Consider the following 57,671-nt stretch of genomic DNA (forward strand, 5'->3'; position numbering starts at 1 on the left):
GGGGCCCTGATCGGAACGCCGATCGGCTCGATTCAGCTGAAGCGTTTCTCAGGAGACGTCGTCAAGCGGATGCTTGCTGTCCTCTACATTGTGGTGGCCGTCAGCGTTGTCCTTAAGATGTTCTCCATCACAACCGCTTCCCTCGGGTTGATCCTCGTATCGGTGCTCGTTTTCTTCGGAATGCTCGGGCGCGGGGACAGGACACGTGCCACGTCCTGATGGATAGAATTTGGAGCTTACCTTTAACGGGGTAAGCTCTTTTTTTGTATATGAGCACTTCGCTCCAATTTCCAATGCAAGCAGGAATCAAAGCACCGGGTCTAGAAACTAGTGAAACGGTGTAATGGGATGATTCAGGAGCAGGGAGGGAGGAAAGTATTTTTTTATGTTTATATTTCTGAATATTCCATCACTTTTGCCATCCTGTATGATAATCTTGCTCTTTCTTAGACACAGTGTCTAATGAAACCCGTGCTTTTTCAAATTAAACTTACTATAAGTCTATAAAAATTACATGACAAAGGGTGATTACATGTCAATCAATCGTGATCGATTAAAGCGTCATCTGGAGGAATTAGCGGAAATCGGAAAGATCGGGGAGACCGGAGTTTGCCGCCTGGCCCATTCAAAGGAAGACCGTCAGGGGGTCGAACTGGTGAAGGGATGGATGGAAGATGCCGGTTTGACTTCAAGGATCGATGGTTTTGGCAACTTAATCGGAAAAATAGAGGGGACAGACAAAGACAAACCGATACTGGTGCTTGGCTCACATATTGACTCTCAACCCTACGGCGGAAGGTTTGACGGGACAGCAGGGGCGTTGGGTGCCATCGAAGTCATCCACAGTATGAAGGATAACGGGATCAGCCCTGAACGGACAATCGAAGTGATCTGCTTTTCCGATGAAGAGGGGAGCCGTTTCAACAAAGGAATCTTTGGTGTCAGGGCACTGGCAGGGATGCTCGAGGAAGGGGAACTTGAACGGAAAGATAAATCGGGTGTCACGAGGCGGGAAGCACTGAAGGAATTCGGGGTCGAAACAGACCTGACGGCAAGTCCTGTCTACAAAAAAGGGGACATCGAGGCGTTCCTGGAGCTTCATATCGAACAGGGGCCGGTCCTTGAAGAGAAAGGGAAGCCTGTCGGGATTGTATCCGGGATTTCGGGACCGATTTGGTTGACCGTGACACTCGAGGGATTTGCCGGTCACTCAGGATCGGTGCCGATGACGATGAGGCAGGATGCCCTGCTCGGAGCGTCAGACATCATCAGGAAATTCGATGGATTGGTAAAGGCAGAAGGAACAGACACAACCGTCGGGACGGTTGGGAGCATGCAGGTTTTCCCGAATTCCAGAAATATCATCGCAGAAAAAGTGGAGTTCACCGTCGATCTCCGGGATATCGATCTTGAGGCACGGAACCACTTGGAACAAATGCTGTACAAAATCATTGAAGAATCGGCGGCAGCGTATGACCTTACATACGACATCAAAGAGGATACCCGGAGTGAGCCGAGGTATTGTGCCGACTGGATCAAAATGATCATGAAGGAGGAAGATGAAAAACTGGGATTCCAATCCCCGACATTGATGAGCGGGCCGTTTCATGACGCATTGATCATGTCTTATATCAGTGATTACGGTATGATTTTCGTCCGCTGTGAAAAAGGGATCAGCCATAATCCCCTGGAGTTTGCGGAAATGGATGACATTGAAAAAGGCGTGGAGCTTTTGTATGCGACGGCTTTGCGGATCAGTCAGGGAGAAGGGAGGAGTGTGCGGAGGAAGAACGATTCAGCAGTAGTGAATGAAAAATAAGCTGGCTTGACGGGACAGAAGGACAAACTTCTGTCCCGTCACCATAAGGAGGGTGTCCGATGAGTAAAAGTAAGTTCATAAAGATCTATTGTTTGTCTTTGATTGTGCCGTTTCTTTTATTGGTTTTTCCATTGTTTTCAATTGGAAACCGGGCAACACCGATTGTGATGGGGATGCCTTTTTCAGTGTTCTGGGTCATTTTCTGGATCATCATTACATTCCTGATCGTATTGTTTCTTTACCGGATTGATCCTGATAAAGATGAAGAGGAGGTACATTAATGGCGGATTGGCAGATTGCGATGATCATGATGATCGGCTACCTTGTGATTGCGCTGGTAGTTGGTGTGATGGCCGGAAGAGGCCATGATAAACATTCACTCGATGAGTTTACGGTTGCAGGCGGAGGTCTTGGGCTTATCGTCATGTGGTTCTTGATGGGAGGGGCTGTCTTCAGTGCATTCTCATTTCTCGGTGCGCCGGGTTGGGCATACTCCAAAGGTGCACCTGCACTTTATATTTTAACTTATACTGCTTTTGCGATTCTTCCATGGTATATCATCGGCCCTAAAATCGGAAAAATCGGCCGTAAATATAATATTTATACAGTTGCAGGATTTATGAAGAAAAGATACGGGGGGAAAACCCTTCCGATCCTGGTCGGGTTCATTGCGTTATTCGCCTCGATTCAATATCTGGCCACACAGATGAAAGGCATGGCCTATATCTTCAATATCATGACAGAAGGACGTATCCCGCTGTGGCTTGGTGCCCTTCTCGCATATGGGATCGTTGTTGTATATGTGGCAACCGGAGGCTTGAGGGCAGCGGCATGGTCTGATGTGTTTCAAGGGATATTGATGATCGTCATCTCCTGGGTTGTCGGTTTGGCGATTGTAAATAAACTCCACGACAACGTCGGTGGGATGTTTACAAATTTGGTACAGGACAATCCGACATTTTTTGAAATTGGAAGTCAAGGGTCTACCATGTCAGGAACAGCCTATACCACTACGATACTCGTATCCCTGATCGGTTTTCTTATGTGGCCGCATCTATTCTCAAAATCGTATGCGTCAAATGCCCGTACCATTAAGAAAACGGTATTGGTGTATCCTGTTTTCGCCCTGTTTCTGATTCCGTTATTATTTGTAGGGTTTGCCGCGGTGAATATCGTCAATCCGGCTGACATCGGTGCACCGGATGAAATCCTTCCATATTTGATCACGACGGTCCTTAGCCTGCCCGGCTGGGTGTATGGTCTGGTAGGCGCCGGTGCTCTCGCGGCAGCCATGTCTACGGCAGACGCCATCACACATAGTGCGTCACTTGAATTCACGGATGGGGTCATTAAGAATGCAAAGCCAGGCCTGTCCGATAAAACGACATTGCTGCTCATGAGAATCGGGGTGTTCGTTGTCGGTGGACTCGCCTATTTTATCACTGTGTTTGGCGGGCAGGGCCTCATCGCACTGTTGCTCGGTGCATATGGATCGATTGTGCAATTCGCACCTGGCGTATACGGTGCCCTTTATTCGAAAAAGGTCACGGGTCCCGCTGTCATCACCGGCCTGATTGTCGGTACAATTGTAAACTATTATTATCAGTTGATTGCAGAGACGACTCCGATGGACATTCATGCAGGGATTCTGGGTTTGATCTGTAATGTGGTGATTGTGGTGGCGATCAGTGCCTTCACCCAACAGAAAACCGTTCAGATCGCAGAAGAATATCGAAAAATCGGCTCATAGGGAGTGGAGAGAATGAGAGTGAAAACAGATACGGTACAGCTGGTGAAGGACCTCGTCCGGATTAACACAGAAAATCCGCTGACAGTAGAAAAGGAGTGCGGGGATTACGTATACAATTGGCTTAATAAGCTTGGAAATGTTGAAGTGAGCTATGAAGAAGTTTCTGAAGGCAGGCCGAATATCATCGCGAAGTATAAAGGGGTTTCCAGAGAGAAACCCATCGTATTGATCGCCCACATGGATACGGTGCCTGCAGGTGAAGGATGGGATATGGACCCGTTCGGAGGGGACATCATCGACGGAAAGATGTATGGACGGGGCTCCTGTGATATGAAAAGTGGCCTGGCGGTCGCGATGAAGGTAATGGAGAAAGTATCAGAGGAAAAGCTTACATTGAACCGTGATTTCTATGTATGTGTCACAGTGGATGAAGAAGGGCCTGAAATGGCCGGTGCAGTGGATCTTGTGAAGAAGGCACGCCTGCCGGACGACGCCATGATCATTGCGACAGAGCCGACAAGCAACCATATCGCCCCGGCTCATAAAGGCACCGTCTGGTTCGATGTCGAGGCGGCGGGCAAGAGTGCCCATGCCGGTTATGCTCATCTTGGGCTGGATGCGATCCATGCCGTGAGTGCTGTCATCATGTCTATCAAATCTCAAATCGATGCGCTCCCATACAATCATGAAACCCTTGGGAAAACGGCGGTTACCGTCGGGAAAATAGCGGGAGGGGAAAAGACCAATATGGTTCCCCGTTCTTGCCGGGCAGAACTGGATTTCCGGCTTGTCCCTCCAATGACGGTCGGGAACATTCAGGAGTTCCTGGAAGAAGCGGTGAAAGAGGGGGAGAAGCTAGTTCCGGGGGTAAGTGTGACGTTCAAACAAAAAGGACTTGCAAGGCCGCCTTTGGAAACACCTCTTGACAGCTACTTCTGCAGGGAACTCGCTCAAGCATACCTCACTGTAACAGGAGAAGATGTCCAGTACGAAGGATTCCCCGCTTATACCGATGCAGGGATTATTTCACTGCTATCTCCTTCTACAGAAGCAATGGTCTTCGGCCCTGGCAGCCTGACGAACGCCCACATAGTCAATGAATATGTCGAACTCTCTGAAATCGACATCTGTGAGAAAGTACTGTTCCAGCTCGTGAAGACGATATGAAAAGAGGGACGGACCTTCCCGAGGTCCGTCCCTCTCTCCTTATCCGCTTATCAGTTTATCGAGAAATGCCCGGATTCCCTCATATGCCTTTATTTCGTTCTGTTTCTTTAAGAAGCCGTGTCCCTCGTCTTCAAAGAGGAGGTATTCCACGTCGATTCCTTTCTTATTCAAATGGTGCATGATCTGTTCTGATTCCTCGGTTTTTACCCTCGGATCATTCTGGCCGTGAATGATGAACATGGGTGCATTCATCTGCTCGATATACGTGATCGGAGAATCTCTTACAAGCTTATCGTGATCCCTCTCCGGATTTCCGACCATTTGATCCATGAGTGTCCCCCAGCTTGGCGGTACATTGTTCAGGAAGGTGAATAAATTCGAAATGCCGAAGATATCCACAATCCCGCAGAAGTACTCAGGGTGCCTGCCAGCGAGGAGAAGGCTCATATATCCGCCGTAGCTTCCGCCGATTGAAATGATCCGTCCCTTTTCTGATATTCCTTCTTCAATGAGCCAATCCATTCCGGCGACGCAATCGAGACGAGGTCCGTCCCCCCAGTCACGTTCGACCATTTTTTCGAAGGATTTACCGTAGCATTGGCTTCCCCGGAAGTTGGGGGCGAAAAGGGTGTATCCCTGTTGGACGAGGCATTGGAAAAGAGGGCGGTATCTCATCCGTTCTGCCTTTTGTGGGCCGCCGTGGGGCCACAATATCGTATAGCCGTTTTCCTGTTTAGGACGGAAAAGCAATGCTTCAATTGAAAGGCCGTCAAAACTGTCGTATTGTACGATTTCCGGTTTGACCATGCGATCAACGCTTATGCCCGGCACTTTCGTATTGGTGAGCTGAATCCATTTCCCATCTGCTCCCCTCTTGTAAATCGTATCGGTTTTGTCTGAAGAAATCCCTAAAACATAGAGCGTCCCCGACTTTGTAACAACAATCTTCTTCATGAGCCCACATGGGGACTCCAGGGAAACCAGCTCCCCTGATAAAATGTCATATTCATAGAGTCGGTCGCATACCCCTTTTTCCGAGGAGATGACCAACTTGTTTGTGGCTTCACTCCACTTAATGTGTGTGAGTTCTTCATTTTTAAGCTTCAGAACAGGCCTGAATTCATGGGTTGATGGATTGAAAGTCGCGAGATAAGAAAATTCATCTTCATAATTGGTTGTAAAGAACACTGTCCCGTTGACGAACAGCACGTCCCGGATTGTATGGGGTGAGTCAGGATCTGGAACCATAGGAATCTTTCCTTTGTCACTCTGATAGAACGCGGCTGCGTGAGTGTTTGAGTATGTTTCAGTAAACACATAAGCTCCATCGGGAGATACGGCAGCCACCACAATAGGGACCGTCTCCCCCTTTTGGACAACGGTGGCCTTCTCATCGTTTAAATTTCTTTTATAGATATTCAGTAAAGGATTTTCATGATTGGATGAATAGTAGATTTCATGATTGTCCGAGAAGCACGCATGAAAACAAGTTGAGCCTGCTTCCCCCTCATCAAATGGAACCGGCTTGCCGCCTTCTATTGGAAGGTAATGAAGCTGCTGGTTTTCATCTCCGTCTTGTTCAAATGTGGCGATGAGGCATTCCGGGTGGAAATGGACGAGGCTGCTGATCTGATTGATGGTCGTCAATGGATAAGGGAACAGGTGGGGTAAATCCATTGCCCATACATTGTATTTGCCATTCAGGTTTGTACTGAACACAAGTTTATCTTCTGTTTCATTGACGCTGAACGTATTGATTTCTATCGTGTGATAATATTGTTCGATTTGCGGTGATGGCAGACGGATAGGACATTCCTCCTTAATGTTTATACAGGTATATTATTCCATTTTAGAGAGTGGTATTCAATATAAAATGAATATTGTCTACTGTTGCGTTCTGTCCCTCCTATCACTGTTAATCTTTTTTCTTTTCTTTATAGAAGAGTAATAGTACATTACTAATATAAGTGTAAAAATGATCAGTCTTTTTGGACTTTAACGTAAGATCACTTTATGGGAGTAGGTCGATTATGCAGGTAGCGGAAAAATTTTATGAATTTATGAGTGAGCGCACATGGCAATTGACGGAAAACTGGTACGATTCACTTGATAAAAGTGATCCTTCAGGGGTATATGCCTCCACTGATTCCAAAGTAATAGAAACGCTGAAGCGTCAAAACCACGAATTTCACGAACGGTTTTGTGTCCTCTTCAAGGAAGAAGGAAAGGACGCACTTTGTAATTTTGAACAATGGATAGAGGAAATCGCCCAAGATGAAGAACATTTAAAAACACCTACCCATTTTATCCTCAGGGAATTTTTTCGCACCCAGGATCAGTACCTGGACATTTTAAAGGAATTCATCGATCAATATGGAAGTGTCAACTCATCCGAGCAGATTGAGGATTTAAGAGATTTGATCATCAAAACGTTCAGTATCGTCATTTCAAAGTTCGCTGAAGAGAATTACGCGTATTCACAAAGACGTTTAAATTCTCAGCAGGAAATGATCCAGGAACTCAGCTCGCCGGTTATATTATTGAATAAAAAGAGCGGTGTCCTTCCTTTGATCGGGGATATTGATACGGCAAGAGCGCGGTATATTCTTGAAAATACGCTTGCTGCATGTGTCGACAAAGACCTGGAACATTTATTCATCGATTTATCCGGGGTCGTCATGGTTGATACGATGGTCGCACAACAATTATTTCAAATCATCGACAGCCTGAACCTGATCGGCGTGAAAAGCACCCTTTCAGGGATCCGTCCGGAAATTGCCCAGACCGCCGTCCAGTTAGGTGTTTCTTTTGAGAATATCTCAGTGACGTCGACACTTGAAAGAGCGTTAAATGAAAAAACGGTGAAATAAACTGGAAAAAGGGAGTTAGCGCAAACTCCCTTTTTCTTTTTTATAATAAAAGATAAGAAATTGTTTAATATCATACTATAGAGGGAAAACCCACCATTATAGTGTGTGCTTGGAAATGATGGCCCTAGAATATACATGCTGGAAGGAGGGGTGCTATGAACCTGGTAAAAGTAATCCGGTTCGACCCATTCGGCTTTACCTGCCACTCACCGGCATGGGATTGCAAGGAGGGAAGAAATTCGGTTTTCCTCAATCGCACTATCCATAATATCTTCCAAACGGACCAGTTGGTAGATACATCAGAAATGTTCTTTCCCGGCGAAAGAGGGGAGGACTGGAAGGGATGCTATTGTCATCTTGAGGAAGCGTCAGCTGAAGCTGCCGGACTGGCATTTCGCCATATTGGTTTTCTTCCGAGGAATCAAATGATTTGGGTGAAGAACCGGAGCCATCTTGAAGATGGAAGGCCATACTTCAGCCAATCGACCCATCTCCATGAAGAGGGCGATGCCGGGGAGATATGGGTGAAAATGTCTGTGGAGGATGCTTTGGAACGAAAGCGGAGATGGAAGGAAAATCATGCCGATATTCCTCAATGGATCACCGAATGTTACCTGATGGGTGAGCATGTCACGAAACTGGTCTTCCCTGAAAGTAAGGAGAAAGTCATGGAATTTTGGTTAAGCAAAACTTAACATTTTAGAACGTGTTGAATGCCCCGTCTTTTTGATATAATGGAATATAATAATCTTTCCGTATATCTATTCGTTCACTATCTATAGTAGAGGGGAATTCACTTGAAATTTGAAGATATCAATCCTGAACTCGTGATGTTATGCCAAGGGGCCGATCCTTATCATATGGCAGAGACGGTCATTGGCAGCCAACTAAGGGGGCTCGACATCCTTTCCTTGAAAGGGATCGAGCGCAAGACGGTTCTTCCAAAGGAAGTCGTCAACCTCCTGATCATCTATTTCTTCACAGAAGTGAAAGGAACGGTCTACCACCGGAATGCCTTGCCGAAGCTCTACAATCATTGGGTATCGAATGAAGTGCTGACTTTTTCAAAGGCTCAGAAGATGATTGAATTGGATATGAAATCACAGTTAGGTGAACTCGATTGATCGTAAAGAGTCCGGCTCCCATAAGGGAACCGGACTCTTTTTGAATCGTCAGTGACTCGGGCTGATGTGATAACCGAGACTTTTCAATGCGTGCATCAAGGAAGAATGAATGGTTAAATCCCCAAGGGGAATGCCTAATTGGACTGCTGTCTGCGCGATGGCAGGGCGGATACCTGTTATCAAGGCATGTACCCCGATGAGGGTCAGTGTGTTCATCAGTTCAAAGATCTTCTGCGCCACCATCGTGTCAATGACCGGTACAGCTGAAAGATCGACCACCAGGTGCTGAATTTCTTTTTCCATACATTTTTCCAGTGCGTGCTCGATGATATACTTGGCCCTTCGTTCATCAATGTCACCAACGAGGGGCAGAATCCCGATCGTGTCGGACAACAGGATGATAGGTGAACTTAATTCATTGATCAGTCCCATTTGCTCCTTCAATCGTTTTTCATAATGATTTTTGTACGACGTCACAAAGGTGTTGATGACTTCATCAAAGAGGTAATGATAATGTTCAATAAAATTGAAATGTGCTGTCTCCTTCAGGTCGAACTCATCCAGCAGCCATTCTTTCAGGTATTGAAAATAGATAAGCCTGAAGCGCTGAAACTGCTCCAACACTTTATCGATGCTCGTCCCATCGTGCACACGCTCCTTGGCAATCGTATGCGACCAGTCAAGCAATTCAGGAGTAATCTCCTCTGCATGGGATGCCAACGCCTCAGTTGTGAACCGGACGAACAATCCGGACTCTTCCATCAATTTCGCTTCAATATCTTTAGGTGCATTTAAGTCAAAAATCGAAAATGGATCGCCCTCCCTCGAATTGAGCCAATCGTCCACAATTTCATCCGTATGCAAGCGGAAATAATTGCTTAACGCATCTGTAGTCTTCATGTACACGCCTCTTTCATATCGACTTGTTGGTAAAAAAAGTATAGATGAGGGAGAAGAGATTCGTCAATTGAATTTTAAGAGTATGGTCAAATTATTCAGAAAATGATTGTGCGATAGTAAGAATTTTGAAATAATTGATAGGAGGAAAGTTGGAGATTTTGCAAAAGGAGGGATGACGATGGCACAGGTCGGAATCGATCCCATGATGGTCAGTGTGGATGCAGGCGGTGAGCTCGAATCTATCATCAACCGCATCGAAGGGGAGCGTCAGAAACTATATGCCCTTGCCCGTGTGTATATCGGGCGTGACGAGGACATAGAGGATGTGTTTTATCAATCCATCATTGAGTTGCACCGGCAGTCCGGTAAACGAAAGAGGAGAAAATCGATCGCTTCTGTTTTCCTGGAAAACTGCCGGCGGATAGCGGGACGCTCAGGGACCTCAGAAGGAGAGGATGCATTCTGGGTTCTCCGTCAATTGGATGAAGCGGATAAAGACGCGGTGGCATTGGTGTATCTGAAAGGTTGTACACAGGAAGAAACTGCAGATCTGTTGGATATCACGATCGATGAGGTGAAAGCAAGGCTCTACAGGGGGATCCGCAAACTGCGTGAAGACATGGGGTTTGGTACAGCATTCAAAGGCTGTGAACATTATCAAAAGCATTATGTCGATTACTTAGGAAGAACGATGGATCGACCTGAAAAGGTAGATTTCGAAATACATATTTATCATTGTTCCGACTGTCAGGATGATCTGGCATCTTACCAGGAAGTGACGTTCGCCTTAGATGATTTAATCCGAAACGCAGCGCTTCCTGCAGGATTCATGGAGCGTATCAGAAGCAGGCTGAACGAAAGGGAAGCGCGGAGGGAGAAAAGGAAGAAAAAGAGAAAATCCATCTGGCTTTCCGTTGCAGGTGTCTTCGCCCTGCTGATCTGTACAGGGTTCGTGACAGGAGGATTCGCCAAGCTTTACTACTCCTACACAGAAGAATTTGAACCGCTTCGTCCTTATCTTCAGCACAACCTGGCAGAGCGGCTTGATTTGGTGTCTGAAAGCGAAGGGGTGAAAATGACGATCAAAAGTGTGGTCGCCGATGACATGCAGACGCTCATCTTCTATGAAATCGAGGACACGAAGGAAGACAATCGCTATATCATGCAGGCCTATGAAGGTGTATATATCGAGAATGAATTGGATGTCATGAATATGGAGAGAAATCCCCAGGACTTTTCAATGCCCGTCGATCAGGACGAGATACATAATGAACAAAAAAATATATACAGGGGCACTATGAAATTGAGGCCGGTCGGTGTGGACAAAGGGACCATCAAGATGAATGTGGCAAGACTGATGAAATTGAATCAGGATCCCAGCCTAGGTGAAATGTATGCGAGGGGAGCGGTCTTTGCCGAAGGGGACTGGAGCTTCGAGATTCCTTTCGAAAAACAGTCATCACAAGAGCACAAAATCGATAAAGAAATCGACCTTGATGGCATCAAGGTCCGAATCGATAAACTCACCATTGCGCCTACCTCCACCGTCGTCCAATACAGCTTTCAAAATCAGCAGGGAAATACGAGGGTGGAATTCCTTCTCCTCGAATCCCTGTCGGACGGAGAGAATAAAGTGGTTGCAGATATGTACGGCAGCAATATTATGGATGTATTCAACACCCAGGAGAACTGGACGACACTTTCTACCAGCTTTGACTCTTTTTATTTCGACAAACCTGAAGAGCTGGACATAAAGTTCAATTCCCTTCACCTGTCAGTCGAGGATCAGCAGGATATCAAACTGCCGGACCCAAAAGAATTGCCGACCTCCTTTGAGTACGCAGGCAGCACCATTACCATCAATGAAATCACCGAAGGAAACCCTGCAAAGCTATCCCTGACCCTTGAGGTGACGGAAGACCGTATATTTGAACAATTAAATTACGGATTCCACCGTGACTATGAACAAAACGAAAGTATCTCATTTGGTATGAACGGAGAAGGTGTTTTGATGGACAAAGACGGAAACATCCATGAAATGGGCAGCTACGAATACAACCCATTGGATCGCCCCCGTTATTTTGAAAAAACACAGGAACTTACACTCCATAACGAATCATCAGATGCCGACGTCTCCATCAAAACGATCAATATCGACGGATACACTACGACGAAATATGTTGATGACCATGTGAAGGTGACATTGGATTAAGTACACAGACAACCTGCCGGGTATCGTCCCGGCAGGTTTCTTTGTGTAGGTGAATGGACGATGGATTGGAATATTACTGGTATTTTAGTTGAATTGGGTTTAGAATGGGAGGGTGTTGGATGGAAATGAGAGAAATTGATTTTTTGAAAAAGAGCGTTCGCCGTTAAAATCGTGATTTCGCCGATAAAAATGGAATTTCGCCGTTATATTTGAGATTTCGCCGATAAAATGAAAATATCGCCGTTATATCGGGAATATCGCAGATAAACGTTAGCCTGGCCAGTCGAAGGTACCTGCGTATTGGAGAAATGGTCTCCTGAAAAGGTGAAATCGCTCATTAAATAAGGAATATTCTTTAATAATAAGGCTCTTTTCGCATTGATTGTTGTTATTATCAGACGTTAATGTGAGCATCTTAGGTAATTTGAGACTGCGGAATGAAAAATTTACTATAGCAATGAATCAAAGTCAGCGTACTTGATAGACGGTGATCACTACTATTCTGAAGATGAGTCAGCAGTTAATACAGTGAATTTTTGGTTTTTATCTTCGATGGTTGATTGGAGCGGAAGATGCTCGACTCCTGCGGGAACTGATGGACAGGTGAGACCCCGCAGGGCAAAGCCCGAGGAGGCTCACCGCCAGCCCCGCGGAAAGCGAGCATCTGGAGCGGAAATCAACCGCATCTCGCTTGTCTAAAAGCCAAAATGTTTACGTAAACAGCCTATAATAAACAAAACCCCCCTTCAAAGCACGCATCCGAAAAACTACTCAACTCCCCTGCCACGAAATCCCCGCCAATCCCCCCTGAAACGACCGCCACCCCAAAGAATAACTTCCCAAAACAGAGAAACAATAGGTTTGTCGTCACAGGTGTGACAAAGTTAGCTTTCATCATCCTTGAATCAGCCACGTATGAGGGCCTATCATGAGAATGAAGTAATGATTCTTTATTTTTGAAAGGATGAGAGAAGTGGCTCAATCAAATATGAAAGTCGCTGTACAAAAGTTTGGTAACTTCCTCAGCTCGATGGTTTTACCGAATATAGGTGCATTTATCGCTTGGGGTTTAATCACAGCGTTGTTTATACCAACTGGGTTTTTCCCAAATGAAAGCCTTGCCAATCTGGTAGGGCCGATGGTTACGTACCTGTTGCCGTTATTGATCGGTTATACAGGTGGTAAGCTCGTACACGACCAGCGCGGTGGGGTCGTGGGTGCGATCGCGACGATGGGTGTCATTGTCGGAGCACCGGATACACCGATGTTCCTGGGTGCCATGGTAATGGGTCCTCTGGGTGCATATGTCATCAAGAAATTTGATGGAATGATAGAAGGGAAGATCAGAGCAGGCTTTGAAATGCTTGTGAACAACTTCTCAGCGGGTATCCTTGGAGGGATTCTTGCCATCCTGGCATTCCTTGGCGTGGGTCCTGCGGTACACTCGTTCACAGAGGTACTTGTGTCGGGTGTAGATTGGCTGATCGCAGCAGGATTGCTTCCGTTAACGAGTATCCTGATTGAACCTGCGAAAATTTTATTCTTAAATAATGCGATCAACCACGGTGTACTGTCACCGATCGGGTTGGAGCAAGTTCAACAGGGTGGAAAGTCGATTCTATTCCTATTAGAAGCGAATCCTGGACCAGGTCTTGGTGTGCTGCTAGCGTTCATGTTGTTCGGAAGAGGGACTGCGAAACAGTCTGCTCCAGGGGCAGCGATCATTCACTTCTTAGGTGGGATTCATGAGATTTACTTCCCATATGTATTGATGAAACCGATGCTGTTCATTTCCGTCATCCTTGGTGGAATGAGTGGCGTATTCACTCTCGTATTATTAGGTGGAGGACTGGTATCACCAGCGTCTCCAGGCAGTATCCTTGCGATTACGGCCGTTACTCCTCCAGATGGTATGGGGTATGTGGCGAACTTTGCAGCAGTATTTGTGGCAACAGCCGTATCATTCATTGTCTCTGCAATCGTGTTGAAATCCAGCAAGACATCAGATGAAGATATTGAAAATGCTACGAAGAAAATGCAAGAAATGAAAGGTAAGAAAAGTTCTGTTGCAGGTCATGTCGGCGGACAGGGAACAATGCCTGCAGAAGTGAACAAAGTTGTTTTTGCCTGTGATGCAGGTATGGGTTCAAGTGCGATGGGTGCGTCATTGCTCCGTAAAAAAATGAAGGAAGCGGATCTTGACGTTTATGTAACGAACACATCGATCAGCAACCTTCCAGCAGATGCCCAGGTTGTCATCACACAGGAAGAATTGACGCCTCGTGCGAAAAACAAGCTTCCGAATGTGTACCATATTTCTGTTGATAACTTCTTATCAAGTCCGGAATATGACAAGCTGATCTCAAGCCTAAAGGACGGGAACAGCGGTGTACAGGCAGAAGGTGTGGAAGAAGCGGAAACTGTGGAACCGAATACAGATCCAGAGGATTTACTTCTTGAGGAAAATATCTTCATGAATCAGTCTTTTGCAACAAAAGAGGACGCGATCCGATTCGCTGGAGAAGCGCTTGTCAAAGCAGGATGCGTGGAAGAAAGCTACGTAGATGCTATGATTGAAAGAGAAGGAATCACATCTACTTATATGGGTAACAACGTTGCGATTCCACACGGTACGGAAGATGCGAAGAAAGCGGTCATCAAGTCCGGCTTCACAGTCATCCAGGTTCCGGACGGAGTGGACTTCAACGGTGAAAAGGCGAAGATGATCTTCGGCATCGCCGGCAAAGACGGTACCCACCTTGAGATCCTTTCCGGCATCGCCGTAGTCTGCTCAGAGCAGGAGAACGTCGACAAGATGGTTCAGGCGAAGTCAGCGAAAGAATTGAAAGACATTATCAACAGCAACTAGACATCATCCAGAAAGGCGGGAATTCCTGCCTTTCTGTTCTCATTTGTATCGATAAAAGCTAATCTGAGGGAAAGAGTGGAGAGAATGTTTATTACATCAAGGGAAAAAGCGATTATTGAATTGATTGTAAAAACATCGGGTAAACATACCGTTTACTCTCTTTCTGCGTTCTTGAATGTTAGCGGAAGAACCATTCAACGGAACCTAAAATCCATTGAGAGCATGTTAAAGGAATACCATCTGGAATTGAAGCGCACCGCCAATGAAGGGCTCTTCATTGACGGGAAAAATGAACATATCTATCGTTTGATCCAGCATCTGGCGGAGGCGAATCCCACCGATGAAACCCCTGAAGAGCGAAAGCTGAATCTGCTCATCACCCTTCTTCATGAAGGTCCTTCTTTTAAAAAGCAGGTGCTTGCGAATCAGCTCGGTACAAGCGTCACCACCCTGTCTGCATATCTTGACGAGCTTGCCGACTGGCTCGGTAAATTCGGCATCACCCTTACAAGGAAAAGAGGGGTAGGGGTCGAACTTTTCGCCGATGAAGGGGAAAAACGACACGCCCTTGCAAGCTTCTTCCTCGTATATTTTTACGAAGAAATCATCGAGACCCTGTATGGGATGCAAAAGGGCAATCGGCAGTCAGAGCCGGTGCTTGGATATTTCAATCCTGACTATCTAGTGAAGGCAGATCAGGTGGTAAGTGACCGGCTGGCAGAAGAACAGATCACGTTGACAGACAGTGACTACATCGGACTTATCGTCCATATCTGCCTGACGATTCAGCGGACCGAAACAGGTTATGGGTTGCAAGGGTATGAATCGGATGAGGATTCGAATGAGCACCGCCTGATGGACAGGGTGTGCAGCGAGCTTGAACAGAGCTTGAATGTCCACATCCCCGACCCGGACCGGCAATTCCTGACGGTCATATTAAAGGGATCAAAGGTGCAGGAACCGGACGTTGTGTATTATGACAGCATTCTCCTAGGTCACCTGATCAAGAATTTGATCAGGGATGTATCGGAAGACCTCCATGTGGACCTGTCCGATGACTTTTCCCTGTTCCAGGGACTGCTTGCACATATGGGACCGTCCATCTTCAGGCTGCAGCAGGAACTCGAGCTCTTCAATCCACTGACAGACGAAATCAGGAAGAAATATCCCGTCTTGTTTTTGGCAGTGAAAAAGAGTCTGGAAAAAGAGTTCAAGGACATCACGTTTCCCGATGATGAAGTGGCCTTCATAGTCCTTCATTTCGGATCGGCCATGCTCATGAATGAAGAAAAAGTCAATATCCATGCGGTTGTCGTCTGCCCGACCGGGATCGGTACGTCAAAGATGCTCGCAAGCCGCATCCAGCGTGAACTCACGATGATCAATCGAGTGGAAATCCTGTCGATCAAGGATTTCCAAACCGCGGATCTCCTAGACTATGACATCGTGATTTCCACGGTCAGGCTCCCTTTCACGGAAGTGGAGTATATTCTGGTCAGTCCGCTGCTGAGCGAAAAGGACATCGGCTTCATCCAAAGCTATCTACAGAATAACGTAGAGAAGCTGACGAGGAAAAAGTATTTACGGCCGGCCCAGCGATCGAACGGGAGCACGGGAACCGGAGTCAGGACGCTCTTGCAGGAAATCAAAGACGTCCATTCAAGTATGGAAGCCATCCTCTCAAATTTCCGGGTGTACAGGAAAGGATGCGGTGACGGACACGTCTCCATCCTGGGAGAAATGGTGGAACAGGCAGAGAAAGACGGTCTCCTTGAGCATCCGGAAGGCGTCGTCAAGCATCTCCTTGAACGGGAGAAAAAGGGCGGACTCGGCATTCCGAACACCCCTATGGGGCTTTTCCACTGCCGGGACGTGAATGTGAAGAAGCTGATCTTTCAGGTTGCCCATCTCGATGAACCTTGCCGGATCAAGGGGATGGACGGCGGGGAGATGGAAATGAAAAGCCTTCTCCTCATGCTTGCCCCTGAAGAACTGAGCAGGCGGGAGCAGGAAATCCTCAGCTTGATCTCTACAAGTTTAATCGAAGATCAAATATCCATGATGATTTATTCATCCACGAACGAAGCCATCATCGTGAAGAAACTGGAAGAGCTATTCATGGACTACTTACAAACTAACTTGATAAAGGAATGATGATGATGAAACAAACCGTACATTTTGGAGCAGGTAATATTGGAAGAGGATTTATCGGAGCTTTGTTTGCCAAATCAGGCTATCATGTAACATTCGTAGACATCGCCGAACAGGTAATCAATAAGCTCAATGAAGAAGGACGCTACCAGGTGAAACTGGCGACTGAAACGATGGAAACCGAAACAATCGAGAACGTTTCAGGACTGAACAACCTTCATCAGGAAGGGGAAGTCATCGATACGATTGCAGCGTCAACGTATTTGACGACTGCCATCGGACCGAATATCCTTCCAAGGATCGCGCCACTGATTGCAAAAGGGATCGAAAAGCATGCAGCCACTTCCGATGCGCCACTTTATGTGATTGCATGTGAAAACCAAATCGGCGCAACCGACATTTTAAAGAAGCATATCCTTGAGAACCTTGATGAGGAAACGATCGGGAAACTTGATGGAAAAGTATACTTCTTCAATTCTGCCGTTGACCGCATCGTGCCGATGCAGGATCAAAGCTCACTGGATGTACTCGTTGAACCTTACTTCGAATGGGTCGTCGAAACGACAGAAGAGATCCCTCATGTGGAAGGAATGACCATCGTCGAAGACCTTGCGCCATTCATCGAGCGTAAGTTGTTCACCGTCAACACAGGACACGCAGTCATCGCATATCTTGGCTACCTGCAAGGTAAATCAACGATCGACCAGACGCTCGCAGATGACGCGATCGCTTCTCAGGTAAAAGAAACATTGAAAGAAACAGGCGCATACCTGGTGAAACAATACGGCCTTGATGATAAAGAACATCTTGCCTACATCGACAAAAACATCGAGCGTTTCAAAAACGCCTACCTGAACGACGACGTCACACGCGTCGGCCGCGCGCCGATCCGTAAGCTCGGTCCAGACGACCGCCTGATCCGTCCGACAACAGAAGCCCAAAAAGCAGGCCTGTCCTACTCATACCTCGCCAAAGCCATCGCCGCGGCGCTGCTGTTTGATAACGCCGAGGATGAGCAAGCAATGGACATCCAAAGCATGATCAAAGAACACGGTCCAGCACATGTGTTAAAAGAAGTGAGCGGACTGGATGCAGAAAGCGACATCGTGAAAGAAGTACTTGTACAATATGAAGCGTTAAAGAAATAAAAGTGATTGATGAGCTGCCGGAGGGATTCGGCAGCTTGTTTTTTTGGGAGGGTGTGGGTTGTGGGATGAGGTATAATCGCTTAGGGTCTGACGCATAAACCAGGAAGTGACGCATAAGCTTGGGGTCTGACGCATAAATCAGGAAAGTGACGCATAAGCTTGGGATCTGACGCATAAATCAGGAAAGTGACGCATAAGTTTGGGATCTGACGCATAAATCAGGAAAGTGACGCATAACCTCGGGATCCCACGCAAAAATCCGAATCGAGCACCACCCCTCATCACCAAAAATACTCCACAACGCCAACCCATGTCCATTCTGTGAACCCCCGTAGCCACGCTATTCCTGCATTCCTATACTATCTGAACAAATCCCTTATTTTTCATGAAAAAAAAGATAGAATTCCCGTCATCCCAGGTGTAAAATATATGAAAATACGTTCACGCAGGAGGACACGGCCAAAAAATAGAATACAGTTATATGCCTATTGTTGCTATCGTTTTTCAGGTTGGGAGAATACAAGGATGCTTCCACCACTATAAAAATTCAGAATGTTAAAAATACGATAAGAGGTTGATGAAAGTTGGCAATGGATACTACTGAAATAGCTGTAAAGGAACAAACGATTTTTCACCATACGGGGAATAGAATCAAGACGGATGACAGGGAGATACAGATTATCGCGAAAGTGGAAGAGCCGCTTATTGTGGTGCTAGGCAATGTGTTGAGCCATGAAGAGTGTGACGAACTTGTCCAGCTGTCCAAAGACCGGGTGGAACGCTCGAAAATCGGGAATACCCGCACAGTGGATGAATTGAGAACGAGCAGTTCGGTATTTTTGGAAGAGTCCCATGATGTGGTGACACGTGTCGAGAAACGGATCTCGCAAATTATGAATATACCGGTCGAGCACGGGGAGGGCCTGCAGATCCTGAACTATAAACCGGGTCAGGAATACAAGGCGCACTTCGATTTCTTCTCTGCATCGGCAAGACCGGTAAAGAACCCGAGGATCAGCACGCTCGTCATGTACTTGAACGATGTGGAAGAAGGCGGGGAAACCTATTTCCCGAAATTGAATCTGTCCATTTCTCCCCAAAAAGGAATGGCCGTGTACTTTGAATATTTTTATGACAACCAAGAATTGAATGACCTGACGCTGCATGGCGGGGCACCGGTCGTCATCGGCGACAAATGGGCAGCCACACAGTGGATGAGAAGAAGAGTCTTTAAATAATAGAATGAAAGAGGGGCATCGATCGGGGATGCGCCTCTTTTTTATAGAAAGGTGCAGAGAAATGAGGAGATGCGCTCTATCAGGCTGGGAATGTGCTGTTCCCATCGACAGCTGCCGCCAATTTGAGTTGGGATTGCGTCATTTTCATCTCTGATTGCGTCATTTTTTCTGTAATTGCGTCTTAAATAGCGCTAATTGCGTCCATCCCGCCCTTTATTGCGTCTTTTTGAATAAAATGGAAACTACGCGTTCGACCACAATGAAGCTCCCAGTCTTAATAATTACATTGATTTATATCTTTACACTTCCTCGTAAATTCTTAATAGCATTCTATTCATTTTCTACATAACATTTCAAATTTCAAACTGATCCGAAAAGCATTTGACAATTCTTTCACCAGAATGGTATAGTTATGCCAATAAAATAATCAGTCACTCTCTGATAATAGAGGCGCGAGTATGAAGAGTACCTTCTTTGAGAATATTGGATTCCGGGATAAGTTGGGAAAGGCAGATCGCCGAAGCAGAAAATAGCCAATTCTATTTTTTGTTGGGCCAGCATTGAAGAAATGTTGGACTGTCACAATGCACAAGTTGTGGAGCACTATTGAAGAGATGTTAATACATAGTCTTCATCATGTTTCCGTAAACTTTGATGAATAACCGTATGAGCATCTGCTTCATACGGTTTTTTTGTGTTTTTTTAGAGAGTCTAAAGGAGTTTAGGAAATGAGTACAGTTGATGTGAATGTTCAAGGGGATTTAACAATCGGTGGGATGAGTACAGGTGAGTTGGTCGAAACGTACGGCACGCCTTTGATGGTATATGATGAAGGGATGATCCGTCGGAATGCGAGGTTGTTCCGGGAGGCGTTCGAAGAAAGTGGCCTGAACTATCAGGTGGCGTATGCGAGTAAGGCTTTTCTTTGTAAAGAGATGGTCCGTTTGGCTGATCAGGAGAATCTGTCCCTTGATGTTGTGTCTGGCGGGGAGTTGTTTACGGCTCTTGAAGCAGGGTTCCCTGCAGAGCGGATTCACTTCCACGGGAATAACAAATCTGAAGAGGAGCTTCTGATGGCCCTTGAAGCGGGCATCGGCTGCTTTGTGGTTGACAGTTTCCTTGAGCTTGAACTGCTTCATGATCTTGCGAAGGAACGTGAGCAGCAGGTGAAGATCCTGCTGAGAGTCACGCCGGGAGTGGAAGCACATACCCATGAATACATTACGACGGGGCAAGAGGACTCGAAGTTCGGATTCAGCATTTCGAATGGTCAGGCGGGGACGGCGATTCAGCTTGCGGTCAGAAAGCCATATTTCACTTTGCTCGGTCTTCATTCACATATCGGGTCGCAGATTTTTGAACAGGAAGGATTCGATCAGGCAATCGGGGTGCTGGCAGATTTCATGCAGCGCATCCGGGTCGAGCTTGATGTAACGATGCCGGTGCTGAATATCGGTGGAGGCTTTGGTGTCCGCTATACGGAAGAGGACAGTCCGCTGCCGATTCCTGTATATGTGAAAGGAATCACCGACAGTGTGAAGAATTATTTTGCGAAGAATGAATATCCGCTGCCGGAAGTCTGGGTGGAGCCTGGCCGGAGCATGGTGGCAGAAGCGGGGACGACACTTTATAAAGTCGGATCGAAGAAAATTATCCCGGACGTGCGTACGTATGTGGCGATTGATGGCGGGATGACGGACAATATCCGCCCGGCCCTGTATCAGGCCAAATACCACGCAGTGCTGGCGAACCGTCCGAATGAGGAATGTACGGAGCTTGTGAGCATTGCCGGCAAGTGCTGCGAATCTGGAGATATGCTGATCTGGGATCTGATGCTGCCTCCGACGAATTACGGTGATATTTTGGCCGTATTCAGCACAGGTGCCTACGGCTATTCGATGGCAAGCAACTATAACCGGATTCCGAGACCGGAAGTGGTGTTTGTGAAAGACGGGGAAGCCCGGGTAGTGATTGAGCGTGAAACTTACAGTGATCTTGTAAGAAAAGACAGATAAGCGACGAAAATGGAATCCATTTGGGTTCCATTTTTTTATAGTTGGAAACAGGTATTTTATGGTAATGTTAAAGAAATAACACATCTATTGGGGGAAATGTATGTTTCTGAAAATGATAGGATCCATGCTGATGAAGTTTGCGTTGGTTGTGTTCGGAATCATCCTGATTACAGGGTGCATCGGTCTTTTTACAGAAGGGATCGACCTGAGCCTGGTACAGTACATAAACAATATCGGAGAAGTGGCAGCTTCCCTGCTTCATGTGGATCAGATGACCATCACGAATTCCCACAACAACTCATACCCGATGTTTCCTGCCTTCTGGGAGCCGTATTTTTATTCTGTGTCGATTTTTCTGTCGGCATTTCTTCTTTCCATTTCATTGGGCATCCTCCTTGCTTACCTCACGCATCTCTTACCCAATCGCTGGTCTAGTCGCATCATCAAGAGCACTTCGTTACTTGAGTCCACACCTGATATTTTTATTTTGATTGTCATTCAATACATTGTGATTTTTACGATGAAAAAAACAGGCGTTCTGCTGTTCCCGATCATTGGGGCACAGGAAAAGGTGTATCTTGTCCCGATTCTGACCCTTTCCATATTGCCTTCGATCATGCTGTTTCGGATCGTTTCTTTACTGGTGAACGATGAATACAGTAAAACCTATGTGGAGCTGATCAAAAGCAGGGGGATATCAAAGCACTCGATTTTCTTTATCCACGTGCTGCGGAATATCTCGTTCAGCCTGTTGAATCATGCGAAAGCGATCATCCTGTTCATTTTATCGACCCTCATTGTTTTTGAGCGGCTATTCAACATATACGGAATCACCCACTTCATCTTGTCATTCACTGAGATGGATGTGGTGGCTTTCAGCCTAATCATGTTTTATGTGCCGGTATTTTTATTGCTACTTGTGATCAGGGGCTTCATTCACCGCAAAACAGGACAGAAGGTGATGATCTGATGGTGAAAAAATTACTGAAGAATCCTGCTTTCGTCATCGGTTTTATGTTTCTGTTTGGCATGTTTGCCGGAAGTATCATTTATTATGCGGGATGGGGCGATGTGGTACCGGAAATCGAGATGATGAAGGATGAAGAGGGGAAGTTGTTCAGGGGGCCATATTCCCCGCTTCAGTTTCCGCCGCTCGGGACCGACAATTTCGATCGGAATGTTCTCCTCGTCATCCTCGTCGGCGCGAAATATACGATCGGGGCGGGATTGATCATTACTTTTTTCAGAGTGGTGCCGTCTGTGGCGATGGGACTGATCCTTCATTTTTATATGAAGCCGTTTAAACGCATCATTGATCATATTGTGGATGCGACGAATTATTTTCCGCCTACCCTCCTGGCGTTCTTGCTGCTGAATTGGATGATGCTTGAGGGACCATTGATGAATCCGGACAGTTATCACTATGTTTTCTCCGATAAACTATTGTTCTATGTCATCATTCTCGTATTGATTTCGATTCCGTCCCTGACGCTATTATTCTCTCATGAGTACTACAAGATTATGAAGCATGAATTTATCGACACCGCCAAAGTCCTCGGTGCGACGAAGCGTCATTTTATATGGAATCATATCCGCCCGTTCATTGTGCCGCAGATTCTCCTTGTCTGTATCCGTGAATTCATGATTGTGATGCTGCTGATTGCCCATCTGGGGGTGCTGAATATTTATATCGGGGGCTCTTCCCTTGAGACGGATGTGTTTAATAATCGGGTGTTTGTTTCCCTTTCGAATGAATGGTCAGGTCTCCTTGGAGGCTGGTGGGAATTTCTGTGGACGACCTTCCCGTGGATTTCGTTCATTCCTGTCATGTTCTTTACGATGACAATCATTTCAGCCAAGCTGATGCTGATCGGGGCAACGAGGGTGCTCACGGATTTGGAAAAGGAGGCACCTTACAGAGTGGATCTTGAAGAGAGTCTATATGAAGACAAAGAGCTGTTTGAAATGGTGCGTAAATAGGATTGGTTTGTGCAGCAGTGCCCCCGTTTGATTCGGGGCTTCTTTTTATTTCGTGTTACAGTGTATGGGGAGCAATCAAAGTGATGGGAGGAAAACTGTGATTGGAAATCAGATGTTAAACGAATTCTTCTTCCTTCCGATAAGAATCGGTGCATGTATACGGAAGGAAGCGGGGACAGGAGTAAAAGGAAAGGTCAGCTACATCTTTTTGTATTTGGCGGTGACATTCCTATTGTTCGCAGCGTTGGATGGGGTGCAAGTCTGGTATGTGGGAGACGCCTTATATTATGTCAATACGTATCTGTTTCTTGGGATGATGTATGTGTTCTTTACGTGGCGGAAAGCGTAAATAGAAATGACCAACTATTTTGAGTATGAAAGGAGATGAAGACAACATGAAACCTGCCATCAGTGTTGTGGATAAGAAAATCCTCATTGGGAAATCAAAACATATGACACTTCAAGAAGATGCCACACGGGAACTATGGCAAAGCTTCATGCCGTATCGACAAGCCATTCCCGGCCGTGTAGATGAGAAGCTTTATAATATGAAAGTATTTGACTCGTCTCTTGATGTGAGGCAGCTCACCCCTGCCACGCCATTCCGGAAGTTTGCTGCTGTAGAAGTAGAGAGTGCAGACAGTTGCTGCGACGGAATGGAGGCATATGCGCTCAATGGGGGGCTGTACGCCATGTTCCTTCACCACGGACCTGCTCACACTTTCCATCAAACCCTTCAATACATATACGAAGAATGGATGCCGGCATCAGGTTACCAGCTCGACAACCGGGAACACTTCGAACGCTTCGACCCTACCTACCACCCGGCAGATCCCAACGCCGTAGAAGAAGTGTGGATCCCGATCAAGCGGGGGACGGACCTCGCTTTTTGATAAGAAACCCAAGAGGGACGGGCCTTCATTTGTGAAAATGAAGGTCCGTCCCTATTTATAGTTTGTTCAGCAGGTTGCCGATGGTTGTGAAGTAGTTGAGCATGAAGGGGTGGAATTGTTTGGCTGTTTTGGTGAAGTGTCTGCGTTTGGACCAGGCAAGTCCGATGGTGCGTTGACAGGTTGGATTGTGGATCTTGATTTTATGGGGGAAGGGGTGACGCCTGTTCATCCATGATATGGCCGGGATGAATGCGATACCGAGCCCCTGCCTTACGAGGTCCCCGATGACGCCCGGTTCGTCCCCTTCAAAGGAGATGAGGGGAGAGAATCCTGCCTTCAGGCAAAACTCATCGGTCAGGTTCCGAAGTCCATATCCTGTATTCATACTGATGAAGGGCTCATCCTTCACTTCAATCAGGTTGATTTCCTCACGCTTTTCCAATCGATGCCCCGGAGGAACGATTAGGAAGATTTCTTCTGTCATCAATGGCTCCCATACAATGTCCTCATCATCTTCCAGAGGGATGGATGAGATGCAGAAATCGATTTCTCCATTTTTTAACTGGGTCCTCATTTCAGATATAGAGAGGACGAATTGCTGGAATCTGACATGGGGATTTTCTTTCAAGAATGACCCAACCAAATCTGGGAGTACTCTCGGTATCGTGACAGCCATCCGGATGGTATGTTCCTCTTGCTTCATTTCCTCAAGGATTTCCCTTTTGCCTTCATTGATTTCCAAGAAAGCACGATCGACCCGATTCAAGAATCGTTTTCCATAGTGATTCAATTTAATCTGACGGTTCTGTCTCTCAAATAAAGGTACGCCAAGATCTTCTTCCAGCCGGGAAATCGTTTTGCTGAGGGAAGGCTGGGCGATTCTCAATTCTTCAGCGGCCTTTGTCATGTGCTCCAACCTTGCCACGGTTTGAAAGTATTGCAATTGCAGTAATTCCATATCCTCAATCCTTTCGATAGACTCTAATCTATGTATTTATAATTAATTATGTATTATACATTATCATTGTACCCTCTTATGATAAATAGATGTAAATATATATAAAGGAGTTTCATATGAAAGCATTCACATTCATTCTGCAAGATTTAAAAGCAATGACCGGCCATAAGCATAGAATAATCGCATTGGCCTTTTTATTACTCGTTCCATTGATATATTCAGGATTATTCTTATCAGGTTATTGGAATCCTTATGGGAAACTGGAGCAATTACCAGTCGCAGTCGTCAATGAGGATCAGGGTGCCGTGATGGAAGGAGAGCCTATTCAGGCTGGAAATGCCTTTGTGCAAGAGTTGAAAACGTCTGGGGATCTGGATTTCAAGTTTGTGTCGTCGTCCAAGGCGGAAGAAGGCTTGGAAAAAGGTACATACTACATGATTGTGACCATACCCGAGGACTTTTCAGCAAAGGTGAGTACGTTGATGGAAGAGGATCCGCAGCCAGCCCGGTTATTGTATAAAGACAACCCTGGGAAAAACTTTGTAGCATCCCAAATTAGTGCTAGTGCTACGGAGAAAATGAAAAATAAACTTTCAGACACCATTACGAAATCTTATGCCGATGGGGTATTCGATAAGTTTGTAGAACTTGGGAAAGGATTAAAAACAGCGAGTGATGGGGCAAGCCGATTGCATGAAGGATTAGCCGAAGAGAAGGAGGGAATGACCACACTTGAAGATGGGATAAGCAGTCTTGAAGCCGGATCAAAAAATCTTTTGTCGGGGAGCGATAAGCTATCAACAGGTGCCGGCACCATTGAAGCTGGACTTCAGACCCTTAAATCAAGCACATCTCAATTAGCCAGTGGAGTTAACAGTTTGTCAGAAGCTGGTAGGGAAATAGGTGTTGGTGCCGCCCGCCTTTCGGGTCAGGCAGATCAATTGGCTGTAGCAGAGAATGGGGTACAGGAGCTGCAATCAAAAATGAAATCGAAGGCAGAAGAGCTGCAGGGCCAATTGAAGGAATACGTTGAGGCACATCCTGAAGCTAAGGACGATCCTGCATTCGCCCGTATCCAAGCGTTATCAGATAATATTTCAGCTTCGACAGCTGAAATCGGAAGCAGACAATCGAACATTCACAAGCGAACAAAAGGAATTGCTGCTGGGCAAATGGAGCAGAGCCAGGGGATCACGGGATTAGCTGACAAGCTCGATGGTGCTTCTGAGGGGGCAGCTGATTTGGCCTCTGGAACTTCGGCTCTCTCAAAAGGGTTTGCCGATTGGCAAAATGGTTTTTCAACATTGGCAACAGGTATCGTTCGGCTATCAAATGGAAGTGATGAACTTTCTGCAGGTGCAAGTGAATTGAGTAATGGACTTAATAGCCTTGAATCAGGCTCAGATGAATTAGCGGTGAAACTTTCGGATGCATCAGATAAAACGTCTGGTATTCATCCATCTGATCAGCTTTCTACCATGTTTTCTAATCCTGTCCAGCTTGTGAAGTCAAATCTCTCGGAGGTGCCGAACTATGGGACAGGGATAGCCCCTTACTTTTTGTCTTTGGCATTGTACGTCGGGGGGATTATGGCTGCGAATATTTTACCTCTCGGCAGGAGGGATGATTTGAAGGTAAGCGGAACGACCCATTTTGTGAATAAATTTGGGTTGGTCTTTGTCATTGGTTTCATTCAGGCACTGATTGTTAATCTTGTCCTTCTATATGGATTCCATTTAGAAGTGGTCAATATCCCGCTCTTTTTCCTATCGAGTGTGATTGTTTCTTTCACATTTATGGCGTTTATCTTTATGTTGATCACTGTTTTCGGATTCGTCGGCAAGTTCTTGGCTGTTACCTTCCTAGTCCTTCAATTGGCCACATGTGGAGGAACCTTCCCCCGGGATTTGAATTCACCGATTTTGAGGGTGATCGGGGAGAATTTACCGATGGCCCACTCTTTGAGCAGTTTCCAGGAAGTCATTACACTTGGGGATTTTACGCAGCTATCGCATCAGTTATGGATACTATTCGCTTACTTGTCTGTGGCAGGTGGAATCGCGTTGTTTACAAGTAATGTACAAGTGAATAAGCTTGAAAGAGCAAATTAAAAAAATGCCTGTCTCCCTTTAAAATGGAGCAGGCATTTTTTTCTGTGCAAGATATCATTTCCTTTGGATAGGACGTAGGTGATTGGAAAAGAGGTGCTGGTTTATTCGCTGTTCGCTCGCTCATTTTAGTAGAGTGGCAGATGTGAGATGGAATCAACAGAGTATATGAAACCTCCGTTAAGATAAAGCTAATGCTCCACTCATGTATTTTTTGGTCTCTGCCTGATAAAAGCCTGACTGAACCGTCATTACCAATAAGACCATTACATTCAGGACAATGGAAAGTTCCTCTTCCTTTAAGTTGCGGAAGGAGGAGAGCAGGGACTTGCACTTTTCGTTTACGAATATTTTTATCGTGTCATTGAATGAATCTTGTGCTGTTTCGAGTATGGGCCCACGATGGTGATGGATCTGATCAAATACGGTCGCATAAGCAAAGTATAAATCGGTCGGATTCACGATATCATCGGTCCTGTCGTCGATATTATTAAAGACGAGCGTAAGGACTTTCCGGATCGAATCGAAATCCAATGTGGCTTTCAGGTCTTCGACGATGAACAGCATGGCAGCCTGTTCGGTCGTGTATTTTTTGCCGAGCTGCGGTGAGCCGATCAAGCCCCTGACATCACGCTTCACCCAGTTTTGCACGGTGCTTTGGGGGAAGTTCGTGAACTCGATCAAGTTGCCGAGGGATACAATTTCATTGAGGGAGAAGCCGATTTCCCCTTTTACTGGTTTGAGGAGTTTTTGAATGATCGGAGGGAGATCCTTTTCATTATGAAAGGCCGGTGATGTTTCCTGGAGAACGGTCAGCGGGGGCGTGCCGGTTGTGCCGTTCAGTGCCAGCAGGAGGTCGGCCATATTTTTGCGTGTCAGATTAGTCGTATTCATCTTGATTACCCCGTCTCTTATACAGATCTATTCTTCTATACTACTGGTTGGACAAAGAGGCGTCAATTTCACCTTCACACTTGTATTATCACGACCAACGATTTATAATAGATTCAGATACAGGTTCAAATGAACCTGAAAATAGGAGTGGAGAAATCAAATGGGAAAACGTATTTTTTATTTCCTTTTAACGAACGTTTTAGTATTACTGACAATTAGTATAATATTTTCCGTAACAGGAGCAGGGAATTACATCAATGCTTCTGGTGGGATCGATTTAGGCGCACTCCTCGTATTCAGTGCGATCATCGGTTTCTCCGGGTCATTCATTTCATTGGCGATGTCACGCTGGATGGCGAAGAAGATGATGGGTGTCCAGGTGTTGAATCCGGACGGGGCGCTTTCTGCTGAAGAACGCTCTGTCGTTGAGAAGGTGCACCGTTTGTCGAGAGCTGCTGGCCTTGTGCATATGCCGGAAGTGGGAATCTATCATTCTCCTGAAGTGAATGCATTCGCAACAGGTCCTTCGAAGAAACGCTCGCTTGTGGCCGTTTCGACCGGATTGCTCCGGGAAATGGATGACGATGCGGTGGAAGGCGTCATCGCTCATGAGGTAGCCCATGTTGCGAACGGGGATATGGTGACGATGACACTCCTTCAAGGTGTGGTCAATACATTCGTTGTCTTCCTTGCACGTATCGCCGCTTGGATCGCTTCCCGGTTTGCACGTGAAGAAATGGCGCCGATCGTCCATTTCATTGCCGTAATCGTGTTCCAAATTGTGTTCTCGATCCTTGGAAGCTTGGTTGTCTTCGCATATTCCCGCCATCGTGAGTATCACGCTGACCGGGGCGGGGCGGATCTTGCCGGCAAGGATAAGATGGTCCATGCCCTTCAGATGCTGAAGGCTTACTCAAGCCGCATGAAGGGTGAAGATGACACGGCCATATCTACATTGAAAATCAATGGCCGCCGTAAATCTGCGATGTTCTCTACACACCCGGATCTTGATGACCGGATCAGTCGTTTGCAAGCAAAATAATCAATGCGGCGGTCAGCCCCGACGCATGTAAAGGTGCAGCACTCCATTATTGGAGTCTGCACCTTTTTTTCACCTCCAAAATTATTGCCCAAGCCGTGACCATTTGTCCAAGCAATGAATATTTTACTGGTAGAAGGGGTGATAGAGTTAATGGCAAAAGCGAGTGATTATTTAATTGCTTTGGACGATGGTCATGGAATCGGCACCGCGGGTAAACGGACACCGTATATCAAATCGATCGGCAGGCAGATCCATGAAAATGAGTTCAATGAAAAAGTGACGTACTATTTAAAGGCGGAACTGGAAAGGTGTGGATTCCGGACGCTTCTTTCGGCTCCTACAGATGAAGATACACCTCTGAAGGCGCGCACGGGTATAGCCAATTCCATGGGAGCCCACGCGCTGGTTTCGAACCATTATAATGCGTTCGATGGGAAATTCGACGGTCCCGGGAAGGATGCAGAAGGGCATTCCCTTCATATCTATTTCAATGATAAGAATGATAGAAGGCTTGCCGAATCGATTGCGAAGTATTTGAGGCAGGGGACGAAACAGGTGTATCGGGGCATCATCGAGCAGAACCTCCATATGACCAGGGAGTTCAATGGGCCTGCTGTGCTGATCGAAAATGGCTTCATGGATAATGAAAGAGAAGCATTGCTCATGATCAATGAGGATTTCCAGCGGGAGACTGCAAGGGAACAGGCGAAAGGTATCTGTGATTTCTTCGGCGTTACGTATGTCGCTTCTTCAGGCGGCGGAAATGTGGTGACGCCTCCCAAGAAGGAGGTCAAAGGTGTATCGACCGACAAAGGGGATGCAGGCAAGCGGCTGGAAAGCATATATAAAGGTGCAGAAGGACTGGACTTTTACAGCCGGCCGACGTTCAATGACGCCTACCGTGCAGGTAAGCTGAAGTATGGCTATGGGTTTCCGACCATCATCAGGAAGCTTTCTGTAGAAGGGGCATACATGTATGAAGTGAAAAATTCACGGGGGCATGTGTATTATGTAACGGCAGCCCCGGAATATGTGAAGGTCGAAGGGGGCGGCGGGTCCACTGGATCTGGGGCCTCCACGTCCACCCGGTCATCATCCGGTGGTCCAGTGGCGATCGGTGAAATCACCATCACAGGTGTGTCCAACTCTGCGATCATCCAGGACCGGCCAGACAGGATGAACTCCAAAAACATCAGCACCATCTCAAAAGGAAGCACCATTCCAGTCACCGGTTCAGTCAAGGGAGTCAACAGCAGCTCCGGCTACTGGGAAGTCATCCATAATGGGAAAAGGGCCTACATCACCGGAGAATTCGGCCGGTATAAAGCCTACTAGTGTCCCTGTGTGATGAAAGGAGGTCCGTCCCTCACTTTGAGGGACGGACCTCCTTTGTATTTCTGCCCTGATTGTTTGCAAACCCCAGTTGCATTCACTCTTTATTTTTAATAAAGTATAGAGTTAGAGAGCAATTTGAAGGAGGACGCAGAAATTGACGAATATCAAACCAGAAACAATGGTTGCGACAATAGAGGAAATGGATCAGAAGGGATCGGGGCAGGCTGTAATCTGGCGTGAGAATGAGCTTGGGAATCCGAAGAAGCTGAGGCTGACGATTCCCCAGACGCTGCCTGGAGAAAAGGTGCGTGTGACGGTGGATCAGCCTGATCGCAGAAGAAGGAAAGCGATGCCTGATGAGATCCTGGAAGCTCATCCGGAAAGAACAACGCCTCCATGTCCCCATTTTGAACGCTGCGGTGGTTGTGTATGGCAGCATTGGGATTACGAAGGTCAGCTGAAGCAGAAGACGGAGCACGTGAAGCACGCACTTGTCGGACAGGGCTTTGATCAGGACCTTGTCCGGGATACGATGGGGATGGAAGAGCCTTGGCGTTACCGCAATAAAATGGAATTCACTTTCTCACCTGAAGGGAATCTGGGTCTCCATGAGCAAGGGAACTTCCGTAAGATCATTTCCCTTGAAACTTGCTTGATCGCAAGTGAACAGATGGTTGAAGCAGCGATGGAAGTCGCCGATTGGGTGAAGGATCATCAGTTATCCGGCTACAATAAGGACAAGCACGAAGGTCTGCTTCGTCATTTGATGGTGCGTCAATCGTTTGCGACCGGTGAATTGATGCTTGCGTTGTTTGCGACAGAAGCACCGGGTGCCCATAGTGAAGCCGTTGAGGATCTGAAAAAGCGTGTGGAGGAGAAATTCCCTCATGTGAAGAGCCTGTTGTGGCTTGAAAACACGGCCTGGGCCGATCGTACGCAAGCGGAAGAAATTCACCTTCTTGCCGGCCGTGACTTTATCTATGACGAAATGGACGGCTACCGTTTCCGCCTTTGGTTTGATACGTTCTTCCAAACGAATCCGACGCAGGCGCAAAAGCTCGTTGATTTGGCAGTGGAGATGGCAGAGCCGAAGAAAACAGAAAAAATGATCGACCTGTTCTGTGGAGTCGGGACATTTTCCCTTCCATTCGCAAGCAGGGTGGGTGAACTTGCAGGGATTGAAATCGTAGAGAGTTCAATTGAATCGGCGAAAAGAAATGCCGATGATAACGGCATCAGCAACACGACATTCCTTGCGAAGGATGCAAGAAAAGGGATCGACCAGATGCTTGAGAGCTTCGGTCACCCCCACTTATTAATGCTAGATCCGCCCCGCTCAGGTGCCGGCGGGAAGGTGATGAGACGGATCGGACGCGCCCAGCCGGAACGCATTGTCTATGTATCATGCAACCCGGATACATTTGCGACGGATATCAAGGAACTCGAACCATTCGGCTATACGCTTGATGCCGTTCAGCCTGTGGATCTGTTTCCACATACCGTGCACGTAGAATGCGTCGCCACCCTGACATTGAACAAATAATTGAACGAAAAGGACGTATGAATGTCCATCAAAAAATACCTGACCCAAAGCGGTCGGGTATTTTTTTGTGGTTGGATAAAGTGAGGGACGGACCTCTGAATAGAGGTCCGTCCCTCACAGGGATTTATTTGATAGCCCGTGATTTTTCGCCGAATGGTACGGCCAGGTTCCATTTGTAGTCTGTGCCATAGGCGTCGGTGGTTTTTACGATGGGGGCGTTGAGTATCATCCCGGAAACGGTGTTTTCTTTATATTTGAAATCGGTGTAGCCGAGGTTTAGAGCGATTTCTTCTCCCCAGATTCCGTAAATTTCCTGTACTTTTGACTTTTGTATAGCGGGGTTGAAGATGACATCGAGCCTATAGTATCTGTCTGGGTCAGGGCGTTTGATGGTGATATTGAAATTTCCTTTCTCATCTGTGACGCCGGTACTTTCCGCCACATATTTCTCTCCAGTATCACCCTGCAGGTTAATCACTCTTCCATAATTATCAGCAAGGCTGTACTCAAGCAGTCCGGCAGACATGATCGCATCTTCCGGAAGGTTGCTTTTGCCTTCGATGATCAGTTCTTTTTCCTCTAGGAGGACCGTCCCCTCAATGTCGATCCTAATTCCGGCAGGAGGGGGCTTGAAGACTTCGAGTTCATCGGTCATCTGCACCCTGCATCCGGTGAGGAGAAGGATGCTGAACATGAAGGTGGATAATATCCGGTGTTTCAATGGAATTCCTCCTTTGACCTGTTTGTGAAAGAGAACGGATCCTTCAGGGAAACCTGCGCTGCAGGCTTGTCACGTACCGTCTTTGAGTTCTTGACGGGAAACTTGCCTTCGAGCAAGACTTCTTTCAGGAAACGGGTCACTTCATTTATGCAGAAGATCGTCACCGCGAAGAAAGCAAGCGGGGTCAGGACGAGCCATGTATGAAGGAAGACCATCTGGATATTGATGCTCATCGTTGCAGCCCATTCATTCGTATAGGAGAAGTATTCCGGGATATGTTCCATGATTCCGAATTCTTCTATTCTAAGGCCCCCTAAACAAATGTGAAGGACACCGAGCTGGATGAGAAGATAGAGTGTTTGTGAAATTTGCTCCGAGAACATGACGACGGCGTGCCGGCTGAACTGTGGACGCAAATGCCTCTTGATGATATAAAATTTCGATGCGCCGATTTGCCTGGAAACGGAAACGAAATCGTTCTTCAAATACTCCCGCATCTCCTCACCGATATACATCCCGAGTGACGGGATGACGATGATGGCGATCACGAGGACCTCGATGATCAGAAACTGAAACGAAAGCAGCGCCCCTGAAGCGAAGGCGATCTGCAAGGGAGTAAGAAGGACGAAAGCGATGATCGCGAGGGGAATGAAGTTAAAGGTATCTCCCATTCCCTTGATTACTTGTCTCGCCCAGGCGGGAAGGAATGCATAGACAATCCCGAATGCGAAGCCGCCGATCATGCGCAGCAGCGCAATGGCAACCGCAGACAGCAGGGTATATTTTGCGCCTGCAAGCAATAGATAGAAGAGATTCCGTCCCAGTTTGTCACTTCCGAGCGGTGCCATTTCACCGATTGAGTAGGGTGGATCGGCAATGATCCTTCCTGAATCATCTTTTAAATACGGCGGTCCGGGCTCAAGAAGGTCCGGGTTGACGGTGGGCAGAATGAAACTCACCGCAGTCAACGTCAGGAGAAACCCGAGCGGCAGCCATAATCTGAATGAACGTAATATGCTCAATGCGCAACCTCCTCTCCGGATAACCATTTCTTCAATATCATGGCCCCGAGTGTGAATACGGCAAAGAACGGTATGTAGATCATCATCATCCCGATGAGGAATGCACTTGGCGTCGTTTGGGACACATCAAGGAGCACGTTCATGAAACCGTTTATGTTAAAAAGGAATTCAATGATCAACAGGTTTGAAAGCATGAGAAGGAAGATCGGCTTGATATGGTAATAAAAATGGATCCATACATTGCGGAATAAATGGACCCATATCGTATAGGCCTTTGAAAAACCTTTCGAATACGAATATTCCACATATGGCTTTTCTTCTTCTTCCCTCAGCTGGAATAAGAAATGTTTGGTCAGAAAGGCTATCGGCATGATGGCAAGGCAAATGATCGGTACCAGATAGATTTTTTCGTCCCCCAGTGTGTAAATATCAAATAACAGGATATTGGTTTGCTTGAAGAACCAGATGATGAACAGCTGGATGAAGACGATGATGAGAACGTCAGGGAGGGAATCCAGCGAGTCGAGCAATCGGAAACAGATTCGATATGCTTTTTTCGGCAGGAGCATAAATAAGTAGCTCAGCAGGGAAGACGCAACGGCTGCGAGCAGGAATGCGAGAAGCAAGAGCGAGAATGAGTAGCCGAACAGCTGGAAAAACAACGGGTAGATCGGATAGCTCTTGTAGTCCCCGGGGTCACCGATCAATATGGTGATGGAACCGGGTTGAAGCAGTTCCCGTCCGACTTCCTGAAGTGTTCTCAGGTATCTTCCCAACATGATGACCAATTCCGTATCATATGCAAGCAGGGACCCGGCCCCGCTGAAAAGGAATAATCCGATGCAAGTGAGCACAAATTGAATGGGAAGACCTATAGTATTGAATTTAGTCAGTTGAAGCACCTCCAACGTCTTTTACGACCATTATATCTTTGTGTTACAAAAATTTCAAAATAATTTTAATTTTTACATTAATGTAATTGGGTGGAATTTAAGCTGGAAAAGTCAGTTTTCAAAAGGGAGCTTCCAGCTGCCTTAAAGGACATCGTTAAGTAAGAGCGTTATAATGGATTCACAACAGAAATATCTCAAAAAATCATAGAACGCTTATGATTTTCTAATCCATATAAAGGGGATGACCAAAATGAAAAATGAAATGGGCTGGAATCTGGAAAACAGTTATGCGAGGCTTCCGGGAGCACTGTACACGAGACAGGATCCGACGCCGGTCGATTTGCCGGAAATCGTTGTTTTGAATGAACAGGTGGCCCAGGCATTGGGGCTCGACAAAGAGAAATTGGAAGCAGACGTTTTAGCTGGCAATAAGATCCCGGCAGATGCAGAACCGATTGCCCAGGCATATGCTGGCCATCAGTTCGGTCATTTCAACATGCTCGGGGACGGCCGTGCGGTGCTGATCGGTGAACAGGTCACCCCGGCTGGCGAACGGTTTGACATTCAATTGAAAGGGGGAGGAAGCACTCCCTATTCAAGGGGTGGCGACGGACGTGCCGGCCTTGGACCGATGCTCAGGGAACATATCATCAGTGAAGGGATGCACGGGCTTGGCATACCGACTACGCGGAGTCTCGCTGTAGTGACAACGGGGGAGCCGGTCTACAGGGAAACGGTCCAGCAGGGGGCGATCCTGACACGGGTGGCAAAGAGCCATATCCGGGTAGGGACATTTCAATTTGCCTCACGGTTTGGTAGCATCGAGGATCTCCGCGCCCTGGCCGATTATGCGGTGGAGTGTCATGATCCGGAGGCTGTGGATGCCGGTAATCGATATCTTGCCCTCCTGCAGGGTGTAATCGAGCGACAGGCGGCCCTTATTGCCAAATGGCAGCTTGCCGGTTTCATTCATGGGGTCATGAACACAGATAACATGACGATCAGGGGGGAAACGATCGACTACGGTCCTTGTGCTTTCATGGATGTGTATGATCCGAAGACAGTGTTCAGTTCCATTGATACTGAGGGCAGATATGCTTACAGAAACCAGCCTCCGATTGCAGGATGGAACCTGGCCCGGTTTGCAGAAAGCCTGCTTCCGATCCTTCATGATGAGCAGGAAGAATCCCTGAAGCTTGCCCAGGAAGCGGTACTTGAGTTTCCGAAACTGTATGAAGGGCACTGGCTTAACGGGATGAGATCGAAGCTCGGGCTGTTTTCTGAGGAGGAAGGGGACCGGGCCCTTGTTGAAGAGTTGCTGAACCTGATGGAAAAGACTCAGTCAGATTATACGAATACGTTCCGGAACCTGACGCTCGGCAGGGAGGATTCCGAACTCTTTACCACACCTGAATTTGCTTCATGGAAAGAACGTTGGAGTGAGAGGAAGAAGAGACAGGAACAATCAGAGGAAGATGTCCTCCTTCTGATGAAAAGAAGCAATCCTTCCGTCATTCCACGGAACCACAGGGTGGAAGAAGCGCTGAAGGCTTCAGTGGAAAAGGGAGATGACAGTGTGATGAAGCGGCTTCTGGATGTTTTGAAGAATCCATATGCCTATTCAGAAGAGCAAGAAGAATTCTGCAAACTGCCCGAACCGACAGACATCCCTTACCGGACGTATTGTGGAACGTGACAGACAAAGCTCAGGGGTTAACGGCCCCCGAGCTTTTTTTGATGGAGGAAAAACCGGTTGTCCCCGAGAACTTTACATATATGCTGCGAAATCGAAAGGGGCTTTTCACGTGAACCATGCACTGCTGGTCATTGATGTTCAACAGGAACTAGTCGAAGGAAACGAAACCGAATCACCAGTCTTTCAAAAAGAAAGATTGATCGAAACAATCAACAATGTGATCGGCAAGGCAGAGGAAGAAGGAGCGGTCATTGTCTTCATCAGGGATAAAGATGTCGGGGGAGGAAGCGGTGAAGGCTTCCAGATTCATCGGGATTTGAAGCTTTCAGATGATGCAGTCATATTTGATAAGCTCGCCACCAACTCCTTTTACGGGACGCCGCTGCTATCTTTTTTAAAAGGACAGGACGTGGGCCATGTGGTGGTAGCCGGGTGTCAGACCGAATATTGCATCGATACGGCCGTCAGGTATGCAACCGTAAGCGGGTTTGACGTCACCCTTGTGGCAGACGGCCATTCGACGAAGGATTCAGCAGCTTTAAAGGCGGAGCAAATCATCACCCATCATAATGTGGCTCTGAGGGGGCATTACAATGTCGAGCATTTTGCCGATGTGCGGCCTTCCGGTGAAGCGTTATTTTCACCCCGCCATGATGAATACCGCAGAGAATATGGGATGTGATTGATGTCCATTTGATCAGGTTATACACTGATCAAATGGACTTTTTTGGCCGGCTTCGGGGACACACGGAATTCCCGGGATATGCTATAGTATTACCATATCCGGGAGAAATCCCATTTCGGCAAGGAGGAAAAAGGATCATGTATGAATTGGTACAGGAAGTCCGTGAGAAGAATCCATTAATACATAATATAACGAATGTGGTGGTCACGAATTTCACCGCGAACGGGTTGTTGGCACTCGGTGCGTCCCCGGTCATGGCTTATGCGAAGGAAGAGGTAGGGGATATGGCGCAGCTCGCAGGTGCACTTGTCCTGAACATCGGGACGTTGTCGACAGACGTCATTGAAAGTATGATCATCGCCGGGAAAGCGGCAAATGAAAAAGGGATCCCCGTCGTATTGGATCCTGTCGGAGCAGGGGCAACGGCGTACCGCACCGAGAAGGCAAGGGAAATCTTGAGAGAAGTAAATGTCACGATTTTAAGGGGAAATGCAGCGGAAGTCGCCAATGTCGCCGGAGAACAGTGGGCGATCAAAGGTGTCGATGCAGGATCTGCCGGAGGGGATATCGCCGGGCTGGCACGGAAAGTGGCGGATCAATTTGATTGTACCGTTGTCATAACCGGAAAGACGGATATCATTTCGAATCGTGAAACGACCTATGCGGTGGGGAATGGTCACCCGATCTTGACGAAGGTGACAGGTACAGGCTGTTTATTATCATCAGTCATCGGTGCGTTTGCAGCCATCGAGGCAGATCCTGTGAAGGCAGCGGTCACTGCGGTGGCAGCATACGGGATCGCTGCTGAAAAAGCCGCGGCACTCACGGCTGAAAAGGGACCGGGAAGCTTCCAAATTGCGTTGCTCGATGAGCTTTCCTCCATCGGGGAACAAGACGGGGAACTTGCAAAAATAGAGAAATTGTAAAGGGAAAGGAAGATGAATATGACGGTATACAAGGCATTGACGATAGCAGGTTCAGACAGCGGCGGCGGAGCTGGCATACAGGCAGATTTAAAGACGTTCCAGGAACTCGGCTCATACGGAATGTCGGTGATTTCAGCCGTCACTGCCCAAAACACAACTGGCGTTCATGGTGTCTATCCTGTTCCGGTGGAAGGGATCATCCAACAGCTGGATGCAATCGGCGAGGATTTACGGCCTGATGGGTTGAAAACAGGGATGCTCCATTCCGGGGAAGTCATCGAGGCGGTGAGCGAACGGATCGAGCATTATGGATGGAACAATCTCGTGGTGGATCCGGTCATGATTGCAAAAGGCGGGGCCAAACTTCTCCAAGATGAGGCAATCCGTGCATTGAAGGAAAAATTGATTCCGCTCTCTACGGTCATCACCCCGAATCTGCCTGAAGCGGAAGTGATCACCGGTTTGACTATCCGATCACTGGAGGACAGGAAAGGCGCTGCGAAGATGCTTGTTGAAATGGGCGCACGATCAGTCGTCATCAAGGGAGGTCATGCTGAGGATGAGCAGGTCGTCGATCTGTTCTATGACGGGAAAGCCTTTGAAGAAATGATCTCTCCAAGGATCGATACACCCCATACCCATGGAACCGGATGCACTTTCTCTGCTGCAGTGGCAGCTCAATTGTCGAAAGGCATGGACCTGTTCGACGCTGTCAAAACCGGTAAAGCGTTCATCCGGGCGGCAATCGAAAATCCACTTGGAATCGGGAGTGGTCACGGACCGACGAACCATTGGGCTTATAACCGGATTGAAACAGGTGAGAAGAAATGAGGGGCAGACGGCAATCAATAGAAGATGCGCTCACCCTGTACTTCATCATGGGAAGTACCAACTGCACAAAAGATCCTGTTGAAGTATTGCGGGAGGCGATTGAAGGTGGCATCACCCTCTTTCAATTCAGGGAAAAAGGAAGCGGTGCACTTGAAGGGAAAGAAAAACTGGAACTTGCCGTAAAACTCCAGGAAGAATGCCGCAGCGCAGGCATCCCTTTCATCGTTAATGACGATGTGGACCTCGCTGCAGCGATTGATGCTGACGGGGTGCATATCGGACAGGAAGACGAGAGGGCAAGTGAGGTGAGGGAGAAGATCGGTCCAGATAAATGGCTCGGTGTCTCCACCCATACCCTTGAGGAAGCGGAGCAAGCCATTGCCGATGGAGCGGATTACCTCGGACTCGGGCCGATCTATCCTACAATCTCAAAGGATGATGCAGAGAAAGTCCACGGCTTGGATATCATCAAGCGCTTTCGGACGAAAGGGATCGAAACTCCGATTGTGGGAATCGGCGGGATCGATTCAAGCAATGGGCGGGCAGTCATCGATGCCGGGGCAAATGGCATCTCCCTCATTTCGGCGATCGCCGGTGCAGATAACATCCGGGTCGCTGCGGAGGAATTGAAGCAAGCGGTAGGTGATGAAATATAGTCAAATGTTTTCAAAGAAAAATCCGAACGAGTGATTGAATAATAATCTAACTCGCTCGGATTTTTTGTGCTAAAGCTTCATTCTTGTATTTAGCGGTATACCGAAGCACATATATTTTTTTAGTCGTTTATGTATTCAATTTCGGTGGCTCAGAAATGTATGTCTCAGTCTCTCTTCTTTGAATTCATGTAGTAGACCAGATGGTCAGTCCACTCTTCATTTTCATATATGAAACCTTTACGAACACATTCGAACGCCATTCCAACACTCTCAGCCAGATTGATAGAAGCTGTATTATCTAAATTGATGTGAGCTTCTATTCGATGGAATGTTAATTGATTAAAAGCAATGTGAAGTGCCGCGTTTACTGCCTCTTTTCCGTAACCTTTTCTCCAATACTGATTATGAATGGTGTAGCCTATTCTTCCCCATTGGAAGCCATCTCTGGCTAAAGTAGAGAAATCTACCATTCCTAAGTGTGTACCATCTTCTTTTCTAAACACTCCAAATACGTGAGCAACATCTGTCAAAGCTAAATCTTGATGTTTATCTACCAAATGCTCAAACCATTCTAAAGTACATTCACTCATATCAATTTTTCCTTTGTCGTATCTGTGTTGAGATATATCACGATTTTCGAACTCATGAAGCCAGTTTTTATAATCTTGTTTTTTCAAGGGTCTTATTTCCAGTCTTTCTGTTTCTAGAACGATATCATTTTTTTCTTCTGTTATTAGCAATGAAACATCTCCTCTGTGTAAATTTTTCCAATTTAATTATATTCAATATAAATTATCTTTCTCCTTTATAAATGAAGACAATTCTCTTATGACTTTCATGAAGCAAGTATCTTCGAAGGGTAAATTGACTCTGTGGTGTCATTATTTTTGGTGTCAAACCGATAAGGCAATAAGTCGGGACGCGGTTCCCCTAACAAGCACCAGCATGTCAGGGACAGGCCTTATTTGACATGAGAAAAAATACCAGTTAAAATATGAATGGATTCATAAATGAACGCATTCACTTTTAGGAGGCATTTCACGATGGCAGGATTGCGAGAAGATAAAAAACGGCAAACACAGCAGAATATCATGGAAGCAGCGAAGCATATCTTTTCCGAAAAGGGATACGGGCAGGCTTCGATGGTGGAAATTGCACAGGAAGCCGGGGTAGGGACCGGGACCATTTATAATTATTTTCCTTCGAAGGGAGCACTGTTGCTCCGGATTTTTACAGAAGAAGCAGAAGAAATGAAAGGTGCCCTCGGCGACCCGAATGAAGTGGAGGGTGATTTACTGGAAAGCGTGATTGGAGCCATGCACGAGTTTGCGGAGTTTTTCGAGCACTATCCGAAAGCGTTCTGGCGGGAGCTTATCCATGTAATGACGGAGGAAGCGGAAGAAAGCATCCGCCTGCGCCAGGGATTATTCGGGATCGATGAAGAGATGATGAAGTGGATCATGCATTTGATCGGGAGTCATTCAGAATCATTTATCGTCGAAGTCAATCCGGAAGAAGCAGCGTTTGCGATTTATAGTGCAGCCATTTCCGACACCATGCTCTACATGTATAACGAAGCGATGGGTCAGGATGAGTATAAGGAGCAGCTGTCGAGGCATATCCGATTTTTATTCAACGGAAAAATGAAACCGGGAAAGAAGGAATAGGGATGAGCATACTGAGCTTAACTGACGTTCAAAAGTCATATCAGAGCGGTGAAACGACTTTTCAGGCTCTGACAGACATTCATGTCACGGTCGAAGAAGGTGAAATTGTCGTCATCCTCGGGCCTTCTGGATCAGGGAAATCCACTTTATTAAATGCCATCGGCGGAATCGATGGGATTGATGCAGGCAGTATCAAGGTTGATGGGAAGGATATTACGCTCCTCAATGATCGGCATCTTGTCGATTATAGACGGGACGACGTCGGATTCGTTTTTCAAATGTATAATTTGATCCCAAATTTAACAGTCTATGAAAATATCGAACTGACGGCGAATATCAGCCCGAAATCATTGCCTATTAAAGAAGTGATAGCAGCCGTAGGACTTGCCGGAATGGAGGATCGTTTTCCCCGTGAATTAAGCGGAGGTCAGCAGCAGCGCGTATCCATCGCACGTGCTGTAGTGAAGGCGCCAAAGCTATTGCTGTGTGATGAACCGACCGGTGCACTGGATTCGAACACTTCAAGAGAGATTCTTCAGTTAATTGAAAAGGTGAATAAGGAATTCAACACGACGGTTCTCATCATCACCCATAACCAGGCGATCCAAAGCATGGCCAACCGGGTCATCACGCTGAAGGATGGCAGAATTGAATCGGATGTACTCAATGAACATCAAACCTCTGCTGAAGGGGTTGAGTGGTGATGCCCCTTCGAAAAAAGCTCTTTCGGACCATTTTTGAGAAAAAGGCACAGTTTTTCTCTGCGTGGCTGCTGATCGTGATCAGCTCGGTTGTGTTTTATTCGTTCACAGCAGCCGGTGGCAACCTGATCGATAACCTGGAAATGTTCTTCAAGGAGAATAAGGTGGAGGATGCCCAATTCATGACCCGTCAACCGCTGGAGAGCATCTCTGAGATTGAAAAACGGAGCGGGGCAGAGCTGGAGGAAAGGTATGCGGCAGATCTATCTTACAAGGATGCGACACTCAGAGTGCTGGATGAAACAGAGGAAATCAATCTTCCTTCGATCGTCGAAGGTGAGGCTCTTTCAGGTGAAGATGATCTCTTGATGGATAAAGGGTTCGCAGCAGCACATGACATCAAGCTGGGAGACGAAATCGACCTCGGCGGGAAGACGTTCCGGGTTTCAGGATTCATGGCCATCCCTGATTACATCTATCCTCTTAAAGAGGATAGTGGGTTGCTGAAGAACCCTGATGCATTCGGCGTTGCGGTCGCCAAACAATCCCTGTTGAAAAAGTGGGAAGAGCATCAGGTCTACTACAGCGTCCGTCTCAAGAACACATCCAGAGATAAGCTGAAGGAAGAAATCAATCAAACCAATCACATCATCAAATGGATAGACAAGGAAGACAATAATCGGATTTCTTTCATCCGGGGAGACATTGCCGGGGTGAAGAAAATGGGGCAATTCCTACCAATCGGGATTCTGATCATCAGCATGGTGATCATTCTCATCCTTCTGTGGCGTTTGATGAAAAAAGAATATGTGCAGATCGGGACGTTATATGCCCTCGGCTACAGAAAAAGAGAGATCATCGGTCATTATCTCTCCTATGCGGGAGTGCTTGCCGTTTCGGGCAGTGTCGTCGGGACGATCCTTGGCTGGGTATGTCTGCATCCACTGTTATCGACATTTGCCACCTATTATAATCTCCCGGTTTTAGAAGTGAAGCCCCATCTCGTATTTCTTCTAACGAGCCTGCTACTGCCGCTGATTCTCTTCATGCCGTTGACCTACTATCTCGTTCACCGGGTCTTGAAGATTTCCCCGGTAAGCTTAATGAAGGGCGGGGAGCGAAAGGTGAAAGTCGGCAGACTGGAACGTATATTCAAACTGAAGCGCATGGCTTTTCAGCGGAAGTTTGTGATCCGTGAAATCATCAGGAACCTTCCGAGGGTACTCTTTCTGACCATCGGAGTGATGTTTGCCTCTGTACTGTTGTTGTTCGGTTTCGCCACGAAGAATTCAATGGAATACCTGGTGACCGATAACTTCCAGGAAGTCTATCACTATGAGTATAGCTATCTCTTCAATGCACCCCAGACCTCCCTGCCTGAGTCAGGCGAAATCGGGTCTGTCGCTCCCTTTGTCTCGAGGGGAGAGAAGCTCTCTATCACCGGACTGCAGCCGGATAATACGGCAATTGAGTTAAAGGACAGGGACGGGAATGATCTCAGCTTTGATTCTGTCATCGTCAACCGCTCCCTTTCTGATAAAATGGGCATCGAGGAAGGCGATTCCCTTGACGTGACCAATGAGCTGACCGATACTTCCTTTACGTTAACCGTCGATCATATCGCTGATTCGTATCTTGAGAACATGATCTACATGCCGCTGGATGAATTCAACAACTTAAACGATTTTCCGGACGGGAGCTACACGGAGATATATTCGGATAAAGAACTTTCGATTCCAGATGAAAAACTGTTGTCGGTCACGGAAACAGCTGAAACAATGGACGGCTTCAAGGAAATGATCAAACCATTGAATTATAGTGTGGCTGCGATTGCTTTTGTCGCTGCGGTGATTGCCGTCATCATCATGTATATCTTGATTTCACTATTGATTGAAGAAAACTCATTCAAAATCTCGCTCATGAAAGTCATCGGTTATCGAGAAAAATCGATTCTGTCTATGATGATCGGCTACAATCGCTGGTTTGTCCTCCTCGGATTTGTGACCGGCATCCCGCTGACCCTCGTGTCGATGAGGGGATTCATGGATGCGATCACTGAAGACATGAATGTGACGATCCCTGTGAAAGTTGATTGGCTGAGTGTCGTCATCAGCGTAGTGATCATCATTGCATCGTACTACATGTCTCTCTGGTTGAATCACCGGAAACTGAAGGGGATTTCCATGAGGGAAGCGATCAATCGGAGTACAGAATAATCCATCTGAACATGAGTAATTCTCGCAAAATAAAATCCGGACGCCATTCGAGGTTTTTGATTCTCGAATGGGCCCGGATTTTTTATGTCTTCAGATTTTCTGGCAGTGTGGACAGTAATACAGCCGCCTTGAAGCGGCAACCGTCTTCTCGATTTCAGTTCCACAAACAAAGCAGGCTGCACCTTCACGGTTAAAGACCCAGTGCCGATAGCGTGAACGCTTCACTCCCTGGTCTTTCAGCTTCTGCACAAGGGAGGGATCATTGGTGATGCCGCCTGTCTCATAAGATCGCCTCACGAGGTCGATGATGCCCTGTGCCGCTTTCAGGTGTTGATCCTCCGTACAATCCGCCGGTCGAAGGGAAGGATGGATGCCTGCAACATACAGGATTTCAGATCTGAGATAATTTCCGATTCCGGCCACGAAACCCTGGTCCAATAATAATATGGCCCATTTCCGGTTGCGGAATCGTTTATCCTGTATCCTCTCCAACAAATCGTCCACCGTGACGTCTTCGCTTAGAAGATCCGGTCCGACTTTTGCTATGAAGGGGTGTTCCGGCACTTCTTCGTTTCGGAGGACTTCGATATCTGATGCACTGTAGAGGAGAGCAGACTTCTTCTCATTATGAAGCGCCAATCGGAGCTGCCGGTTGGTTTTGGGATAATTGTAGGTGTTCCGGATCATCCATTTACCATAAAGCTGATTGTGAGAATAGATGGTATATCCATTGTCAAAGCGAATGAGCATGGCCTTTCCTTTCGTATCGACCCTGCTTACAACCGACCCCTTAAACAGATCTTCATAGTCTTCTAAATGGGGAAGGGCAAAATAAGCATCCTCCACCGTTCTATTTTTGAGGGCGCATTCCACAGCATCTGCGGCACGCCTGATTTCCGGACCTTCTGGCATGATGCATACTCCTTTTTTAGTATAGATGTTCCCCTTCTTTCCATCATGTAATCGTTCAAACTGCATACAGGAAAGTAAAAAGCCCAAGCGCGGGTGGCACTTGGACTTTTCTATACTCAGCGATTATTGTATGGAGAAAACTTCCTTGCTCAGCAGCGCCTCCGGAGATTTACCGATTTGATCTTGATGGAAGTAATCCCGGATCACGCCATCTTTCAAGTAATTCACGATTGAGACCATTGTCATGCCTTGATCTAAAGCGAGGTAGGCTTGTGTGACTTCACCGGTTTGCACATTGACCGAATCTTTGAATCCGTATTTGCCATACATATCGAAACGTTTCAAGGCACGGATGTTTTTAAGTGCTTCCATCGGTGCGTATTCCAGTGCCAGGAATGTAGCATGAGGAGTGACCGTGCCATCTGATTTATAACCGTCCATTCCAAGAGGGGTGGCTGCAAATTCTGAATAGTTATCAGGTGTGGCAGCAGGTGACATTCCCCATGCCGCATATCCTTGATCTTTGGCGTATTGAATCTGGATGTCTACATGACGGGAGTTATTCAGACCAAGGGCCTGTTTCCCAAGTTCCTTCTCTTTAAGGACAAGCTGCGGCATCAGTGCTTCAAACATGCTTCCTCCCCAGCTTGGTACATATTTCGTTCCCTTATAGCTGTAATGTCCTTCAAACACATCTACACCGTCATATGTTTCCGTATATCCTTCCGGCACTTGAGCCTGCCAGTCCCAGCTTTCAGGCATCGTCCGGAACATTTTCCACCAATGCTCTTCCGGTACATCCCCTTTTCCAATCGCGATGTAGCTCGCTACCCGTGGTTCTGTGTAAAATGCACCATAATGATGGGCCGTATAACTTTGGGTGGCTACATCATATCCGCCCCTCATTTGTCCTACTTCAGGGGTATACAAAGTGGAGTAGTCCATCGATTCCACTATCGAATGGGTTTTCTGGTAGAGTTCAGGATAAGCTTGTCCAACAACAATCAAACCGGCGGAAAGCCATCCGTTATCAACCGTTGAAATGAATTGGCCCCAATCTTTCATAAGGGAGGCGTCCTTTGTATAATACCAATTGTAAAAAAGCCCGTTCCATTTCTCCATGCCGGCTAATGATTTTAAGGTCTTTTCAATATTGGACACAGCTTCTTTCCTTGAAATCAAACCGACTTCTTCTGCTGAAATTGTACTCATCATATACATGGAAATGTTCGTAGGTGAAGTGAATTCCTGCGCGCTGAGTTCTCCGTTTTCCATTCTGACCGCATCAAAGGTGAGGCCCGTTTCAGAATCGGTGAAATCTTCAAAGTAGCGATACGTCTTCTTTGAAATCGCTTTCAATTGTTTCGATAAAACAAACTCCTTCCAATGATTCCGGTGTTCACCTGAAGCCTGTGCAGGAAGGGTGATACTGAGGGTGACAAATAATACTAAAAGCATGGTGATGATTTTTTTCATCGTCTTCTCATCCTCTCGATTTAGTGAAACGTTTCGATTAAAGTATACAAGAGGGAGGAGGATACGTATATCACACGATAGTAACAATTTTCTGAAAAATGAAAGAGGTAAAGAGGAAGAGTTGTCTGAGTCTATATAACTAGTTGCAGAAGCAAATGAAAGAATCGGGTTTAATAGAAAGCAGCAAAAAATATTAATGATGAAAAAAAAGCCGAATGATGATTCGTCGTCATTCGGCTTTTTGGCATGCAAGAAGAATGTTGTTGTGGAAAATGGTTAGCCGCTTATTCTATCATCCCTACAATCCTTTCACATATCTCATGAGTGATCAATGAGTCGTCAATGGAGGGGTCAGGTGTTTTTCCGGTCTCAACACAGTCGATGAAATGATCAATCATGTCATAGAAGCCCCGTTTATACAGTGTCGGCTCCCAGTCACCAAATGTGGAAATACTTGTTTCTTTATTGTGGTGATGAGTCGTTTCTACAAGGCTTTTCACGACATACTTATGATGATGGGCCGAGTATTCGATCGTTTCTTCTGTCACACCGCCGTCCCGGTTCATGATGCCGACAGCCGTGCAGTCCGCACCGATCAGCTGAATGACGAGGTGATGGAGCAGGTCTCCTTTTTTCAGGTATTGAACCTGGACATCTTTGACTGCTGTACCCATCAGGAAGCGAAGGGTATCGACGACATGAATGAAATCCTCCACGACGAAACGTCTGGGGTGATCAGGTTCATGAAACCGATTTTTCTGCATCAGCAGGAAGTCCGGTTTCCCATGTTCCTTCAGTTCCCTCACTTTCGGGATGAAGCGGCGGTTAAATCCGACCATGGCCACTTTTCCTTTTTCTTTTGCAAGTTGAACGATCCGTTCGGTTTGCTCGAAATGGAGAGAAATGGGCTTGTCTATGTATACGTGTATTCCGTTTTCAAGTAGCTCTTCAGCAATCTCAAAATGGGCTTCTGTGGCTGTGCTCACGAATGCTGCATCAATATTTGATTTAATCAATTCTTCTATAGTGCGAACGCTTTCTTTGATGCGGTATTTGCTGGCGAGCTGTTGCAGCGTCTCACCATTTCTTGTACAAAGTACCAGTTCAATGCCCTCTTTTTCCGACAGAACAGGCAGATAGGCTTTCTTGGCGATATCTCCTAATCCAATAAGTCCAATTTTCATGATTGTTTCACCTCATGGTTTTTCTTTCATTATAGGACGCCGCCGTCAAATATCAACTAAAAGGCTCATTAAACTCAAACGCCCATAGTGTAAACACGAACGATATTAAGTTTATTGTGTATTAAAATTCGTGTTTTTGTTGATATTCATCAAGTGGTCTGGTATAGTGACAGCGTATCATAAATACATAGCGTTACTCGTATATCCTCGGTAATATGGTCTGAGCGTCTCTACCTGGTTCCCACTTTAAGAACCAGACTACGGGTCTAAGTGTTCGGTTTTTTTGCCGTACTGACAAATCGTTACTTTGCCCATCAGGTCTGGACCGTAGATTTCTTCTATGCATCCAGGCTTTTCTTTTGACCAAAATTGAGGAATCCATTCATCTGAGAAAGGGAGAGATTCGTATGAAAAAGAAACTTGTATCACTCGCAGCAGTGTCGCTGCTCGTTACCATCATGTTTACAGGCTGCAGTACGAACAAACAAACGGAGGCGAAAGAAGAACAGCGGAGACCGATCATCATTCAGGGGCCGATGCCGATAGAAGCTGAAACGTTTGCGGGGAAATTAGAAGGTGTTAAAGAAGAAAAAACAGGAAACTTTGTATTTTATAAAGGAGAACTTGATGATTATCCTGTAATCGTTGCAAAGACAGGAAAGGGAATGGAGAATACAGCAGCGGCAACAGCCGTTATCATTGAGAAATATGATCCGGTTGCCATTATTAATCAAGGAACTTCAGGTGGACATGACCCTGCGTTACATGTGTTTGATATCGTCATTGGGGAGAGAACGGTCAACCTCGGGTCACTGAAAACAGGAAATCTTGCGGATGACGAGGGAATCGATCCTGAAGCCTGGAAGCCGATGGATCTGATGGCTTCTGAAGGAAGTGCCGGTGAAGATCCGAATGCAGAAAACATCCGATTCTATGAGGGGGGTGAAGGGTTGCTTGCTGCCGCCAAAGCTGTTAAGTACACATACAAGGAAGGAAAGGTAGTTGAAGGTACGATCGGTTCTGCTGACGTCTGGAATAACGAGGTAGACCGCATCCAATGGTTCCACAAGAAATATGGTACTTCAGTCGAAGAAATGGAAGGTGCGGCGGCTGCACAAATTGCCGATGCTTATAATGTACCGTTTCTTGGTATCCGGATCTTGTCCAATAATAAGACGAATGACGGGAAATACAATCCACATACAGCTGCCGCGAATCAAGGATATGTATATGAAGTCGTGAAAGAATATATTGCTGAAATGAAATAAGTCCTTCTATTATTGCCTGCTCCCGATGTGCCCGGGGGGCAGGCAATTTCTCTTGTCCGGGTTTTATGTATTCTGATAAAGGGAAGAACGTACTACTACTACACATAATAGGAGGAGTACAGAATGGCTAAAACAATCTTCATCACTGGGGCAGGAAGCGGCCTTGCAAGAGGCGCATCAATCGGGCTTGCCCAAAAGGGACACCGGGTGATCGCGACGACAGAACTCACCTCCCAAAAGACGGATCTGATGAGAGAAGCAGAAGACCGTGGATTGGATATGGAAGTGTTCAAACTCGATATTACAAACGAAAGGGACCTGGAGCAGATTACAAAGTATGACTTTGATATATTCGTTGCGAATGCGGCGATCAATGAAGGAGGTCCCCTGGCAGAAGTGCCGATGGACCGGTTCCGTGCTTTATTTGAAGTGAATGTATTTGCTACACTTCGGACCGCACAATTCGCAGCACAGCATTTTGTGAAGAAAGGGAACGGAAAGATCGTGTTCATGAGCTCGATGGCCGGGATTTCTGCGACCCCGTATGTCGGACCGTACACGGCGACGAAGCATGCAGTGGAAGGGATCGCCCAGACGATGAAATCAGAACTGGAACCATTTGGCGTGAAAGTCGCTACGATCAATCCAGGAGCATTTGAGACAGGCTTTAATAAGCGCAGCGGAGAAGAAATATGGAAATGGTTCGACGACGAAAAGAATTTCACACGTAAAGAAGATATTCTGGAGCAGCAGGAAGGTTTGAAAGATCAGTTTGATCCGGAAGATATGATTCAGAAAATGATCGAAATCATCCCTGCCGATCATCATAAATTCCGTACAGTATATCCGGAAGAAACAGAGAAGCAGTTGAAAGAAACGCAGAAAGAACGTTGGGAAATGGAAATTTAAATAAAAAAGGATGATCCCCGGCAGCAAGCTGGAGCCGGGGATCATCCTTTTTCTATGTTATACTGGGGAATGGCAATATTACTTATTCACACAACACGGAGTTGATCATAATAGAAATGAAAAACTATTTATATACGTATTCATGGGAACCAAATGAAGAATCACTATGTGCTTTGGAAAGGCGGATGCTGTTCGGGGAGAGCTCTCAATCTTCCATTCTCGAAAGCCCGGTGGACATCGACCCAAGCAGGAGCCCTTTTATCCGGGAAAGGCTTGAGATTGTATGCGAGGGAAGCACCTTTGAAGAACTGCTGGAACATATTCATGAATTAGAGTCAGTCGATGGATTCAAAGTCGTCTTTGTTCAAAATCCGGATGAGGAACGGGTCGGTTTCAAAAAGCTGCGGAAGATTGAAAAGGAAGTGGGCCTTCACCTGAAAGGGGAAGCAGAGCTTGTCGATCCCGCCATCTGGTATGGTGTTGCCGTGACGGAAGACCGCTGGGTGTTCGGCTATTATGTGAAAAATGAAGCGGTCTGGCTGCATCATGTGAAAAAGCCCCACAGTTATTCAACTGCTCTCGGCACACGTGTGGCACGGGCGGTGGTCAATATCGCGGCACCTGAAACGGAAGGGATCAAGATGATTGATCCGTGCTGCGGAATCGGGACGGTCCTCGTTGAAGCCCTGTCCATGGGCATTGATATCGTCGGCAGTGACCGGAACCCACTGATCCTCGACGGAGTGAAGGAAAATATCGCTCATTTCGGGCTGGAAGGGGAAGTGTCTTTAAAGGATATCAATGACGTGACAGGCAGCTATGATGTTGCCGTCATCGATCTTCCATATAATCTGTGTTCCGTCATCACCGACGAAGAACAACTGCAGATGCTGCGCAGTGCAAGGGGATTTGCGAAGAAAGTTGTGATTGTGACATTAGAGGACGTCGATGCAAATGTACTGAAAGCAGGCTTTGATATTATCGACCGCTGTGAAGTGAGCAAGGGACGATTTGTGCGTCAGGTGCTGGTGTGTGAGTAGCGGTCAGGTCATATAGTGTTTCAAAATCCGGATGAACATTCGACTTTCTTTTTAGAAAATCGGATGTGTTCGGATTTTTTATTTTGTTGAGAGCAGGACGAATGTGCGAAGCTGAATCAAGGATCTGTATGAACGTTTTATTTCACGTCAAAAAAAGAATAAATTTCTATTTCTTTAAAATAATAAGAGCAATCCTTGGCCTGGTGAAAAAAGAGAAAAGCAAGCGTTCTCAAGGGTTCTGACCTTGAAAAACAGATGCCAATAAATCCCTTATGACATTTGTCATGTCCTGCACATGACACCTACTACTAACAATGGGAATTTCATTACCCTATAATGAATTCAACGCTCTTAATGAAGGGAATTATGACATGACAAATATAAAAACGTTGAAAAAAGAAGTGGCACCTTATGAAAAATCGACAATGAAAGAAAGTATTTGGCAGCTCATCAATACGCTTGGGCCATTTTTTCTTCTATGGTTCCTTGCTTATCAGAGCCTTTCGGTTTCGTACTGGCTTGCGCTCATTCCAATCGTGATCGCGGCAGGATTTCTGACGAGGATCTTTATCATCTTTCATGACTGCACCCATTATTCTTTCTTTAAAAGCCGCCGAGCGAACCGGACAGTCGGAACGGCAATGGGTGTGCTGACGCTGTTCCCGTTTGATCAATGGGGACATGACCATGCGGTTCATCACGCAACAAGTGGTAACCTGGATAAACGTGGAACAGGTGATATTTGGACATTGACCGTTGAAGAGTATATAGCGGCACCTATCAGAACTCGTTTAGCGTATCGCTTTTATCGCAATCCGTTCGTTATGTTTATATTAGGACCGATCTATGTATTCCTTCTTAAGAATCGATTCAATCGAAAGAATGCACGAAAGAAAGAAAAAATGAACACCTATTTAGTAAATGTGATCATCGTGACGCTTATCGCACTTCTATGTGTGGCTCTTGGATGGCAGGAATTCCTTCTTGTACAGGGATCAATCTTCATGATTTCCGGCTCCATCGGTATTTGGTTATTCTATGTGCAACATACGTTTGAAGACTCGTATTTCGAAGAAGACAAAGAATGGCAATATGTACTGGCAGCTGTGGAAGGAAGCTCGTTCTACAAGCTTCCGAAGATCATGCAGTTCCTGACTGGTAATATAGGCTACCACCATGTTCACCATTTAAGTCCGAGAGTGCCGAACTATAAACTTGAAGAAGCACATAAAAATACTGAGCCTCTGCAAAACGTGCCGACCATCTCACTGGCAACAAGCTTGAAATCACTACGCTTTAAACTTTGGGATGAAGATAACAAAACGTTTGTAAGCTTTAGAGGCATCAATTCTACAGCCAAATCAAAGGCAGCGATTAGGGCTGAAGCCAAACCTGAACTATAAATCAACCCGGCTCCCCTTATGGACGTATCATATAAGGGGAGTCTTTACTTCATATCCAAAGAAAAGGTGAGAAACATAATGATCCGCATTGTAATAGCTGAAGACAAAGAATCATTATTAGAGACAATCGGCTCCTTACTCAACCTCGAAGAAGACATAGAAGTAGTCGGAGTCGCCCAAAACAGGCAGCACGCCCTTCAGCTCATACAGCACCTCAAGCCGGATATTTTCATCCTCGATATCAACGACCTCTTGAGGGACGGACCTCTACAAGGCGCAGATTGTCACTTACTTGTGTTCACGACATTCGACAGGGAGGGATATTTGGAACAGGTGCAGCAGGCTGGGGCAAGTGGATACCTGTTAAAGGATAGTCCAAGCGAGGAACTGACGAAATCCATTCGCAGGATGATGGAGGGGCAACAGGTTTATTCCCCTGATCTGGTTGAGAAGAACCCTGTGTCGTTCGAGATCCCCCACGACCAGGGAACGAAGAAAAATTATTTATCGATGATGATGGATAAGATGAAACATAGAGCAGTGTAAGGGATAAGTGAAGTCTGATCCGATAGGAGAGATCAGACTTTTTTTGTTTTGAGAAGATGCAGGGATCATATAAACAGAAAGGCGGGACCCTTCATGAGGGCCCCGCCTTTCGCTTACCATTCTTTCGGTTCGTAATTCAGATCCTGGAATAATCTATTCTTTTCTTTCTTGGAAAGATCGCGCCATTGTCCGACAGGAAGATTTCCAAGTTGGATATTCATGATGCGTGTGCGCTGCAGGCGATATACTTCGTAGCCGAGCACTTCACACATGCGGCGGATCTGACGGTTCAATCCTTGTGTCAACGTGATTTGAAACACATATTTAGACACCTGTTCCACTTTACACGGAAGTGTCTTCGTACCAAGGATCTTCACGCCTTCTGACATCTGCTTTAAGAAATCCTCAGAGATCGGGCGGTCGACGGTCACGACATATTCTTTCTCATGCTGATTCTCGGCGCGGAGGATCTCATTGACAATATCCCCGTCGTTCGTAAGCAGGATCAAGCCGTCCGATTCTTTATCCAATCGTCCGATGTTGAAAATCCTGAGCGGATGATTGACGAGATCGATAATATTCCCTTTCACGCCTTTTTCCGTTGTACTCGTAATTCCAACCGGTTTATTCAATGCGATGTACACATTGTTGCGGGCAACCCTTACAGGCGCTCCACTTACAAGGACGTCATCTCCCGGGTTCACCTGGTCGCCGATTTTGGCAATCTTCCCGTTGATCGTAACCCGGCCTTCTGTGATCAGTTTATCTGCACCACGTCTCGATGCTTTTCCAGCTTCGCTAATATATTTATTGATTCTCATTTGAACACAACCTTAATCTCTTAATGACTATACTTAGAATATCGGACTGGCTCATGATTTTCAAGGGAATGCTGATAGCAAACCTACAATGAGAAAAAGTTGAAATCCCCCCTTTACTTTAACGCAGCGGCAACGTGTAAAGTATGAGTTACCAGGAGGTGAAATCATGGAATACACCGTAAAGAAATTAGGTGAAATCGCAGGCGTGAGCACGCGGACACTGAGATACTATGATGAAATAGAACTGTTGAAGCCGGCACGGGTCAATTCATCAGGTTACCGGCTTTACGGAAAGAAAGAGGTAGACCGTCTGCAGCAGATCCTCTTTTACAAAGAAATGGGCGTTGGGCTTGATGACATCAAGGCCATTCTCGATGACCCCGCATTTGATGCAGATAAAGCTTTACAGGAGCATAGGCAAACATTACTCGACAGGCGGGCCCAGCTTGATCTATTGATTGAAAATGTCGATAAAACCATCCGGGCAAAGGGAGGAGAAATCAGTATGAGCGACAAAGAAAAATTTGAGGGGTTCAAACAGAACATGATCGATGAAAACGAGCGGAAATACGGAAAAGAAGCCAGGGAGAAATATGGTGACAAGGCGGTTGACGAATCAAACGCCAAAGTCATGAATATGTCTCAGGAAGACTATGAAAAGGTCAAGAAGCTCGAAGCGGAAATCAAACGGACGCTTGAAGAAGCTTTCCAAACCGGGGACCCGGGAAGTGAAAGTGCACAAAAAGCAGCAGCTCTCCATAAAGAATGGATCACATTCTACTGGGGACATTATAGCAAAGAAGCACATGCCGGGCTTGCCCAGATGTATGTGGACGATGAGCGGTTCAAATCATATTATGACCGGGAGCAGGACGGGATGGCGGCCTTTCTGAGGGATGCGATTCACATTTATACAGGTCCCCAATAATTAGTCATTCTCTCCCACTCCTAAAAATGTTAAGATAATAGGATGCAATTGAAAGATCGAGTCAAAACATAAATGGAGTGGAAGTATGAGTAAACCGAAGAAGAAAAGCGGCGTTGGCCAAGGAACAGGGAAAAAAGGCTGGAACCGCTGGAAGGCAGGCGCCAACAAAAAGAAAAGCAACAAGCCCTACACAAGCAAAGGCGTAAAGCACGGAAGCAAGCAGGAAGATAATTAAACATCGGAGTCCGTTTCCCGTTTGGGGGACGGACTTCTTTATTCTGGCCACCCATTACGCTTGTTCGGTCAGTAGAAAAGAAAGCTTCTCAATTTTTCACACTGAGGATTGATAGTAATATATCGTGGATACGCTCCCACTGAGAAGGAAACAAACATGCAAGAAGAACAGTATAATGGTTTTGGTTTCGATATCAAAAGTTTCTGCTGACACTGAGCGAGGTTAATGGAGCTTAGGACGCAAATGTTGTAACAGCGTAAAAGCTTTAATAGAGGAGATTATCTCTTGCGGCTTATAAAAAAAATGGTGCCGTGAGCGTGGCACCATTACTTTCTTGCATACTTTATAATTCCATGAAGGTAAACGGAAGATTCCTTTTGGGTACATTCCCTGATTTTAATCTTTCCATCGTCTACTAATTCTTGTGCCATCGTTTCGATCTCTACTCCTTCTTCTTTTGATGCCTTCGGAATATCGATTGAAAAGAGATTCCCCCGGTTTGCCAGATTCAGACTTTTTAATAATCCCATCTTATTCATTGGGTCAACCCCTTTGCTTCTTACTTTCGACAAAACATGGTCCATAACCTTTTTTTGAGGATTAATAATCAATTGACGAATTAGATTTGCTTTTTCTCGTCATTTCTGTTATTCTAAAAAAGAATTATTTTTGTTCGGTCTGTAAGGAAAGAATAAGTTTTCAACTTTTCACCTTTGATATCTAATTGAGCAACGATAGTAATAAATCGTGGACACGGGTCCACACAGGAGGAAACACACATGCAAGAAGGTACAGTAAAATGGTTTAACGCAGAAAAAGGATTCGGATTCATCGAAATCGAAGGTGGAGACGATGTATTCGTACATTTCTCAGCTATCCAAGGCGAAGGATTCAAATCTTTAGACGAAGGTCAAAAAGTTACATTTGACACTGAGCAAGGTCAACGTGGACTTCAAGCGACTAACGTAGTTAAAGCGTAATAGCTTTATAAAAGGAAGGGCTCTCTTTGAGGGTCCTTTTTTTGTTGTCGGGGGCTGGGCGAGGCGCCTAAGCTTTTGGATATAAAAAAAGGACCGACTTTATACGTCGGCCCCGGAGATAATATGTTACAAAATTAAATGGTTAATTAAAGAATACCACATTCTGAGAGAAATGACGTCATTATTTTTGAAAAAGAATGTGTTGATGGTATGTTTATAGAGAACTTTCTTTGAAAATGAAAATAAATGAGGGTAACGATATGAATGAGACATTTAAGGATTATCCATTAAGCAAGGACATTGTGAGGGCACTTTCAGGACTTGGCTATGATACGCCGACAGAAGTGCAGTCAAAGGTGATTCCACTTGCACTTGAGAAGAACGATCTTGTGGTCCGTTCACAGACGGGAAGCGGGAAGACGGCATCTTTCGGCATCCCGATCTGTGAGCTTGTGTCATGGGAGGAGAATAAACCCCAGGCACTTGTACTGACACCCACACGTGAGCTTGCGGTACAGGTGAAAGAAGACATCACGAACATCGGAAGATTCAAGCGGATCAAAGCAGCCGCCGTGTACGGGAAATCTCCGTTCCATCGCCAAAAGCTTGAGCTGAAGCAGAAGAATCATGTTGTGGTTGGGACGCCTGGACGAGTTCTGGACCACATCGAAAAAGGGACATTCCCTCTTGATAAGGTTGAGTATCTGATCATTGACGAAGCAGATGAGATGCTGAATATGGGCTTTATCGATCAGGTAGAGTCAATCATCGAGGAACTACCGACAGACCGGGTGACATTGACATTCTCTGCGACCCTGCCTGAAGATGTGGAAGCACTTTGTCACAAATATATGAAGGCACCTGTCCATATTGAAATCAAAGCGAAAGGTATCACAACCGAGAAAATCGACCACTCGCTGATACAAGCGAGAGAGGAAGATAAGCTTGCTTTGTTGAAGGACGTAACGACGGTTGAGAACCCTGACAGCTGCATCATTTTTTGCAGAACGAAGGAAAATGTAGACACCTTATGCGAAGAGCTGGACCGTTCCGGATATCCTGTGGATAAGATTCATGGCGGCATGATTCAGGAAGCACGCTTTGAAGTGATGGACGACTTCAAGCGGGGAGACTTCCGCTACCTGGTGGCAACCGATGTGGCAGCACGGGGCATCGATATTGAAAACATCACACACGTCATCAACTACGATATCCCGATGGAAAAGGAAAGCTATGTCCACCGGACCGGAAGAACCGGTCGTGCCGGACAGGCAGGGAAAGCCATCACTTTCTGCACACCATACGAAGAAAAATTCCTTGCAGAAATCGAAGCGTATATCGGATTTGAAATACCGATGATTGAAGCACCGTCTGCAGAAGCAGTATCCGATGCGAAAGCTGACTTTGAGAGGAAATTGGACGAAGAACCTGATTTCAAAGCAGATAAAAGTGAAAACCTGAACCGGGACATCATGAAGCTCTACTTCAATGGTGGAAAGAAAAAGAAAATCCGCGCCGTCGATTTCGTCGGGACCATCGCGAAAATAGACGGAGTGACAGCAGAAGACATCGGCATCATCACGATCGAGCAAAACCTTTCATACGTAGAAATCCTCAACAGCAAAGGACCCATCGTCCTCGAGGAGATGAAACACACCACCGTGAAGGGGAAATTGTTGAAAGTTCATGAAGCGAGGAAATAATGTTTTTGGGAAATGCCTTCTCTTTTTAGGGAAGGTGTTTTTTTATTGGGGTTGGTGTTGTGGGTGAGAGTGACGGCTTTGCTGGTGGGGGATGTTTGAAATGGTGTGGAGAGATTGTTTTGAGGGAGGTTTTGGCAGTGGAAAGGTGGAATTTAGTGGGATGTTGATGAATTTTGTAAGGAGTGATGAGAATGAAGTGATCTGTATGGTGGCTATAATGGCGTGAGGTTCAATTA

At 46.3% G+C, this 57,671-nt stretch carries 52 protein-coding genes and 2 riboswitches (1 of these 54 cut by a window edge); of the genes, 39 read left to right on the forward strand and 13 right to left on the reverse strand.

Going from position 1 to position 57,671, the window contains the following annotated elements:
* The 5 genes from KH172YL63_RS03795 to KH172YL63_RS03815 form a co-directional block, all read left to right on the forward strand.
* Positions 1-219, forward strand: partial view of a sulfite exporter TauE/SafE family protein gene (locus KH172YL63_RS03795; RefSeq protein ID WP_173104866.1) — the 3' end only. Its footprint begins 621 nt before the window's first position; 219 of the gene's 840 nt are visible here — the last part of the coding sequence; the start codon falls outside the window, past its left edge; its stop codon occupies positions 217-219.
* Between the two features lie 313 nt (positions 220-532).
* Entirely contained in the window at positions 533-1,819 is a 1,287-nt protein-coding gene (locus KH172YL63_RS03800; RefSeq protein WP_232066114.1) for a M20 family metallo-hydrolase, read from the forward strand.
* A 59-nt stretch (positions 1,820-1,878) separates the two neighbouring features.
* A complete protein-coding gene (locus KH172YL63_RS03805; protein ID WP_173104868.1) occupies positions 1,879-2,100 on the forward strand; it encodes a DUF3311 domain-containing protein in 222 nt (73 codons plus the stop codon).
* Positions 2,100-3,569 carry a sodium:solute symporter family protein gene (locus KH172YL63_RS03810; RefSeq protein ID WP_173104869.1) on the forward strand — a complete coding sequence of 490 codons (1,470 nt, stop codon included), beginning with the start codon at positions 2,100-2,102 and terminating at the stop codon, positions 3,567-3,569. The genes KH172YL63_RS03805 and KH172YL63_RS03810 overlap by 1 nt, the downstream gene beginning before the upstream one ends.
* A 12-nt stretch (positions 3,570-3,581) precedes the next feature.
* The gene (locus KH172YL63_RS03815; RefSeq protein ID WP_173104870.1) at positions 3,582-4,736 is read left to right on the forward strand and encodes a M20 family metallopeptidase; all 1,155 of its coding nucleotides are present in this window, start codon (positions 3,582-3,584) and stop codon (positions 4,734-4,736) included.
* A 39-nt stretch (positions 4,737-4,775) separates the two neighbouring features.
* Here KH172YL63_RS03815 and KH172YL63_RS03820 read toward each other — a convergent pair whose 3' ends face one another.
* Complete coding sequence (locus KH172YL63_RS03820; protein ID WP_173104871.1) at positions 4,776-6,455, reverse strand: S9 family peptidase; 1,680 nt, start codon at positions 6,453-6,455, stop codon at positions 4,776-4,778.
* A 311-nt stretch (positions 6,456-6,766) separates the two neighbouring features.
* Between KH172YL63_RS03820 and KH172YL63_RS03825 the strand changes: the two genes are divergently transcribed.
* The 3 genes from KH172YL63_RS03825 to KH172YL63_RS03835 all read left to right on the forward strand — a co-directional run bounded on the left by KH172YL63_RS03825 (position 6,767) and on the right by KH172YL63_RS03835 (position 8,730).
* Positions 6,767-7,606 (forward strand): STAS domain-containing protein, encoded by an 840-nt coding sequence (locus KH172YL63_RS03825; protein WP_173104872.1) that lies wholly within the window; start codon positions 6,767-6,769, stop codon positions 7,604-7,606.
* Positions 7,607-7,761: 155 nt separating this feature from the next.
* Positions 7,762-8,301 carry a hypothetical protein gene (locus tag KH172YL63_RS03830; RefSeq protein WP_173104873.1) on the forward strand — a complete coding sequence of 180 codons (540 nt, stop codon included), beginning with the start codon at positions 7,762-7,764 and terminating at the stop codon, positions 8,299-8,301.
* A gap of 102 nt (positions 8,302-8,403) precedes the next feature.
* Positions 8,404-8,730 (forward strand): hypothetical protein, encoded by a 327-nt coding sequence (locus KH172YL63_RS03835; RefSeq protein ID WP_173104874.1) that lies wholly within the window; start codon positions 8,404-8,406, stop codon positions 8,728-8,730.
* 48 nt (positions 8,731-8,778) lie between these two features.
* Here the strand turns inward: KH172YL63_RS03835 and KH172YL63_RS03840 are convergent, their stop codons facing one another.
* Positions 8,779-9,630, reverse strand: coding sequence for an STAS domain-containing protein (locus tag KH172YL63_RS03840; RefSeq protein WP_173104875.1), 852 nt, complete (start codon positions 9,628-9,630; stop codon positions 8,779-8,781).
* 178 nt (positions 9,631-9,808) lie between these two features.
* On the opposite strand from KH172YL63_RS03840, the gene KH172YL63_RS03845 reads away from it, so the two are divergent.
* The 10 genes from KH172YL63_RS03845 (at position 9,809) to KH172YL63_RS03890 (ending at position 24,136) form a co-directional block, all read left to right on the forward strand.
* A complete protein-coding gene (locus KH172YL63_RS03845) occupies positions 9,809-11,842 on the forward strand; it encodes a DUF4179 domain-containing protein (RefSeq protein ID WP_173104876.1) in 2,034 nt (677 codons plus the stop codon).
* Between the two features lie 973 nt (positions 11,843-12,815).
* Positions 12,816-14,711: a PTS mannitol transporter subunit IICBA gene (locus tag KH172YL63_RS03850; protein WP_269475190.1), complete on the forward strand. Its 1,896-nt coding sequence runs from the start codon at positions 12,816-12,818 to the stop codon at positions 14,709-14,711.
* Between the two features lie 84 nt (positions 14,712-14,795).
* The gene (locus tag KH172YL63_RS03855) at positions 14,796-16,865 is read left to right on the forward strand and encodes a BglG family transcription antiterminator (RefSeq protein WP_173104877.1); all 2,070 of its coding nucleotides are present in this window, start codon (positions 14,796-14,798) and stop codon (positions 16,863-16,865) included.
* A 5-nt stretch (positions 16,866-16,870) separates the two neighbouring features.
* On the forward strand, positions 16,871-18,010 hold the full coding sequence (locus tag KH172YL63_RS03860; protein WP_173104878.1) for a mannitol-1-phosphate 5-dehydrogenase: 1,140 nt from the start codon (positions 16,871-16,873) through the stop codon (positions 18,008-18,010).
* Between the two features lie 590 nt (positions 18,011-18,600).
* Entirely contained in the window at positions 18,601-19,248 is a 648-nt protein-coding gene (locus KH172YL63_RS03865) for a 2OG-Fe(II) oxygenase (protein ID WP_173108045.1), read from the forward strand.
* Positions 19,249-19,685: 437 nt separating this feature from the next.
* Positions 19,686-19,862, forward strand: a riboswitch (Lysine riboswitch).
* Positions 19,863-19,976: 114 nt separating this feature from the next.
* Complete coding sequence (lysA, locus tag KH172YL63_RS03870) at positions 19,977-21,263, forward strand: diaminopimelate decarboxylase (protein ID WP_173104879.1); 1,287 nt, start codon at positions 19,977-19,979, stop codon at positions 21,261-21,263.
* Between the two features lie 100 nt (positions 21,264-21,363).
* The gene (locus KH172YL63_RS03875; RefSeq protein WP_232066116.1) at positions 21,364-22,233 is read left to right on the forward strand and encodes an ABC transporter permease subunit; all 870 of its coding nucleotides are present in this window, start codon (positions 21,364-21,366) and stop codon (positions 22,231-22,233) included.
* On the forward strand, positions 22,233-23,243 hold the full coding sequence (locus KH172YL63_RS03880; protein WP_232066117.1) for an ABC transporter permease subunit: 1,011 nt from the start codon (positions 22,233-22,235) through the stop codon (positions 23,241-23,243). Before KH172YL63_RS03875 ends, KH172YL63_RS03880 begins: the two co-directional genes overlap by 1 nt.
* Positions 23,244-23,340: 97 nt before the next feature.
* Positions 23,341-23,592: a hypothetical protein gene (locus tag KH172YL63_RS03885; protein ID WP_173104880.1), complete on the forward strand. Its 252-nt coding sequence runs from the start codon at positions 23,341-23,343 to the stop codon at positions 23,590-23,592.
* A gap of 46 nt (positions 23,593-23,638) precedes the next feature.
* Positions 23,639-24,136 carry a GyrI-like domain-containing protein gene (locus KH172YL63_RS03890; RefSeq protein ID WP_173104881.1) on the forward strand — a complete coding sequence of 166 codons (498 nt, stop codon included), beginning with the start codon at positions 23,639-23,641 and terminating at the stop codon, positions 24,134-24,136.
* A gap of 55 nt (positions 24,137-24,191) precedes the next feature.
* Here the strand turns inward: KH172YL63_RS03890 and KH172YL63_RS03895 are convergent, their stop codons facing one another.
* Positions 24,192-25,094: a LysR family transcriptional regulator gene (locus tag KH172YL63_RS03895; RefSeq protein ID WP_173104882.1), complete on the reverse strand. Its 903-nt coding sequence runs from the start codon at positions 25,092-25,094 to the stop codon at positions 24,192-24,194.
* A 116-nt stretch (positions 25,095-25,210) separates the two neighbouring features.
* Here KH172YL63_RS03895 and KH172YL63_RS03900 point away from each other — a divergent pair, with 116 nt between their 5' ends.
* The gene (locus KH172YL63_RS03900; protein ID WP_173104883.1) at positions 25,211-27,205 is read left to right on the forward strand and encodes a YhgE/Pip domain-containing protein; all 1,995 of its coding nucleotides are present in this window, start codon (positions 25,211-25,213) and stop codon (positions 27,203-27,205) included.
* 177 nt (positions 27,206-27,382) lie between these two features.
* On the opposite strand, the gene KH172YL63_RS03905 is transcribed toward KH172YL63_RS03900, so the two are convergent.
* Positions 27,383-28,096: a DUF1836 domain-containing protein gene (locus KH172YL63_RS03905; RefSeq protein WP_173104884.1), complete on the reverse strand. Its 714-nt coding sequence runs from the start codon at positions 28,094-28,096 to the stop codon at positions 27,383-27,385.
* Between the two features lie 160 nt (positions 28,097-28,256).
* Here KH172YL63_RS03905 and htpX point away from each other — a divergent pair, with 160 nt between their 5' ends.
* The 3 genes from htpX (at position 28,257) to rlmD (ending at position 32,016) form a co-directional block, all read left to right on the forward strand.
* Positions 28,257-29,138: a protease HtpX gene (gene htpX / locus KH172YL63_RS03910; RefSeq protein ID WP_173104885.1), complete on the forward strand. Its 882-nt coding sequence runs from the start codon at positions 28,257-28,259 to the stop codon at positions 29,136-29,138.
* Between the two features lie 150 nt (positions 29,139-29,288).
* Positions 29,289-30,473, forward strand: coding sequence for an N-acetylmuramoyl-L-alanine amidase family protein (locus KH172YL63_RS03915; RefSeq protein ID WP_173104886.1), 1,185 nt, complete (start codon positions 29,289-29,291; stop codon positions 30,471-30,473).
* A gap of 178 nt (positions 30,474-30,651) precedes the next feature.
* Positions 30,652-32,016 carry a 23S rRNA (uracil(1939)-C(5))-methyltransferase RlmD gene (gene rlmD / locus KH172YL63_RS03920; protein ID WP_442858766.1) on the forward strand — a complete coding sequence of 455 codons (1,365 nt, stop codon included), beginning with the start codon at positions 30,652-30,654 and terminating at the stop codon, positions 32,014-32,016.
* 124 nt (positions 32,017-32,140) lie between these two features.
* On the opposite strand, the gene KH172YL63_RS03925 is transcribed toward rlmD, so the two are convergent.
* From KH172YL63_RS03925 to KH172YL63_RS03935, 3 genes are read right to left on the reverse strand one after another with little or no spacing between them, the layout of a single operon-like run.
* Positions 32,141-32,737: a hypothetical protein gene (locus KH172YL63_RS03925; RefSeq protein ID WP_173104888.1), complete on the reverse strand. Its 597-nt coding sequence runs from the start codon at positions 32,735-32,737 to the stop codon at positions 32,141-32,143.
* Positions 32,734-33,759, reverse strand: a complete 1,026-nt coding sequence (locus KH172YL63_RS03930; RefSeq protein WP_173104889.1) for an ABC transporter permease subunit — start codon at positions 33,757-33,759, stop codon at positions 32,734-32,736. The genes KH172YL63_RS03925 and KH172YL63_RS03930 overlap by 4 nt, the downstream gene beginning before the upstream one ends.
* Positions 33,756-34,661, reverse strand: coding sequence for an ABC transporter permease subunit (locus KH172YL63_RS03935; protein WP_173104890.1), 906 nt, complete (start codon positions 34,659-34,661; stop codon positions 33,756-33,758). The genes KH172YL63_RS03930 and KH172YL63_RS03935 overlap by 4 nt, the downstream gene beginning before the upstream one ends.
* 232 nt (positions 34,662-34,893) lie before the next feature.
* Between KH172YL63_RS03935 and KH172YL63_RS03940 the strand changes: the two genes are divergently transcribed.
* The 5 genes from KH172YL63_RS03940 (at position 34,894) to thiE (ending at position 39,446) form a co-directional block, all read left to right on the forward strand.
* Positions 34,894-36,348: a protein adenylyltransferase SelO gene (locus KH172YL63_RS03940; RefSeq protein ID WP_173104891.1), complete on the forward strand. Its 1,455-nt coding sequence runs from the start codon at positions 34,894-34,896 to the stop codon at positions 36,346-36,348.
* Positions 36,349-36,457: 109 nt separating this feature from the next.
* Complete coding sequence (locus KH172YL63_RS03945; protein ID WP_173104892.1) at positions 36,458-37,030, forward strand: cysteine hydrolase family protein; 573 nt, start codon at positions 36,458-36,460, stop codon at positions 37,028-37,030.
* 140 nt (positions 37,031-37,170) lie between these two features.
* On the forward strand, positions 37,171-37,959 hold the full coding sequence (gene thiM, locus KH172YL63_RS03950) for a hydroxyethylthiazole kinase (RefSeq protein WP_173104893.1): 789 nt from the start codon (positions 37,171-37,173) through the stop codon (positions 37,957-37,959).
* An 18-nt stretch (positions 37,960-37,977) separates the two neighbouring features.
* Positions 37,978-38,790, forward strand: a complete 813-nt coding sequence (thiD, locus tag KH172YL63_RS03955; RefSeq protein WP_173108048.1) for a bifunctional hydroxymethylpyrimidine kinase/phosphomethylpyrimidine kinase — start codon at positions 37,978-37,980, stop codon at positions 38,788-38,790.
* Positions 38,787-39,446, forward strand: coding sequence for a thiamine phosphate synthase (thiE, locus tag KH172YL63_RS03960; protein WP_173104894.1), 660 nt, complete (start codon positions 38,787-38,789; stop codon positions 39,444-39,446). Before thiD ends, thiE begins: the two co-directional genes overlap by 4 nt.
* A gap of 164 nt (positions 39,447-39,610) precedes the next feature.
* Here thiE and KH172YL63_RS03965 read toward each other — a convergent pair whose 3' ends face one another.
* Entirely contained in the window at positions 39,611-40,186 is a 576-nt protein-coding gene (locus KH172YL63_RS03965; RefSeq protein WP_173104895.1) for a GNAT family N-acetyltransferase, read from the reverse strand.
* 303 nt (positions 40,187-40,489) lie between these two features.
* Between KH172YL63_RS03965 and KH172YL63_RS03970 the strand changes: the two genes are divergently transcribed.
* The 3 genes from KH172YL63_RS03970 to KH172YL63_RS03980 are packed head-to-tail and all read left to right on the forward strand — an operon-like array spanning position 40,490 to position 44,030.
* Positions 40,490-41,113, forward strand: a complete 624-nt coding sequence (locus tag KH172YL63_RS03970; RefSeq protein ID WP_173104896.1) for a TetR/AcrR family transcriptional regulator — start codon at positions 40,490-40,492, stop codon at positions 41,111-41,113.
* Between the two features lie 2 nt (positions 41,114-41,115).
* The gene (locus tag KH172YL63_RS03975; protein WP_173104897.1) at positions 41,116-41,817 is read left to right on the forward strand and encodes an ABC transporter ATP-binding protein; all 702 of its coding nucleotides are present in this window, start codon (positions 41,116-41,118) and stop codon (positions 41,815-41,817) included.
* The gene (locus tag KH172YL63_RS03980) at positions 41,817-44,030 is read left to right on the forward strand and encodes an ABC transporter permease (RefSeq protein WP_173104898.1); all 2,214 of its coding nucleotides are present in this window, start codon (positions 41,817-41,819) and stop codon (positions 44,028-44,030) included. The genes KH172YL63_RS03975 and KH172YL63_RS03980 overlap by 1 nt, the downstream gene beginning before the upstream one ends.
* Before the next feature lie 90 nt (positions 44,031-44,120).
* Here KH172YL63_RS03980 and nei read toward each other — a convergent pair whose 3' ends face one another.
* The 3 genes from nei to KH172YL63_RS03995 all read right to left on the reverse strand — a co-directional run bounded on the left by nei (position 44,121) and on the right by KH172YL63_RS03995 (position 47,602).
* Positions 44,121-44,942 carry an endonuclease VIII gene (nei, locus tag KH172YL63_RS03985; RefSeq protein WP_173104899.1) on the reverse strand — a complete coding sequence of 274 codons (822 nt, stop codon included), beginning with the start codon at positions 44,940-44,942 and terminating at the stop codon, positions 44,121-44,123.
* A 123-nt stretch (positions 44,943-45,065) separates the two neighbouring features.
* The gene (locus tag KH172YL63_RS03990) at positions 45,066-46,418 is read right to left on the reverse strand and encodes a glucoamylase family protein (RefSeq protein ID WP_173104900.1); all 1,353 of its coding nucleotides are present in this window, start codon (positions 46,416-46,418) and stop codon (positions 45,066-45,068) included.
* A gap of 284 nt (positions 46,419-46,702) precedes the next feature.
* Positions 46,703-47,602 (reverse strand): Gfo/Idh/MocA family protein, encoded by a 900-nt coding sequence (locus tag KH172YL63_RS03995; protein WP_173104901.1) that lies wholly within the window; start codon positions 47,600-47,602, stop codon positions 46,703-46,705.
* Positions 47,603-47,779: 177 nt separating this feature from the next.
* Positions 47,780-47,883, forward strand: a riboswitch (purine riboswitch).
* A gap of 126 nt (positions 47,884-48,009) precedes the next feature.
* Between KH172YL63_RS03995 and KH172YL63_RS04000 the strand changes: the two genes are divergently transcribed.
* The 5 genes from KH172YL63_RS04000 to KH172YL63_RS04020 all read left to right on the forward strand — a co-directional run bounded on the left by KH172YL63_RS04000 (position 48,010) and on the right by KH172YL63_RS04020 (position 52,768).
* A complete protein-coding gene (locus KH172YL63_RS04000) occupies positions 48,010-48,870 on the forward strand; it encodes a 5'-methylthioadenosine/S-adenosylhomocysteine nucleosidase (protein WP_173104902.1) in 861 nt (286 codons plus the stop codon).
* A 123-nt stretch (positions 48,871-48,993) separates the two neighbouring features.
* Positions 48,994-49,779 carry an SDR family oxidoreductase gene (locus KH172YL63_RS04005; RefSeq protein ID WP_173104903.1) on the forward strand — a complete coding sequence of 262 codons (786 nt, stop codon included), beginning with the start codon at positions 48,994-48,996 and terminating at the stop codon, positions 49,777-49,779.
* A 116-nt stretch (positions 49,780-49,895) separates the two neighbouring features.
* The gene (locus KH172YL63_RS04010; protein WP_173104904.1) at positions 49,896-50,819 is read left to right on the forward strand and encodes a TRM11 family SAM-dependent methyltransferase; all 924 of its coding nucleotides are present in this window, start codon (positions 49,896-49,898) and stop codon (positions 50,817-50,819) included.
* 371 nt (positions 50,820-51,190) lie between these two features.
* Entirely contained in the window at positions 51,191-52,222 is a 1,032-nt protein-coding gene (locus KH172YL63_RS04015; RefSeq protein ID WP_173104905.1) for a Delta(5) desaturase DesA, read from the forward strand.
* 78 nt (positions 52,223-52,300) lie between these two features.
* The gene (locus KH172YL63_RS04020; RefSeq protein ID WP_173104906.1) at positions 52,301-52,768 is read left to right on the forward strand and encodes a response regulator; all 468 of its coding nucleotides are present in this window, start codon (positions 52,301-52,303) and stop codon (positions 52,766-52,768) included.
* Positions 52,769-52,881: 113 nt separating this feature from the next.
* On the opposite strand, the gene rluF is transcribed toward KH172YL63_RS04020, so the two are convergent.
* Positions 52,882-53,589, reverse strand: a complete 708-nt coding sequence (gene rluF / locus KH172YL63_RS04025; protein ID WP_173104907.1) for a 23S rRNA pseudouridine(2604) synthase RluF — start codon at positions 53,587-53,589, stop codon at positions 52,882-52,884.
* 166 nt (positions 53,590-53,755) lie between these two features.
* Between rluF and KH172YL63_RS04030 the strand changes: the two genes are divergently transcribed.
* Both KH172YL63_RS04030 and KH172YL63_RS04035 read left to right on the forward strand, forming a co-directional pair.
* On the forward strand, positions 53,756-54,517 hold the full coding sequence (locus KH172YL63_RS04030) for a MerR family transcriptional regulator (RefSeq protein WP_173104908.1): 762 nt from the start codon (positions 53,756-53,758) through the stop codon (positions 54,515-54,517).
* A gap of 85 nt (positions 54,518-54,602) precedes the next feature.
* Positions 54,603-54,752 (forward strand): DUF3934 domain-containing protein, encoded by a 150-nt coding sequence (locus KH172YL63_RS04035; RefSeq protein WP_173104909.1) that lies wholly within the window; start codon positions 54,603-54,605, stop codon positions 54,750-54,752.
* Positions 54,753-55,078: 326 nt separating this feature from the next.
* Here the strand turns inward: KH172YL63_RS04035 and KH172YL63_RS04040 are convergent, their stop codons facing one another.
* Positions 55,079-55,291: a hypothetical protein gene (locus KH172YL63_RS04040; protein WP_173104910.1), complete on the reverse strand. Its 213-nt coding sequence runs from the start codon at positions 55,289-55,291 to the stop codon at positions 55,079-55,081.
* Positions 55,292-55,531: 240 nt separating this feature from the next.
* Here KH172YL63_RS04040 and KH172YL63_RS04045 point away from each other — a divergent pair, with 240 nt between their 5' ends.
* Together KH172YL63_RS04045 and KH172YL63_RS04050 are read left to right on the forward strand one after the other, a co-directional pair.
* Complete coding sequence (locus KH172YL63_RS04045; RefSeq protein WP_173104911.1) at positions 55,532-55,732, forward strand: cold-shock protein; 201 nt, start codon at positions 55,532-55,534, stop codon at positions 55,730-55,732.
* Between the two features lie 260 nt (positions 55,733-55,992).
* Positions 55,993-57,435 carry a DEAD/DEAH box helicase gene (locus KH172YL63_RS04050; protein WP_173104912.1) on the forward strand — a complete coding sequence of 481 codons (1,443 nt, stop codon included), beginning with the start codon at positions 55,993-55,995 and terminating at the stop codon, positions 57,433-57,435.
* The last annotated feature ends 236 nt before the right edge of the window (positions 57,436-57,671 follow it).

This window comes from Bacillus sp. KH172YL63 (assembly GCF_011398925.1).
In the GTDB taxonomy this organism is placed as follows: Bacteria; Bacillota; Bacilli; order Bacillales; family Bacillaceae_B; genus Rossellomorea.

Coding starts and splice junctions, on each gene's coding strand:
- KH172YL63_RS03825 (WP_173104872.1), top strand. CDS start 6,767: ATGCAGGTAGCGGAAAAATTTTATGAATTTATGAGTGAGCGCACATGG.
- KH172YL63_RS03845 (WP_173104876.1), top strand. CDS start 9,809: ATGGCACAGGTCGGAATCGATCCCATGATGGTCAGTGTGGATGCAGGC.
- KH172YL63_RS03990 (WP_173104900.1), bottom strand. CDS start 46,418: ATGAAAAAAATCATCACCATGCTTTTAGTATTATTTGTCACCCTCAGT.
- KH172YL63_RS04045 (WP_173104911.1), top strand. CDS start 55,532: ATGCAAGAAGGTACAGTAAAATGGTTTAACGCAGAAAAAGGATTCGGA.
- KH172YL63_RS04050 (WP_173104912.1), top strand. CDS start 55,993: ATGAATGAGACATTTAAGGATTATCCATTAAGCAAGGACATTGTGAGG.
- KH172YL63_RS03975 (WP_173104897.1), top strand. CDS start 41,116: ATGAGCATACTGAGCTTAACTGACGTTCAAAAGTCATATCAGAGCGGT.
- KH172YL63_RS04015 (WP_173104905.1), top strand. CDS start 51,191: ATGACAAATATAAAAACGTTGAAAAAAGAAGTGGCACCTTATGAAAAA.
- thiM (WP_173104893.1), top strand. CDS start 37,171: ATGTATGAATTGGTACAGGAAGTCCGTGAGAAGAATCCATTAATACAT.
- nei (WP_173104899.1), bottom strand. CDS start 44,942: ATGCCAGAAGGTCCGGAAATCAGGCGTGCCGCAGATGCTGTGGAATGC.
- KH172YL63_RS03830 (WP_173104873.1), top strand. CDS start 7,762: ATGAACCTGGTAAAAGTAATCCGGTTCGACCCATTCGGCTTTACCTGC.
- KH172YL63_RS03800 (WP_232066114.1), top strand. CDS start 533: ATGTCAATCAATCGTGATCGATTAAAGCGTCATCTGGAGGAATTAGCG.
- KH172YL63_RS04020 (WP_173104906.1), top strand. CDS start 52,301: ATGATCCGCATTGTAATAGCTGAAGACAAAGAATCATTATTAGAGACA.
- KH172YL63_RS03810 (WP_173104869.1), top strand. CDS start 2,100: ATGGCGGATTGGCAGATTGCGATGATCATGATGATCGGCTACCTTGTG.
- KH172YL63_RS03860 (WP_173104878.1), top strand. CDS start 16,871: ATGAAACAAACCGTACATTTTGGAGCAGGTAATATTGGAAGAGGATTT.
- rlmD (WP_442858766.1), top strand. CDS start 30,652: ATGGTTGCGACAATAGAGGAAATGGATCAGAAGGGATCGGGGCAGGCT.
- rluF (WP_173104907.1), bottom strand. CDS start 53,589: ATGAGAATCAATAAATATATTAGCGAAGCTGGAAAAGCATCGAGACGT.
- KH172YL63_RS04030 (WP_173104908.1), top strand. CDS start 53,756: ATGGAATACACCGTAAAGAAATTAGGTGAAATCGCAGGCGTGAGCACG.
- KH172YL63_RS04000 (WP_173104902.1), top strand. CDS start 48,010: ATGAAAAAGAAACTTGTATCACTCGCAGCAGTGTCGCTGCTCGTTACC.
- KH172YL63_RS03875 (WP_232066116.1), top strand. CDS start 21,364: ATGTTTCTGAAAATGATAGGATCCATGCTGATGAAGTTTGCGTTGGTT.
- KH172YL63_RS03970 (WP_173104896.1), top strand. CDS start 40,490: ATGGCAGGATTGCGAGAAGATAAAAAACGGCAAACACAGCAGAATATC.
- thiE (WP_173104894.1), top strand. CDS start 38,787: ATGAGGGGCAGACGGCAATCAATAGAAGATGCGCTCACCCTGTACTTC.
- KH172YL63_RS03840 (WP_173104875.1), bottom strand. CDS start 9,630: ATGAAGACTACAGATGCGTTAAGCAATTATTTCCGCTTGCATACGGAT.
- KH172YL63_RS03940 (WP_173104891.1), top strand. CDS start 34,894: ATGACCAAAATGAAAAATGAAATGGGCTGGAATCTGGAAAACAGTTAT.
- KH172YL63_RS03915 (WP_173104886.1), top strand. CDS start 29,289: ATGGCAAAAGCGAGTGATTATTTAATTGCTTTGGACGATGGTCATGGA.
- KH172YL63_RS04035 (WP_173104909.1), top strand. CDS start 54,603: ATGAGTAAACCGAAGAAGAAAAGCGGCGTTGGCCAAGGAACAGGGAAA.
- KH172YL63_RS03895 (WP_173104882.1), bottom strand. CDS start 25,094: ATGGAATTACTGCAATTGCAATACTTTCAAACCGTGGCAAGGTTGGAG.
- KH172YL63_RS03865 (WP_173108045.1), top strand. CDS start 18,601: ATGGATACTACTGAAATAGCTGTAAAGGAACAAACGATTTTTCACCAT.
- KH172YL63_RS03805 (WP_173104868.1), top strand. CDS start 1,879: ATGAGTAAAAGTAAGTTCATAAAGATCTATTGTTTGTCTTTGATTGTG.
- KH172YL63_RS03890 (WP_173104881.1), top strand. CDS start 23,639: ATGAAACCTGCCATCAGTGTTGTGGATAAGAAAATCCTCATTGGGAAA.
- KH172YL63_RS04010 (WP_173104904.1), top strand. CDS start 49,896: ATGAAAAACTATTTATATACGTATTCATGGGAACCAAATGAAGAATCA.
- KH172YL63_RS04005 (WP_173104903.1), top strand. CDS start 48,994: ATGGCTAAAACAATCTTCATCACTGGGGCAGGAAGCGGCCTTGCAAGA.
- KH172YL63_RS03880 (WP_232066117.1), top strand. CDS start 22,233: ATGGTGAAAAAATTACTGAAGAATCCTGCTTTCGTCATCGGTTTTATG.
- thiD (WP_173108048.1), top strand. CDS start 37,978: ATGACGGTATACAAGGCATTGACGATAGCAGGTTCAGACAGCGGCGGC.
- KH172YL63_RS03980 (WP_173104898.1), top strand. CDS start 41,817: ATGCCCCTTCGAAAAAAGCTCTTTCGGACCATTTTTGAGAAAAAGGCA.
- KH172YL63_RS04040 (WP_173104910.1), bottom strand. CDS start 55,291: ATGAATAAGATGGGATTATTAAAAAGTCTGAATCTGGCAAACCGGGGG.
- KH172YL63_RS03855 (WP_173104877.1), top strand. CDS start 14,796: ATGTTTATTACATCAAGGGAAAAAGCGATTATTGAATTGATTGTAAAA.
- KH172YL63_RS03815 (WP_173104870.1), top strand. CDS start 3,582: ATGAGAGTGAAAACAGATACGGTACAGCTGGTGAAGGACCTCGTCCGG.
- KH172YL63_RS03995 (WP_173104901.1), bottom strand. CDS start 47,602: ATGAAAATTGGACTTATTGGATTAGGAGATATCGCCAAGAAAGCCTAT.
- htpX (WP_173104885.1), top strand. CDS start 28,257: ATGGGAAAACGTATTTTTTATTTCCTTTTAACGAACGTTTTAGTATTA.
- KH172YL63_RS03905 (WP_173104884.1), bottom strand. CDS start 28,096: ATGAATACGACTAATCTGACACGCAAAAATATGGCCGACCTCCTGCTG.
- lysA (WP_173104879.1), top strand. CDS start 19,977: ATGAGTACAGTTGATGTGAATGTTCAAGGGGATTTAACAATCGGTGGG.
- KH172YL63_RS03900 (WP_173104883.1), top strand. CDS start 25,211: ATGAAAGCATTCACATTCATTCTGCAAGATTTAAAAGCAATGACCGGC.